Here is a 42,325-nt window from a genome sequence, read left to right as displayed (position 1 = left end):
TCCTGCACAAATGTGTCAGGAAAGAATTTATAAGCCTTTGCTACATGTGTCAATAAATATTCATTAATACTCTATCCTGACGCATTTCGAGTGCAGCACTTGACGCCAAGTTAGGGTATAGCTTAACCGGACACATCGGCCTCTGTGCCTCTACTGCTTTTCGGTACAACCGTCAAGAACAGGCAGAGCGCTCCGATAGTTATCGCCACATCAGCGAGGTTGAAGGCGGGCCAGTGCACAAGCTGCCAATGGAAGTCGAGGAAATCGACAACCGATCCACGCAGCACACGATCCACGACATTGCCGAGCGCACCACCAAGGATCAGGCTGTAGCCCACCGCTTCAAGGCGTGGCCGCTGCTGGCACAGCATGCGGCCCAGCCAAGCAGAAACGACCAGACCCAGCGCCATGAGAAAGTAACGTTGCCAGCCGCCAGCGTTCGCCAGAAAGCTGAATGCCGCGCCGGGATTCAGGACATGGACAATGTTGAAGAAGGTGCTGACTTCGACCTGTTCACCGTAGGCAAACGTGCGGGTGATGGCGAACTTTGCGAGCTGATCTGTCATGACAGAACTGGCGGCCACTGCGAACCAGACCCAAGTCGATGTGCGGCGAGCCGATTGCCACACAGGGGCGGCCAGCGGCATCAGCCACCCGGCGAGCGCCGTGCAGCTCAATCCAAGTACCCACCCCGCCAGCACATCGGCAGGAAAGTGCATTCCGGCTGCGATGCGTGACCAACCGACCAATGCGGCGTACAACACCAAGCCGATGCGGCCACGACGGCCTATCAAAGGCCAGAGCGCGCCGACCACCAGCGCGGCATAGGTGGCATGCCCGCTGGGCAGGCTGTAGTGTCGTTCGATGCCCCCGATAACGCGCACCATGTCGCCAAAAACGGCAGGCGGGCGTGGAAAGTCGATCCATAGCTTCAAGATGGTGGCGACGAGAAATGCCAACGCAAAGGCCACGCTAAAGACTCTGAGTCTGTACCGGATGGCATCGGCCCGCGTTGGGTCAGGTGCCGACTTTGACCATCCCCACATCGCCAAGAGCATCAGTGGTGCAGTCCAGTAGTTGCCTATCACAAGGTTGAAGAACGATACCGGCGGTTCCAGCGCTGCAGGTGTGCTCATGTTGATGGCTTGGAACAACGCGATGTTTAGACCACCCCAGTCGTAGAGAAAGAATTTCCAGCTCATTTGCGCAACAGCCTCAAGCCATTGCCAACGACGAGCAAGCTGGCCCCCATATCAGCAAACACCGCCATCCACATGGTCGCTTGACCCGTGAAGGTCAGCACCAGAAATACTGCCTTGATGCCAAGGGCCAGCACAATGTTTTGCATCAGCACCTGCGCCGTCGCACGCGACAGGCGCACGAAGGTCGGAATCTTGCCCAGGTTGTCGTCCATCAGGGCCACGTCAGCGGTCTCGATGGCGGTATCGGTGCCAGCCGCTCCCATGGCAAAGCCGATGTCCGCACGCGCCAAGGCCGGGGCATCGTTGATGCCATCACCGACCATGCCGACCTTGCCCTTTATGGCCAGTAGCTCAACTTCGCGCAGTTTGTCGTCTGGGAGCAGATTGCCTTGCGCACTGTCGATCCCGGCTTGTGCGGCAATGGCCTGTGCCGTGTGGGGGTTGTCGCCGGTCAGCATCATGGTGTTGATGCCCAGTGCATGAAGCTCGGCAATGGCGCTCCTGCTGCTTTCCTTGATGGTGTCCGCTACGGCAAATAAGGCATGAACCCCTTTTGCGCTGACCAACATCACGACAGTTTTACCCATGGTTTCCAGCGCCGCGATGCGCTGTTCCAGTTCTGGTGTGCATTGCCCCAGCGCTTCGAGCATCCGCTGGTTGCCAAGATGGTAGGTCTCACCGTTGATTTGGCCTTGCACGCCCCGACCGGGCAGCGCGCTGAACTCGGCTACGTCGAGTAAGGCAACCCCATCCGTCTGCGCGGCTTGTGCCACCGCTTTGGATACAGGGTGGTCGGAACGAGCCGCCAGACTGGCAGCGATGCTGCGGCTGTTTGCGGCGAGTGCATTGCCCCAAGTGACAAAATCGGTCTGTGCGGGCTTGCCGTGCGTGATCGTGCCGGTCTTGTCCAGAGCCAGCCAGCGCAGCTTGCGGCCTTCTTCCAGATAGACGCCGCCCTTGATGAGAATGCCGTGGCGGGCGGCAGCGGCCAGGCCGCTGACGATGCTGACCGGCGTAGAGATCACCAGTGCGCACGGGCAGGCGACCACCAGCAGAACCAATGCACGGTAAATCCAGTCGAGCCATGCCGCACCCATGAACAGCGGTGGCAACAACGCGACGGCGATGGCAACACCGAAAACAATGGGCGTGTACCAGCGGGCGAACTGATCGACAAAGCGCTGAGTCGGCGCACGGCTTCCTTGGGCAGCCTCTACCGCGTGAATGATGCGGGCCAATGTGGAGTTGCTGGCCACGGCGGTGACGCGGTACTCGAATGAACCGGATTCGTTGATCGTGCCCGCAAACACCGGATCACCGGGGGATTTCTCGACCGGAAGGCTTTCACCCGTGATCGGGGCTTGGTTGACGGCAGAGCGGCCTTCCAGCACCTCACCATCCAGGGCGATGCGCTCACCTGGCTTGACCCGGACGCGGCTACCGATGGCAATTTGCTTTGCACCCACCTCGCGCCATGTGCCGTCAGCCTGCTGCACCGTGGCCTGTTCCGGGGTCAGGTCGAGCAGGCCACGGATGGCATTGCGGGCGCGATCCAGCGACTTGGCTTCGATCACCTCGGCCAGCGCGAAAAGCACCATCACCATTGCCGCCTCGGGCCAGTGCCCGATCAACATGGCACCCGTGACGGCAATCGACATCAGGGCGTTCATGTTGAGATTACGGTTCTTGAGCGCAATCCAACCTTTCTTGTAGGTGGACAGACCGCCGGTGAAGACCGCGACGAGCGCCAGAACGACGACCGACCAATGATTGCCGTTGTGGAGCCAGTAGACCGCCTCGGCCGCCGATGCAGTTACAAAGGAGATGCCCAGCGGCCACCAGTTGGTCGGCGTGGTCACAAGGGATGCGGATGGCGATGCGGCCTCTGCGGTGTCCAACACCTGCGCCTCGAATCCAAGCGCTTGCAGTGCCGCGAGCACGTCCGGCAGAACCTGGTCCGCATGGCGTACCGACAGCGTGCGCTGCATCAGGTTGAAATCGAGATCGGCAACTCCGGCCATGGTACCGAGCTTGTTGCGGATCAACGTCTCTTCGGTCGGGCAATCCATTTTGGTAATGGACAGCTTGGTCGTTTGCCCGGTCGATGCCTGATCCATGCGCACGGCTTGCATGCCGATGGCGGTTAGCGCCTGCTCAACGGGAAACAACGAAGGCAGTTCGTGCCGAACGGCCAAAGTACGCTGCATCAGGTTGAACTCAAGACCAACCACCCCCGCCAGCCCGACCAGCTTGCCTCGGATCAGCGCCTCTTCCGTGGGGCAGTCCATGTTCTCGATGCGATACACCGCTTGAGCCGATCCGGTTGTCGCTGGGGCTTGTGTCGTGGGTTGGATGATCGGCCCAGCCGAGCAGCCACACGCCGTGGAAGCGCATTCGCTCATAAATAACTCCTTCAAATCTATACAACTTCCATTACAAACCCTATAGTTACTATAGAGTCAAGTGAAATAAAGGAGATTGATGCATGGAAATCAGAATTGGCGACCTCGCCAAGCGCTCTGGATGCGAGGTTGTGACCATCCGCTACTACGAGAAGGAAGGGCTACTGCCGAAGCCAGCGCGAAGCGGTGGCAACTTCCGGCTGTACGGTGAGGCGCACATTGAGCGCTTGCAATTCATCCGTCATTGCCGTTCGCTCGACATGACGTTGAGCGAGATTCGCGCATTGCTGGGTCTGCGAGACAACCCGATGCAGGACTGTGGGGAGGTCAACACGCTGCTGGAGGCCCATATTCAACAGGTGGAAATGCGTGTGTCCGCGCTGTTGCAGTTAAAGCGGCACTTGGTTGATTTGCGCGAGAAGTGTTCTGGCTCTCGATCTGTAGAGGCGTGCGGCATTTTGCAAGGGTTGGGCAATTGCAATTGCCATGGTGAAAGTGCCACGAAAAGTCAAACATCTGGGTAAGTAAGGGCTTAGCGTGCTTTATTTTCCGTTTTCTGAGGCGACCCCAGGTAGGCTTCGGCTTTCGGCCGCGGTCGGTGGCGGGCGATCAGGTGCCGGAAATGATCCGGGCGTCCCGGGTAACCGCGACTCTTGACCATGTCGTATACGCGGGAGGCGCGTAGGCGCGGAAACTGCGTCAAGGTATCGAGGATGAACGGCAGGTAGGGATCAATCGCCGAAGGGCGGCGAACCGCTTCGAGTGCCGGCAAGCCGGCTTGGGCGAGCACGCGGGCGACGCTATCGCGATGCACTTGCAGTTGGGTCGCGATAGTGCCGATACGCCAGCGTTCGGCGTGGTAGTAACGCAGGATCTGCGCTTCAATCTCGGGGCTGAGGGCCATGTCTTCTCCGGTCGGGTGGGTGACGGCGAATCCGACGCTGCAGAAAGTTCTGGCGCACCCCGTCCGGCAAGGGACGATGACAACGACAGCAGTGCCCTGGCTGAGGCGCAACCGGCAACGTCGGTTCGCAGGGGAGTTGATCAGGTGCGACCCTGGGTGGGGAACCCTGATGCGTCACTTTCTGCTGCCGGGCCCTGTAACGGCGCTGGCGTTCGGCGTGGGCGTGACGGCCGCGCAAGCTGTCTTGATAGCGGCGACCCGAGGCACGGACAGACTGTCGGCGGGCCTGGTTGGCGCACCTCGCGGTACAGTACCGGTGACCGCGATCGCAGTGGCTGCAAATGAGCACGGCCGTGCGGCAGCCGGCGCAGTGGTAGCGTCTTCCAGGGAGATCCATTGGCCGTCCCGGCCAATGGGAATCTGACGGCGAGGTGCGCTTCGTGAAATACTAGGCAGGCAACGTCGCCGCTGTGGGGGCTACGGGGCGCGGCATCGGGTCTGGCTTCGCGGTTCGAACCGGTGTCGCGCCTGCCTTTCCACCGGCCGCCGGGCTTTCTACCGCATCGGCCACGCGAACGCTACTGGCGCGCCGGTCATGCCGAGCCGCAGCTCACAGCCCGCTCAAACCCAGTGAAGTCGATAGCCGACGGCGCTCAGCGATTCCTGGTGCCCACCCCTGCCGCGCTTCGCTTGCCAGACGACGGTTTGCTGCGCAACCCGTCCGCCGGGAGCCTAGCCGGCGGCAAACCGGAAAACCAGCATATTCATGCTTGGCTGAAAGTCAAAAACCAAAACAAAACGGACCGGCCTTTCCACCACGTCAGGCCGTGGACGCCAGATTTCGGCGGAAAAGCGACACCGTTAACAACCGTTGTTTTGCCAACGCCAGCCCGGACAAACAACGGCGACAAAGCGTCGTAACCACGCTTTGTCGCCGCCATGGCCCTCTTGCGGCCACCCAACCACCCCCCGCGCGACGACGAGTTCCCGAAGAAAGCTGCCCGTTGCCGTGCCCCCTTCGCCAGGTTAAGCGCTTGAACGCGGTTTCTTAAGTGCCGCCAGCTCGCCCTGCAGCCGGGCAGCTTCCACCGCAGCGGCCTGGGCTTCGGCACGGGCCGCCGTTGTTGCTTCGCGTTCGGCCGTCTGTCGCGCATGGGCCCGCTCCAGTTCGCCCTTGAGGTCCTCGACCCGTGCCGCCAGTTCGCCGGCCTTCGCCTCGGCGGCGGCCATCCGTTCGGTCTGCGCCGCCCGTGCTGCTACCGCTTCGCGCAAGGCCTGCTCCTGCGCTGCAGCATGACTCTCGGCCTGCTCGCGCTCGGCCTCCAGTCGGCCGATCGCCTGCTCCGCCTGGTCGAGCTGCGTCTGGATCGCCGCGACCTCTTCCCGCGTCGCCGCTCGCAGCGCTTCCACCTGCTGTCCGGCCTGTTCGTCGAGCAAGCCCCAGAACTCCCGGCCGAGGCTCATCAGCCGGGCAACCGCGGGTTCCGGTAGTTCTACCGGCTGCCGCTGCTTCGGCGCCGCCTCCCGCCACTGATCCAGATAGCGCTTGACCGTCGTATAACTGCCCCCGCCGATCCCTTCCTGCACGTTCAAGATGGTCGGCGCCGTGCCCTGATCCGTCAGGGCCTGCGCCACCTCGAAAACACGCTCTTGCGTCACCAATGCCTTAGCCATGATCTGATGTCCTTGAAATAGCATCCTAAAATTATCGTTATTATGGTAATAAGATTACGGTAATTACCATAATTTCGCAAGAACTCCGTCGCAGAAAAGCCGAAACAAACGAGGCACCGAACGGCCCGCCGCCGCAAAAACGGGCGGACGCCTGATCGTGAGCCATTAGGCGGAGCGCGTGGGTAACGCACCGGGTTGTGCAAAGGCTTGTCCACAGAAACCCGGGGTAGTCCAAGGTCACGCCAGACAAAGCCCGTAGAGCGCGCCAGGATGGTTTTAGATAGAGAGGGGCTGGCCCAACCGGGAAAAACGCGCTCACGGCCCGCTGTGGCCGATTCACGGGGTGCTCCGAGCGACGGGCCTCCCCCCGGCGGGGGCCTCCCCTTACCCCCTCGCCGGTCGCCCTCGTGGCAGGGCGTTGCGTTGCCGGGCGGCGTAGTCGGCATGCTCGGCGGTCTGCCTGGCATAGGCTTCGCCGTTTTCGCGGGCCTTGGCGCTTTCTTCCAGCAGCCGTTCGGCGGTCGCTTCGATGCCGTGGCCCCAGGAGAGCGCGATCTTGCACCAGATGAAATCCGCGCTAGTGCGTTTGGGATTACCGCCGGCGCCGATCGGCGCCCCTTCGAGGCAGCGCGCGTAGCTGGGCCATTTGCTCGTCCGCGAATCGCTGGAGGACGCGACGGGGGGTAGCGACACCGGGATCGGCCGGGCCGGCGCGACCACCCCCATCGCGTCGAGGGTCTGCGTAGTGACGTTCAGCCCGGGCTGAGCGGCGTCGATCCGGACCCGGGGGAAGTTCGGGGCGTAGGCGGGTTTGAAATTGGCGGTGCCGGCGACACGAGTGGCGCCGGACGCTTCCTTGTCGGCGCCCGTCCCTTCCTTGAGCCGCGCGGCGAAGCCCCGGGGAGCGTTGGTGACGGCGACCCAGGCCTGCTGACCGCCGGGACTGGTACGCAGAATCAGGAATGCGGCCGGAGCGATGTGGGCCAGAGTATCTGGCGCGAGGTCATCGAGCTGCACCAGGGTGACGTCAGCGCCGGCGCGCGGACGGATGATTAGATTATTCTGCCGCCGCGCGGCGCTGGGCACCAGGTAGGGCATGGACTGCCGGGCCTGGGCTAGGCTCTGCCCCGGGCGAAAGCCCCGTTTCTCCTGCTGGAGGTTGGTGTGGGTGATATCGAAAGCCTCGGCCCCAACACTGGCAAACAAGTCGAGCAGGCGCAGCGCTTCGGCGATAGGTTCGCCTGCGTCGGCAGACCCCTTCCCGTTGATCAAAGTACCCTGCCCCCCGCCGTGGCTTCTATTTGCTTTCCCTGTCCTCGGACCTTTCCGGAAAACTACCGGCGCCGGGACGGGCTTTCAATTGAAAATTCCCGCCCGCGTTAGCGGGCGTCTGCTTGACGCGGCCCGAAGGGCCGCGCCTGTGGTGTTGGTATTTTGAGGCCGAAGGCCGATCACTTGGGGTCGTGCGGCGGTGAACCTGTTCGGCGTCGGGATAAATTGGGCGCGGGAAAGCGAGGTGGAGCCCCTGCTTTTGCGTTGGTTGAGACCAAAAGAGGTGGCTGGATGCTGGTGGTAGTGACCACGGCTGGCTAGTTATCAACAACGCTAGAGTCTTGTTAAATAGAGTTAATAGAGTTACGTGATTCTTGCAAAGCTGTAAATGTCTGATGTTAAACAAGAAAAAAGGTGCTTTTTGAATGTTCCGGTGTGTAAAAACACGAAGTTTGGTGTGTAAAAACACGAAGTTTGGTGTGTAAAAACACGAATGCTGAGAGCATGTACGGAAAAGTTATCAACAGGCTCAAAGGTGGGTAATAACACGAACAATATTGACATGGCGTGTGAAAACACGAAAAATCCGTGAATGGTGGGTGATAACACGAACTCGGAAGTCTCGGTGGGTGATAACACGAAGGAGAGGTCCCCTCTTCTTCCAATTCGGCACGAGCGGGATTTCTTCGTTTGCGACGTTTTTGATGCTGCCCTGAAGGGCGATAGCGCCTCGATGGAGCACCCGATATTCTCGCTGTCGAAGAAACCAGACATGAAGACCCGTCGTTATGAGAACGGGGCGAGTTGGGCGGAGGTGCGGCCTGGCGCGAAGGGGTTAGCAACGGTCTTTGACCGAGACATTCTGATTTATTGCATAAGCCAGCTTATGGCGGCGGTGAATGATAGCCGTCCGGTGTCGCGAACCCTGCGGCTGCGGGCGCATGATCTCTTGATTGCGACCAATCGGGACACAAGCGGGCGTGGCTACTTGCAGCTCAGGGAAGCTCTCGAACGGCTGCAGGGCACGCAGATTGCGACCAACATCATTACGGGTGGCAAGGAGACGTTCGATTTGTTCAGCCTGATTGATCGGGCGCGGATCGTGCGGGAGAGCCGCGAAGGGCGAATGCAAGAAATCGAAATTGTCCTTTCGGATTGGGTGTTTCAGGCGGTCGAAGCTCATGAAGTACTAACGCTTGATCGCCAGTATTTTCAACTCGCCAAGCCGCTCGAACGGCGACTTTACGAGCTGGCACGCAAGCATGTCGGGCAACAGCTTTCGTTTAAGATTGGCTTGGAGAAGCTGCGGGCAAAGTGCGGGGCACAATCCACGCTAAAAGAGTTTCGGCGCCTGTTGCAGACGATCATTGATGCCGACCAGTTGCATGACCACATGCCAGGGTACGGTTTCAGGCTCGATGGCGATATGGTTGAAATGCGAACCAAGAGCAAGCTGCCATCCTCTACCGAGCGCGGGGTTTTTATCCGCTTGAGTGAGGATGCTTACGCGCTGGGGCGTAACTACGCGCCTGGCTGGGACATTCACAGAATTGAAGCAGAGTGGCGAGCTTGGATTGATCGTAAGAAGATCAGCCCGCTTCATGCTCAGGCTCACTTTCTGGCGTTCTGTAAGCGGCGGGGCAAGTATCCTGGGTTTTCTTAAGCGCGGCTGCACTACCGCCCTACCCTACTTGGTGGCTAGCCTGTTTTTTTAATGAATTCATGAAAACATTCATTCAGCAATTCATTAAGTTTTAAGCCTCGATCGAGAGCCGCTTGCTTGAAGGATCGCACGAAATCTGGGGGCATGCGGAATTGCAAAGGCACGAGCTCGGCGGATGAGGTCACGCCGCGCTGACGGGTGATGCTCTGCTGGCGTGGCTTGGTCGGCGAAAGGTCGGCGGCGGTGATAGCAACAGTCTTAGCCATGCTTAACTTTCCTTACTGATTTAATGTTTTCATGAAAACATGATTTCACGCTAAGCCATAAACGGGCGATTTCGTCGGCGGCTGGGCTCTTCGGGGCAAGCTCTGGGGCGGTGCGGCCTCCGGTCATCGCGCCTGCGTAGGGAACGCGGTCGGCGATGAAGGCTTGAGCAACCCGACCATGCTCGGAAAGAGCGGCGATCGTTTGGGCGGTGATGGTGGCCTGGGGCTTGGCTTGAGTGATGACGAAGAGGAAAGGTTTCCCCGCTTGCTTGACCAAGGCAACGGTTTCCGAAACGGCCCAAAGATCGGCGGGAGAAGGGCGAACGGGGATTAACACGAGATCGGCCATGTTGATGACGGCGGAGCTCTGACCGGAGATCGTGGGGGCGGTATCAATGAAACAATAGGCCGCGCCACGTTGAGCCATGTTGGCCAGTCCCTCTGCGATACGGGCAAATGGCATTTCGGCGCGGTTGGGGGTGTCTTGCTCCCGTCGCGCGTGCCATTGGCTGAGTGTGCCTTGCTCATCGGTATCAATGAGCCACACGGGGACATCGCCGATGCGTTCAGCTTCGACTGCGAGGTGAGCGGCAAGGGTCGTTTTACCGCTGCCACCTTTTTGGGATGTGATTACGATTGTTTTCATGAAAACCACCGTTCATGAATGAAGGAAATAAACATTTCATGAAATTAACCAAATTCTGGAAGGTGGTCAAGCTGAATAGAAGCAGAGTTGTTTTTCTTGGCGGTAAAGTGACCGGAAGGCGCGTCACTGGACAGGCGGAGGTCCGCGCAGCGTGGCTCAAGGAACGAGGCGCGTAGAGGTCGGAAAAGTCGTGCGCTAAGCCGGTTGCCTGTGCCGCGGCTCCAATCCATCTTGTCAGTACATACAAGTTTTTGTATAGTCTAGACATGATCAATCTCAAGCCAGTCGAATTCCGTGGATGCTCCCTTGATGACCTTCGCGCCTTCCCACTCGCGGCCAAACGCGAGGCAGGCCATCAACTCGACCAGATACAGAACGGCCAGGAACCGGACGACTGGAAGCCTATGAGCGCCGTGGGCCAGGGGGTAAGGGAGATTCGGATTCGGGATGCAGCCGGGGCGTTTCGGATCATCTACGTCGCCAAGTTCGCTGATGCCGTCTACGTGCTTCACTGCTTCCAGAAGAAGACCGCGAAGACCAGCAAGGCCGATCTGGGCTTGGCCGCCAAGCGTTACCGCGATTTGTTGAAGGAGCTAAACCAATGAGCAACGAACGATTTGCCAGCGTCTGGGATGCCATCGAGGACACCCCGGAAGCAGCGGAAAACATGAAGCTGCGTTCTGTCCTGCTGACGGCGCTGAAGAACCACCTTACCCGGACCGAAATGAGCCAGACGCAGGCCGCCAAACTCTTTGGTGTGACTCAGCCGCGTGTCTCTGACCTGATGCGCGGCAAGATCAACCTGTTCGGCCTCGATGCACTGGTGAACATGGCGACGGCTGCCGGGCTTCACATCGAAATGCGGGTGCTTGAAGCTGCCTGACCTTTTCGAAGATCGCCATTTAACGCCGCTTCAAGCGAGAGCGGTTTTCGAGAACACCCCGGCCACATCGGCGCTAGCAGCCTGTCGGACTTGACCGGGATCAAGTCCGACAGGCTGCTAGTAGGCGACCTTGAAGGTCGGACTATCCTCCGGCCTAGTCTTGCGGTGGTCATAAATACGCGTCGTGGCGATGTTGGCGTGACCCAGCCACTCCTGCACCTTGGCGATGTCGGCCTGGTGGTCAAGCGCATTGGTCGCGGCGGTCGCCCGCAACGCGTGCGCCCCGATCGCGAAACCCAGTGCCGTTGAGTATTGCCGCACCAGTTTGTATACCGCGTCGGGCGTGATCGCTCTTTCCAGTCCGCCAGTAGTGCAGTTGTTGCGCAGCGGCCGGAATAGGGCGCCGGCATCGTCCGCGCCATGCCCTGCGATCTCAAGATAGTCGCCGATCAAGCCGCCGGCCGCGGGGTGCAGCGGGACATAACGGATCTTGCCGCCCTTGCCGAATACCTTGAGGTGCGGCACCCCGCGCCGCTCGTGTTTGTAGTCCTTGACCGTCAACCGACACAGCTCGTCACGCCGCAGAGCGTGATAGAGCAGGGTGGCCAGGATGGCGCGGTCGCGCTTGCCCTTGAGCGACGCGCCGTCGGGCGCGTCCAGCAGCTTGCGCGCCTGGTGGTCGCCGAGCGCCGGGGTCTTGCCTTCGTAGCTTTCCACCGGTGGGCGCTTGACCCCCTTGACTGGGTTATGGGTCACGGCGTTCTTCTCGCACAGGGACTCGAACAGCGACGACAGGGCCGCCAGGCGATGCCGGACGGTCATGCCGCTCAAGGCGCGCTGCACCAGGTCGTCACGCCAGGCGATGACGTGGGCGCGGATCACGGTGCGGAATTCCTCGGGCTTCACGATGCCGGTGAACTTCATAAAATCCCCGAGGGCGTTTTCGTAGGCGCGGCGGGTGGCCTTGTTGCCGAGATTGGCAAACCATTCGATTTCGGGGGGAACATCGGCCAGGCGCTGGAACTGCTCGGCGGTCAGGAGCCGGGAAGCGGAGGGCAGGGTGGCTGGCAGGCCGCTCGTGGTCATGGCCGCGTCCGGTTCAAGGAATCAGATCGTCTGGCTGCGGCGGCTCACCGCCCTGGCGCTGCATAATGCGGTCGAAAGCATCAAAATCAGCCCGCTCCCGACGTTCAGCGAAGAACGTCGCGGTGTTCATGGCCGCCAGCTTTTCGGCGACAGCGGTCGCCACGAACTGGTTTAAGCTCGTGCCGTCGGCCTTGGCGCGGCGCACAACTTCGGCCTTGATCGAATTAGGCAGACGCAGCGGGTAGGTGCTTTGAGAATTTCTCATAGTCTGATCCTCCGTAAGGCGGTGATAGGGGTCAATACTTCGATGCCAAATTGCAGGGGCACAGTGCCGAAATCGCGTTGATTAAACGTCACGATAGCCGACGCGAGGCCGTTGGCGGCGGCTTCGAGCACCAGTTCGTCGCCGGGATCGCGCAACAGCGGTCGCCACAAAAAATGCGTCTCAACCGGCGCGACCATGGCGATGACGGCATCCAGAAAGATGCTCACCTGGGCGGGGCTAAGACCGGCAGCTATGCCGTGTTCAGGTCGACAACAGGTCGCTTCGTATTCGAGCGCCAGCGCCACATTGGCCACAAGCGTCACCTCGCCCCGACGGGCGGCCATCAACAAGGCGGCTGAAGCGCCAGTTGGACTGCGCATAGCAGCAACGATAACGTTAGTGTCGAGAACAAGCCTCATATCATCAGCAATATCATATTGCGGGCGATGTGTCTACAAGAAAGCAGATCATGGCGCCATAACACCACCCCGCGTAACTATTGATAAAATACGTTATCGATAGTCCAGGAGGGGAGGTCTGGCCTATGGGCCGGAGCGTTTCAGGTTTGACTTTTGCAATGCCAAATTCCACTACCCGTAAACAAGAACAGGGGTAAAACGAGCTGCGACACCGCCGGCTTGGCACGCTCGGTTTTTGTTACCGCCCGAGAAAGCATTGCGCAAGCAGGACCGTCGCCAGACCTCCGCCACCGACGGGACCGACCGCCCCGACTGGAGCACAGCACCCCGGTATTCCGCTACACCTCCAAGGTGAGCCGCCAAGTCCTGCGGTTCTTCAAGCACTGTTTTCAAAAATCCGCCTCGCAGGCGCTCTATGAGGCCAGGGCCTCGGCACTCGGACAGCATATGCCAAAACATGCCGCAAGCGTATGATTACAAAGTCGTCCACGGACGCCTGCCAGTTCTACTACGAGTACCCGGCCTGCCACGCGCTGCTGCGCCCGAATCCGGGCGACTGCTGCGTGTTCTGTTCGTTCGGCTCGGTGCCGTGTCCGCCTATTCAGCAGAAGGCTGCCTGTTGTCCGAGGTAGGAGCGGCGGCGGGACCTGCATGGCGGCCAGCGCTCTGCTCGAAATCATGCACAACCTTGATGATGGCTTCATGCAAAGCGACGCTCAGTTGAGCTTTGCGCTCGCCGGGCGTGACGGTCGTATAGATGCGCGACAAACGCCGGTTGGAGAATCCGGTTTCGCTGTCGGCCCACACCGTGCGGCCGGTTTGCAGGTCGATCATTTCCGCTTCGACCCGAACCGGGCGGTAGGCCTCATCCAGGGCCCAAAAGCCGGAGTACGCTTCGATGGCCTCCCCAATGGTTTTCTGGGCCAGATACGCGCCCGCGATGGCGCGGGTCGCCGGCCTCGCGCAGGCGATGGCCGCGACGCCGAGCGTGGACACGACCTCGAAGACGACCTCGAAGGTAATCACGCCGTTGCGCCACGCCTTGGGCGTCAGGCCATGGTCCGAAACACCCAGCTGGTCGTCATACGGTCGGCTTGAGGGTGAAGCTTCGGAAAGCTGCAAGTTGTGCAGGCTTTCAGCGAATTTCAATCGCCGTCGTCACCTCGCTCACAAAGATCCAGCCGGCGTCCGGCAGACCCGTATGCGCCGCTGTCGTGATGGCGCCAATCAGCTCGTCGGCCACTTCATCGGTACATACGAGGTCCAGTTTGTATTCGGAGACGACGGCTTCGGCGAGATCCATGGCGTAGTGCTGCTGCGCTGGGTCCTCGCTCACCAAGGGTCGCTGCACCTGGGATACCGTGATGTTGTGATAGCTGATGTCGGCAGCCTTCAGATCGCGCAGCGCCTGAAGCACGTTGGCGATGCGGTGCTGCCGGATGAATGCCTTGATTTCCTTCACGTCAGTTCTCCTTTGGATTATTCGTGATTTCCGATTCGCTTACTCAAAGCGGACAGCGATACGCGTCCCTTCCGCCATCTCGCAATAGCCCGCAGGCGCTTGCCGAGCAGGCCAGGTCAGGGTGCATCGCAGCACCGCGCCATCCGCCGCGCGCAATTCCGGATTGGCCGAGTATTGGTAGTGTTCGGTATCGCTTCCAGGCGAGATCCCGCTGGGACGCCGGCCGCGACTGTCGTGCTGTTGCAAGGCCGAGCGGTTCGCGTCGCGGCGTATTGCGAAGCCCTGGGCGGTGAAACGCCGCCCCCCGACCTCCAGGACCACTGCAGGCGCCTCGCGCCCCTCGTGACTGAAGGTGCCAACCGTGACGCTTGGGTTGCCACTTGCCGGCGCAAGCGCGTGCGTATGCCCTGCGCAACCGGTAAGCGTCAGCGCGGCCAGACCGACGATAGCGATCACTGTATTCATCTTTGTGCCTTTCACTGTGAAGTTCTGGTGCGACGCTCGCGGCGCGTCTCGACCCACTCGTACATGAGCGGCAGCAGGAGCAGCGTCAGGGCCGTCGAGGTGAGCAGGCCACCGACGACGACTGTCGCCAAAGGCCGTTGTGTTTCTGCGCCAACGCCCTGCGCAAGCAACATCGGGATGAGGCCGAGGATGGCCACCGAGGCGGTCATCAGTACGGGCCTCAGGCGTAGCTCCGTCCCCTGTCGTACCGCGTCACGGATCGACAAGCCCTGGCCACGCTGGTTGTTGAGAAATGACACCAGTACGATACCGTTCAACATGGCTACCCCGAACACGGCGATGAAGCCAATCGCCGAGGGCACCGAGACGTACTGGCCGGTTATCGCCAGTCCGAAGACCCCGCCAATTGCCGCGAAGGGCACGTTGGCAATAATTAGCGTGGCGAGGGTCAGCGAGTTGAAGGCGGTGTACAGCAGGACAAAGATGAGTCCAATGGTGAGCGGTACGATAAGCGCCAGTCGCGCCATCGCCCGCTGCTGATTCTCGAAAGCCCCGCCCCATTCAATCCAGTAGCCTTCGGGAAGCTTCAGCTGACTCCGGATTTTCTCGTCCGCTTCCTGGACGAAACCGTCCACGTCGCGGCCTCTCACGTCCATCTGCAAGACAGCATAGCGACTCAATTGCTCGCGGCGCACGAAGGTATAGCCCTCGTCCATCTCCACCGTCGCCACGCGCGAGAGCGGGACCATGGCGCCGGATGAGGTACGCACCGGGATATTACCGATTGCCTGCGGCGTATCACGGAATGCTGCATCGAGACGCACCTGAATGTCGAAGCGGCGTACGCCATCAATGAGCGTGCTGACAGCCATCCCGCCGATTCCGGCCTGCACCATCTCCAGAATCTCGTCAGCGTTGATCCCGAAACGCGCGGCTGCTTCGCGGTTGACCTTCACTATCAGTTGCGGCTTGCCCTTGTTGGCTTCCAGAGACAGGTCGGCGACGCCAGGTACACTGCTCAGGATGCCCTTGCTTTCTGCGCCCAGGCGGTCGAGTTCGGCGAGGTCTGGTCCGTAAAGTTTGAGGGCAAGCGTTGCACGTACGCCCGAGATCAGTTCTTCGACGCGCATCTGGATTGGCTGGGTGTTGCCTACCACCACGGTCGGTAGCGCCACCTCCAGGGTTTCCTTCATGCGGTCTGAAAGTTCCGGTATGGACATCTTCTCAGGCCACTCAGCTTGCGGTTTCACCTCTACCAACACCTCCATGTAGTTGGCGTCGGCGGTTTCGCCCTTCTCTGCGCGTCCAATGGTGGCCAGCACCATCTTGGTCTGTGGGTACTCTTTCTTGAGTACATCATTCATTTGTTGCGAGACGCGTATCGACTCCTCCAGCGAGGTCGACGGGATGCCGGTCGCTCTGAACATGATGGCGCCTTCCTGGAGCGTCGGCATGAACTCCTTGCCGAGGAAGGGGAAGGTGGCGAGGGCCGAGACGAGCAAGGTCAGCGAAGCGACGATCACCTTCTTCTTGTTTTCCAGCGCCCAGTCGAGAACCGGCAGGTAGCCAGCCTTGATCCAGCGGACCAGAAACGTGTCTTTTTCTTCCTTGGGTTTCAGGATCAGCGCGGCGAGCACAGGCACCAGGGTAAGCGTGAGAATCAGCGAGCCCACCATGGCAAAAGTGATCGTGAAGGCCATGGGTTTGAACAGCTTGCCCTCCAGACCGGTCAGCGAGAAAAGCGGCAGGAACACCACGATAATGATGAGAATGGCAAAAGCGATCGGGTTGATGACCTCGCGCGCAGCTTCCAGCATGACGTGAGTGCGGTTTACGACCTGACCAGTCTTATGCGAGAGCAAGCGGAAGGCGTTCTCCACCATGACCACGGCACCGTCCACCATCATGCCGATGCCGATCGCCAGACCTGCCAGAGACATGAGATTGGCCGACAGCCCAAAATATTGCATCATCAGAAAGGCGAACAGCATCGCCAGCGGCAAAGTGGCGATCACGACCACTGCCGAGCGAATTTCCCCGAGGAACAGGAAGAGCACGATCGCCACCAGGATCGATCCTTCCACGAGGGCGCTTTCGGCGGTCGCGAGCGCCTTGTCGACCAGCTCGGTACGGTCGTAGACCGGCTTGATGCTGACGCCAGGAGGTAGCGCCTGGCCAGCGAGATCGAGTTTCTGCTTCACCGCATCAACGACATTCTTGGGGTTTTCGTTGATCCGTGCGAGGGCGATACCGAGAGCCACCTCCTTGCCGTCGCGCGTCACTGCCCCGAAGCGCAGCGCCGGGCCTTCCTTGACTTCGGCCACCTCGCGCACGTGGATCGGCACGCCCTCGCGCTCGGCAATGACCACGTTGCCAATGTCCGTGGTGTTGGCCACCAGACCAAGGCCGCGAACCAGATATTGCTCCTGGCCGAGGTTGATGTACTGTCCGCCCACCTGCCGATTATTGGCGGCAAGCGCTTCCATGACGGCCTTGAAGGAGAGTCCGTACTTGATCAGTTTTTCTGGATTGATCTGGACCTGGTATTGCTTTTCCTGCCCACCCCAGGTGGTGACGTCATCTACCCCCGGCGCGGTGCGCAACATGAGACGCACGGTCCAGTCATGCAAGGTGCGCAGGTCCATGGCCGAGAGTTTCTCGTCGGCCGATTCCACGGTGTACCAAAAAACCTGGCCAAGCCCCGAGCTGTTCGGTCCGAGAGAAGGCTCGCCATAGCCTGCGGGTAAACGTTCCTTGGCCTCCTGCAACTTCTCTCCGACCAGGCGCCGGGCGAAGTAGATGTCCACATCATCCTTGAAATAGACACCGACGTAAGACAGGCCGAATAGGGAAACCGAGCGAATCTGCTCGACCCCAGGCAGGCCAGCCATGGCCGTTTCAATCGGCGTCGTGAGCAGTTGTTCGACATCTTCGGCGGCCAGTCCAGGCGACTCTGTATAGACGTTGACCTGGTTCGGGGTAACGTCCGGGAACGCATCCACCGGGACGTTGAGAAAGGCGCGGACGCCAAAGAAAGCCATCAGCACGAAAGCCAGCAAGACGAGCAGCTTGTAGCGCAATGAGAGATCAACGATACGGTTCAGCATGGTTTTCCCCTCAGTGCCCGTGACCTGCGCCAAGCTCCGACTTCATGATGCGTGCCTTAAGGGCGTAAGCGCCCGCCGTCACCACCCGCTCGCCCGCCGCCAGGCCACTCTTGACCACCAGGCGCCCACGCAGTTTCTGCCCGAGCACGACATTTCTCGGCTCGAAGCCGTCGCTGTCCTCGATAAACACCGTGGGCTGACCATTCATCAACACGACGGCCTCGGTGGGGACCAGCAAGGCTTTGACTGTCGCACCCTGTCTGGTCGTCTCGATGGTACGGATGGCGACGGTGGCGAACATTTCCGGTTTGAGCCGGCCGTCCAGATTCGTCACTTCCACACGCGCTTGCACGGTACGGGTCTCCTTGTCGACCACTGCCGCGATGTAGGTCAGCGTGCCCTCGAAGGACTCGTCTGGATAGGCGGCGACGGTAACAATCGCACTGGCGCCTACCTGGATGCGGCCGAGATCCTTCTCGAACAGATCGGCTGCGATCCACAGTTTCGACAGGTCGGCGACGACGAAAAGCGGACTGTCTGGCTGGGAGAGCTCGCCGAGGATGGCGTGCTTTTCGATTACCGTTCCGGCGAACGGCGTGCTGACCGGGAAGGTGGATCGTGCTTTGCCGTCGCCCGTAGGCGAGGCGTCCACACCCAGCATGCGCAGCCTGTCCCTGGCCGCTGCGAGAGCGGCCTTGGACTTCTCGTACTCGGCATGGGCGCGCAGATGGTCTTTCTGGGCAATGATCTGATCGCCGTGCAGCTTCTCGGCGCGCTCGAAGTCGGCCTTGGCTACCGACTGCTGGGTCGCTGCCTGCAGGTAAGCCGAGTACGCGTCGCCGACTTCCAGGCTATCGAGAACGGCCAGCGTCTGCCCGGCCTTTACCTGGTCCCCGAGATTGGTTTTGACATTGACGATGCGCCCAGGGACGCGTGGCGCCACGTGCGCTATGCGGTCTTGATTCGGGCGGATGGTGGCGGTCAGGGTGAGCGGTTCGCTCACTTCCTGCACCAGTATTTCTGCGCTCTCGATGCCGGCAGATTGAATCTCTTCGGCACTGAGCTTGAGTGCTTCCACCCCCCCGGCTTCATGCTCGTCGCCGTGGTCGTCCCCGTCTTTGCTAACCTCCCCAGCGTGTGCCCCGGCTTTCTCGCTCGCAGCGTGTTCGCCTGGCTTCTCGGCAGCGGCGTGCTGCTCTTCGGCGCTGCTCATTGCCGTGCCGGCTTTGGCGGCGGTGGCCGGAGATTCGGTCTTGCCACAGCCGCCGAGAATCAGGGCGGAGAAGCCGAGTGCGAAAAGTGCAGCCCGCTGCGCCGGGAGTACGTGGAATAGGTTGTTCATGAATGATCTTTCAATGGATACGTTTTCAGGTGACGGGTGCGGTGTGCGACTCGGTGATGACTCATCACGAGCCTTTCGGCTGCCGATGCCAGCCCGCTGCCTGCTCGAGTTCGATGCGCACCAGGGCCAGATCGGTCATGGCCTCCAGCACTTCGCGGCGGGTATCGAGAACTTGCCGGGTTGCTAGCAAGAGTTGAGTGAGGCTGATCTCACCGGCCCGGTAGCCTGCTACGGACAGACGCTTGTTCTCGTTCAGGCGTTGCAGGACAACTTGATCGAGCTGCTTTACCCGACCACGCAGGCTTTCCCGCTTCTGCCACAGAGCCAGGACCGTTGCGCGCGCGTCCCGATTGGCCACTTCGCGCTCAATCTGGACTTTGCTCACGTCGGTGACCGCTCTGCCGATGCCGGTGGCGTTGCGGCGAAACAGTGGCAGGGGTAAGGAAACGGAAACGCCGGTGATCTGCTCGCGTGCATCGCTTGATCCTTCACGGGCCGTGAAAACGCCAACAGTCACGTCCGGGTATGCCGCGGCACGCTCCAAGCCCAGGCGACTGCGGGCGGCCTGCTCCTGGTACTCCAGCGCACGTAATCGCGGCCGGTCAGCGGCTGCGGCCAGCAGCTCGTCCAGGGTGTATGGCGTGGCCACTTCGGGGGCCAGTGTCCCTCGTACTTCCGGCAGCGCTTCGGCCGGCAATTGCAGTGTGGCGGCGAGATCTGCGCGGGCCTGGATGAGCTGTTCGCGCGCCGCTTGCAGCTGATTGTCGGCGCGGCCGAGCTCAACCTCCGCGAGATTGCTGTCGAGCTTGGTATCCTCGCCCGCCGCAAAGCGTTTTCTTGCCGCTCCAGCAGCATCCCTGATCAAGCTGACCAGTTCAGCCTCGGTCGTAGCACGCGTCTGCAGGCCCAATACCTGGACGAACTTTTGCTCGACCTCGGCGAGGACCCGCCGGCGGGTCTCTTCGATGCTTTCCTTGAGTGCGGCCAGATCCTGCTCAGCCGCGCTGCGACGATAGCCATGCTGACCTGCGATCTCCAGGGTCTGGGAAAGATCGGCACCCCACTCCCGCAGGGTGTCATCTCCCTGGCCCGGGAGAGGAACCTTGCGGCGGGCCTGTTCGGCGGTTAGTTGCGGGTTGTTCCAGAGCAGGCCACGGGTATCAGCGAGTTGCCCCTCGGTGGCGGCCAGATCGGCTTGCGCTGCCCGAAGTTGGGGGTTGGCCGCTTCGGCAATCTGCAAGGCCGCTGCCAAGGTCAGGGGTGACTCTGCAGCCAGCACCGCCGACGTGGCGGCCGCCAAGATCAGCGTTGTGATGAAGCGGGCCACACGCCCACGATGAATATTTGAATGCATGTCTCGTTGAAATCTCCGTTTGATACCCGCGCATGTAGGCGGCAAGGCGACCAGAAAGTTGGCCTTGGATTTATCAGTTGTTGCCGCGGGAGGCGCGCTGAAAGCCCGTATTGGCAGGCGTTTGCCGCCGATTTGCGCGATTGCGCCACGGTTCTAGCTTGGTGGCCGCCATTACTCTGAAGCACCGTTTGCGACGGCCGCTTAGCCCCTGTTCTGGGGCTTAAGGAGAGAATTTGCGGTTGAAAGCTGTGGACGTTCCGCCGGATCAGACGGCGGGCGCCCAATTGGGTCGTTCTGGACCCTGGAGAAAGACGGAGAGGGGAAAGCGAGCGGGGGGGGCGACAGCCGACGATGCTGGCGTGGACGACAGCACTGGGGCAGGTGACATGGTGACGCCGACACATCCGAGGTGACACGAGAAGCAGTCGGCATCAGAACCTGTCGCGGTTGGATCGCCGACGTCGTTCTGGTCGGCCGCCTGATGCTGGTGTACGTGATGGCCAAAATGCTGCGTGTCCGCACTCCGCTCGTCATGCGGACAATAGCCGCCCGCCACGCCCCAAGCAGCCTGGAGCGGCGCAACTACTAGCAAGAGGATAAGGACGAGGCGCTTGATCACGGGCGAAGTATAACCAAGAAGCCTTTCTTGGTGCGAACCGGTATGCAGATCGGCATTGTCGCCGCCAAACTTCTGCGGATCCAGACTGCCGCCAACACCTATGAGGCTGAAGAACCACGCCAGCGGCGCGAATGCTTCGGGTGTGCCTGCATTGATGGCTCGGAACAACGCAACGTTCAGACCACCCCAGTCGTAGAGGACAAATTTCCAGCTCATCGGCGCACCAGCCTTAGAGCGTTGGCCACAACCAGAAGACTCGCGCCCATATCAGCGAATACCGCCATCCACATAGTGCCCATACCGAGTAGCGTGAGTGCGAGAAAAACGACTTTGATGCCCAATGCCAGCGTGATGTTCTGTACCAGTACCGTCCGGGTAGTGCGCGACAGGCGGACAAAACGCGCAATCTTGTTCAGGTCATCATCCATCAGTGCGACGTCAGCAGTCTCGATAGCCGTATCGGTACCCGCCGCGCCCATGGCAAAGCCGATGTCAGCTCGAGCCAACGCTGGTGCATCGTTGATGCCGTCACCCACCATGCCAACCTTGCCTGTTTGCGCGTAGCGTTCGATAGCGCGCAGCTTGTCTTCCGGCAGTTGATCGCCCAAGGCTTCGTCAATCTGAACCTGGGCCGCGATGGCTCGCGCGGTGTGTGCGTTGTCGCCGGTCAGCATGACTGTTTTGATACCCAACTCATGTAGCGCCCGGATCGCGGCGCGGCTACTGTCCTTGACCGTATCGGCCACCGCAAACAGGACCAGCACGCGCTCGCCATCGGTGAGCAGAATGACCGTCTTGCCTTGCTCTTCCAATTCACCAAGCCGAGCCTCCAGGGGAGGAGTACATACGCCAAGCTCATGGATCAACCGATGGTTACCAAGCTGATATTGCACGCCGCCAACGGTTCCGAGCACACCTCGCCCTGGAATGGCGGCGAAGTCCGCTACATCAAGCAGGACGGTGTCGTTCCGTTGTCCGCTTGTGGCTATGGCGTGAGAAACCGGGTGATCGGAGCGTGCAGCAAGACTGGTGGCAACTCGGACGGCATCCACTCCGTCCGTCTGATCGAGCAAGACCGTATCGGTCAATACCGGTTTGCCGTGCGTGATGGTGCCGGTCTTGTCGAATGCCAGCCACGCGAGCTTGTGACCTTCCTCAAGATAAACACCGCCCTTGATCAGAATGCCGTGGCGGGCTGCTGCTGCCAGACCGCTGACGATGGTGATGGGCGTGGAAATGACCAAGGCGCACGGACAGGCTATGACCAGCAGAACCAGCGCCTGGTATACCCAATCCTGCCAGCTGCCACCAAGTAGCAGGGGCGGCACAAGGGCTACCGCGATGGCGAAGACGAACACCGCCGGCGTGTAGATCTTGGCAAACTGATCGACGAAACGCTGGGTTGGCGCACGTGCGCCTTGCGCCTCTTCGACCGCGTGAATGATGCGTGCCAAGGTCGAATGCGTGGATTCGGCAGTAACCCGGAATTCGACGGAGCCCGATTGGTTGATGGTCCCGGCGAATACACTGTCTCCAGCCGACTTGTCGACCGGCAAGCTCTCGCCGGTAATAGGCGCCTGATTGATGCTTGATCGCCCAGCCGTCACGACACCATCAAGGGCGACGCGCTCACCAGGTTTGACGCGCACGATTTGGCCAATGGCCACGGCCTTGGCAGGCAGTTCGGCCCAATCACCGTCCGCCTGCTGTACTGTCGCCATTTCCGGCGCCAACTGCACCAGGCTGCGAATGGCATTGCGTGCCCGATCAAGTGACTTCGCTTCGATCAGCTCGGCAACAGTAAACAAGACCATGACCATGGCCGCTTCCGGCCACTGCCGCAGCAATACCGCACCCGTCACGGCAATGCTCATCAAGGCATTGATATTGAGATTGCCGTGGCGCAACGCAATCCAGCCCTTCTTGAAAGTGCCGACACCGCTGATTGTGATGGCGACGAGAGCCAACAGTCCGGACAACCATTCCGGCAAGCCAAGCCAATGGACAATTTCCGCGCCGAGAGCGGCAAGCCCGGCCAGCGCCAACGGCCACCAAGGCTTACTGACTGCCTCGGTGGGCGCGCGGCCTTGGCTGCTTGCCTCCATTGGCTCGGTACTCATGCCCAAGTCACGGATGGCCGTCTCAACGGCAGCTAGCGTGTTGTTCTGGTGGACAACGGTCAGGACCCGCTGCATGAGGTTGAATTCCATCCCGCTCACCGTGGCTAGGCCACCCAGCTTGTTGCGGATCAACGCCTCCTCGGTCGGGCAATCCATCTGTGCGACGCGTAACCGAGTGAGTGTGTAGCCGGCCGGAATTTTGGCTGTGACAAGACTGGCGTTGCCTGATGGCGGTGTTGGTGACGGATCGGCAGCGCCACACTCATGACCATGGTCGTGCGAATGCCCATGATCGTGATGAGCGGGCAAAGCGCCGTGAGCATGAGACTGATCGTCGCCGCATGCGTGGTGAACATGCGTAATTTTCACGGGGCGAGAGGGCATGGCGTCGTCCAATTGTTGGTATATTGTCCATTTCACACCCTGAAGTTACTATAGGGTCAAGTGTTTTGGAGACTACCCGTGAAGATCGGTGAACTCGCCCAAGTGGCGCAATGCACGGTGGAAACCGTGCGTTACTACGAAAAGGAAGGACTGCTATCCGCGCCGGCACGGACGCGGGCCAACTACCGCAGCTATGGCGAGTTCCACGTCGAGCGGCTTCGCTTTATACGGAATTGTCGTGCCCTGGATATGACGCATGCGGAAATCCGCACGCTACTGGGTTTGATGGATCAGCCTGCCGGTGATTGCGGTGGCGTCAATCAACTACTGGACGAACACATTGCCCACGTCGATGTGCGTATGGCCGAGCTGTCTCAGCTCAAGCAGCAGCTCAGTGAGCTACGTCAGCGCTGCCAGAGCGAGCAGGCCATGGACGCCTGTGGAATCTTGCAGGGGCTGGCGTCTATGGAAACAGAACCTCGGCATAAAAGGCATACGCACCTCGGCTAATCGAGGTCTTGGCGTACAACTTTTTCCCGTTTCGTGAGCTGATTCCTCAAATGGCGGCTGGTGACACGGCTGCTTGTTCTACCCCCACACTGTGGATTCGCCCAGCAGGAAACCATGTCGACTGACGCTTGCCAGTTCTACTACGAGTGCCGCAACTGCAAGAACCTGCTGCGCCCCAACTCCGGCGACTGTTGCGTATTCTGTTCCTTCGGCTCGGTAAAATGCCCACCGATTCAGGCGCAGAACAGGAGTTGCGGGTAGTTCCAGGCTTTCCCCGGCACCATCGACAGCCCGCCTTTGCGCGGGCTGTTTGCGTCATGGCGCGGCGAAAAGGCTTAGCGTGCTCTATTTTCCGTTTTCTGAGACGTCCCCTAGCTGTAGCGACGCAAAATGATGTCGGCCCAGACGCGCAATCAAGAGGGCTTTCTGACGCAAATTAGTTGAGACGGATAGCGACTCCAGACGCACATTCGGTGATTCTCAAACCACATTACGTGAGACGGACGCACATTGTTGAGACACTCGACCGCGTTCGCGGCACAGACGGTCAAAGCGGCGGGCTCACGAAATATTGGTACCGAACGTCTGGATGAATTTCGACTTTCCTACGCGGCTCGGGGGGCTCACACCCGCCATTTCACAGTGTAGCTCGCCAAGAAAACGGCCGGTTTTCTGGTGGGCAGCAGGCGGCAGCTTTTTGCTCCGACGGGTCACCAGAAAACTCGTTGCTAAAATCAACACAAGATTGCATCCTATGCTCCTTGTTTCCTGACGGAGCGAAGAAGTTCTGCTAATCGGTTACGCCAGGGTATCGAAGTCCGATGGCTCCCAGACGGTAGCTCCGCAGCGCAATGCACTGCTTGTTGCGGGCGTAGACCCTGAGCGCATCTATGAAGACCTGGCTTCAGGGCGCAATGACGCGCGTCCTGGCTTGATCGCTTGCCTCAAGGCGCTTCAGCCCGGTAACACGCTCGTCCTCTGGAAATTGGATCGCCTGGGGCGTGATCTTCGACACCTGGTCAACACCGCCGAAGACTTGCGCGTGCGGGGCATCGGCTTGAAGGTACTGACCGGCGCCGGGGCGCAGATTGACACCACCACCGCCAATGGACGACTGGCCTTCGGCATCTTTGCAGCCTTCGCCGAATTCGAGCGCGAACTGATCGCCGAGCGCACCCAGGCGGGTCTCGCGGCGGCACGTGCTCGTGGGCGCTTGGGTGGGCGTCCGCGCAAGATGGATCGAGCAATGCTGACCATGGCGATGGCAGCCCTGTCGGATCCAAAGGCAGTTACTGCCGACGTCGCCAAGCGCTTGGGCATCACGACGACCACGCTTTACAGCTACGTCAACGGTGATGGTTCTCCGAAAGCCGCTGGTACTGCTTTGCTGCGCACCGAAACGGGCGACGAATCACCAGACACGGTATCCACTGTCCAGCGGAGCGCATAGTGGGCGCCGGTGCCGCCGTTCCGATGGAGGCGATCGTGGCCTCGCGCCGCAGATTAGCGGCCTTGCCGATACGACATCCGGAGCGCCTGGTGCCGATAGACTCGACGGCCAAGCCCTGCTGAATTCGCAGCGATCGACGGAACTAATCGAGGAGATGCGGGCAGCGGGACTGCCACTGTGACCATCCGCACCGCGAACGCGATTGAGCGTCTCAACAATGTGCGTTCGTCTCACGTAATGTGGTTTGAGAATCACCGAATGTGCGTCTGGAGTCGCTATCCGTCTCAACTAATTTGCGTCAGAACGCCCCCTTGATTGTGTGTCTTGGCCGACATCATTTTGCGTCGCTACAGATAGCGTCGACTTGTTCCACAGCATCCGCACCCGCAGCTTCGCGCAGCCCGTGGCAAATTCTCCATAGCCGCTTCCGCTCGGCACCCCGGCAAGACTCCTCCGTGCAGCACTGCGCGAGGAACCGTTCGTCCAGAACTCGTGCCACCACTATGCTATCGGGATCCACCCCTCCGCTTTTGCGTACTCTGCGAACTGCCGCCGCCTCTTGCGTGGCCCCTCTCGCACTTCGCGCGCCTTCAGCATGGGCAAGAGCCCCGGCAACCGGCCGGCGAGGTTTTCAATCGCGGGATTTGGGGCCTTTTAATGGCTTGACGTATCCTATCCCCCTGGATAGGATACGAGGTATGAGCACGCACACTTCCCATCCAGAGATCATCAAGCGCCTGAAACGGGCTGAAGGCCACCTCAGGAGCACCATCACCATGCTTGAGGACAGCCGTGACTGTCTGGCGATCGCCCAGCAACTGCAGGCCGTCGAAAGCGCAGTCGGCAATGCCAAGAAGACGCTGGTGCACGACCACATCGACCACTGCCTTGAACAAGCAGTGCGCGACGCGCCGCAAAGCGCGGAAGAGACTATCCGCGAGTTCAAAGCCATCACCAAATATCTCTGAAGGAAACACGATGACCAGTTTTTCCACCCTGCTGGCGCAGGGCGCGGGAAACGCCTGGCTGTTTATCCCGAGTGCGATCTTGCTCGGCGGCCTGCACGGCCTCGAACCAGGCCACTCCAAGACCATGATGGCCGCTTTCATTGTGGCGATTCGTGGCACGGTGGGGCAAGCCGTTCTGCTCGGGGTGTCGGCGACGATTTCACACACAGCTGTGGTGTGGGTGATCGCGCTTGGCGGCATGTACTTCGGCCAGAAATGGGACGCGGAAACCAGTGAGCCCTATCTGCAGGTGGCGTCCGCCTTGGTGATCATCGGCGTTGCTCTCTGGATGATCTGGCGGAACTGGCGACAACAGCAGCTTGCCGAGCAGGACCACGATCACGATCATCATCATGACGACAGCAAACGCATCGATACCGGTCACGGCGTGGTACGCCTGGATGTGTTCGAGGACGGCGTGCCGCCGCGCTTCCGCTTGTTCGCAGAAAGCGGGCACGGCCACACCTGGACAGCCGATCAGGTGAGGATCGAAACCGAACGACCAGACGGTAGCCGCCAGTCATTCCGGTTCGTGCAGCGCGACGGCTTTGTGGAGTCGGAGCAGGAAATTCAAGAGCCACACGAATTCGTGGCTCGTCTGCGCCTGGGTCATGAGCACCACAGCCACGACTATGATGTCGAGTTCGTCGAGCACGACCACCAGCACCACGCCATCAAGGACTACGAAGGGCTGGATGTGTCAGCTCCCGGATACCAGGATCCGCACGAACTGGCGCATGCCAACGATATCCGCCACCGTTTCACCAATCGGGAAGTGACGACCGGGCAGATCGTGATGTTCGGGTTGACTGGCGGGCTGATTCCCTGTCCCGCCTCGATTACCGTGCTGTTGCTGTGCTTGCAACTGAAGGAGATCGCGCTCGGTGCGACGCTGGTGCTGAGCTTCAGTATCGGCCTGGCCTTGACGATGGTGCTTTCTGGCGCCTTGGCAGCCTTGAGCGTGAAACACGTTTCCAGGCGCTGGAGCGGTTTCGGCAAGTTTGCGCGGAGAGCACCGTATTTCTCTGCTGCGCTCATCCTTCTCGTTGGTCTTTATGTTGGCTACCAAGGCCTGCAAGCGCTGGCCTGACGAGTAGGCTGCTGTTGGAAGATATGAGCCACCTCTCCATTAGACAGAATGTACCCCTCCCAGGATAAGATGCCGCCATGAAAGAAGGAGCAATTCATCCATCGCACTCGTGTATCAACAAGCGGCTAGAGAAAGTCGAAGGCCACTTGCAGATCATGGCGGAATGATGGAAGCTGGCCGCTGTTGTCTGAGTGTCTCGCAGCAGTTGCACGCTGTTGAGAAGATGCTCACTGCGGAAAAAGACCCTCGCGCATGACCACCTCAATCATTGTCTCGGACCCACCACCGATCACGCTGCGCCCAGGCAGTTCGGCTGCACTCGATGACTTCAGAAAAATCATAAAGTATCTGTAATGCACAGGCCGCATCGAAAAACCATACGGCTACTAATGCTCATCCTTTTTTTTGTGATGAGCGTCGGCGCCTATGGCTTCAACTTGAAGCGGTTTTCACACGAACTTGATCACGATCGCCAAACGCGCACCGCGTCGATCAATCACGATCACGCGCCGCGGCTTGATGCCAAGAGCAATCCGGCCGCCGAACCATCGAACGATGCCGAACATGAACTGTTGCACGCCTTGAGCCACTGCGAGCTATTTCCCAATTCGGCTGTCAGTCACCTTGCTGAGCCGCCTGCTCGGACAGCCATCGTGCTACCGAGCGCCCTCACTCTGCTCCCGGCAGAACTCGAGCCCCCTTTCCGACCTCCCCGTAGCGCATCCCTCGTTTAACTCCGCGTCGCTCGCGGAGTTCCGCAGGTTTGTCTTTCCCCTGGCTCGACGAGCGGCGTGGTCACGCTTGTTGTGTCGGCAGACGCTATAAAGAGGTTGATAATGAAAACAAGCAGCTCCCCCTTCCCGGCGGGAAGCGCATGGGCAATGGCCGTGATGTGCATCCTCACGGCTACCACGCAGGCAGCCGACCGGCCAGCAAAATTCACCGTTCCAAACAGCCAGATTCAGGCGTTGGGCATTCAAACCACGCCATTGCAGAATGATACCGACTTGGTAAAGGCGAGTTATCCCGCACATGTCGTGGTGCCGCCAGAAGCGGAACAGGTGATCAGTTCGCCCGTCGCCGGCCTAGTAGCGCAATTGCTGGTGCAGCAAAACCAGGTCGTGCCTTCAGGCGCACCACTGGTGCGCATCGTCAGTCCCGAACTGGGCCAGTTGCAGCTGCAGTTGTTACAAGCAACCGTTCGCGCCACCCTTGCACGGCAAGCGGCGCAGCGCGAGCACGCTTTGTTTGATGAAGGAATTATTGCCAAACGTCGAGTGCAGGAAGCGCGAGCGGCGCTGCAGGAAGCCGAAGCCACGCTCAATCAGGCCAAGGCAGCGCTGCGTCTAAGCGGCATGCCGTCCGCGACGATCGAGCGCATTGCGACGTCTGGCAAGCCCCAAGACAGCGTGACTCTGCTCGCGACGCAGGCCGGGATCGTCACCGTTATCGCGGTCAAACCTGGCCAGCGAGTCGAGGCAGCGACGGCTTTGTTGCACGTGGCTCAAACGGACTCTCTGTGGCTCGATATTCAGCTTCCGGTGTCGGAACGTGTGGGCTGGCCAGCCGGAACCCAGGTAAAAGTGCTCGGCCGCAGCCTCACGGCGCGAATCTTGAGCGTAAGCCCGACCGTCTCCCACGGCAGTCAGACAGTAGTACTGCGGGCAGCCGTCGAAGGCAAGACCGGCGAGGTTCGACCCGGCGAGTTGGTAACTGTCGAACTGCCAATCACCGCTACTCAAGGCAATTGGGATGTGCCCTTGTCCGCGGTGGTTCATGACGGCGAACAAGCTTACCTCCTCGTCCGCACCGCGGACGGTTTCGAAGCCAGACCCGTGAAGGTTGTGGTTAGCGCTGGTCAGCGTGTGCGCGTACAAGGCCCGCTCAAAGAAGGTGAACAGATCGCCATCAGCGGCGTGGTAGCACTCAAGGGCGCCTGGCTCGACGCGAAGGAGAGCAAGTGATGCTTGCTCGTCTCGTTCAGCTTTCCCTGTCGCAGCGCCTGTTCGTCTTGTTGGCGACGCTGATTGTCGCTGGTGCGGGATGGATGGCCTACCTCGGCTTGCCGATTGATGCATTCCCCGATGTGTCGAGCACGCAGGTCAAAATCATCATGAAGGCCCCCGGCATGACCCCGGAGGAGGTCGAAAGCCGAATCGCGGTGCCGATCGAAGTAGAAATGCTCGGCATCCCGAAAACCAAAATCCTGCGCTCGGTCACCAAGTACGGCCTGGTCGACGTAACCATCGACTTCGAGGACGGTACCGACATCTACTGGGCGCGCCAGCAGGTGAGTGAACGCCTGGGCGGCCTGACGGACAGTCTGCCGGCCGGCATCACGGGCGGAATGGCGCCGATCACTACCCCGCTGGGGGAAATGTTCATGTTCACCGTCGACGCCGATGGCTTGTCGCTGGCCGAACGGCGCAGCCTCCTGGATTGGGTCATCCGGCCAGCGTTGCGCACAGTGCCTGGCGTCGCCGACGTGAATGCGCTGGGTGGCGTCGTTCGCGCCTTCGAGGTTGTGCCCGATCAGATCAAGATGGCTGCCAGCGGCGTGACGGTGGCCCAGTTGAAGGAGGCGATTGACGCCAATAACCGCAACGATGGCGCGGGCCGGTTGGGCGAAGGCGACGAAGTATTGCTGGTGCGCAGCGAAGGAAGTGTCACGAGCCTGGACGACCTGCGTGCGATCGTGGTGACGATCAAGGACGATTCGCCGGTTCGTCTGGGCAACCTGGCCGAGGTCAAGATCGGCACTGTCACGCGCTATGGTGTGGTGACGCAAGATGGCAAAGCCGAAGCCGTCCAGGGACTGGTGCTGGGACTGGCAGGTGCCAATGCGCAAAAAGTCGTTGAAGGCGTGCGCAAGAAACTGGATGAACTGCAACCAACGCTCCCGAAAGATGTGCAGCTCGGCGTTTTCTACGATCGCGCCTCCCTCGTCAGCAAGGCGGTCGGTGCGGTCTCGGCAGCGCTGCTCGAGGCGTCAGTCCTGGTCATCATTTTGCTGGGGCTGTTCCTGGGCAATATCCGCGCGGCCGTGACCGTGGCTCTAGTACTGCCTCTGGCGGCACTGATCACCTTTATCCTGATGCGCGGCTTCGGTATGTCGGCCAACCTGATGAGTCTGGGAGGCCTCGCAATTGCTATCGGCATGTTGCTCGACGCGGCAGTGGTGGTGGTCGAAAACATCGTACAGCGCCTGGCGACCGACCCGACGGCCGGCAAGCTGCCGCGCTTGCATACCATCTATCGCGCAGTGCGCGAGGTTGCGGTTCCGGTCTCGTCCGGGATCCTGATCATCATTACCGTCTTTCTGCCGCTTCTGACGCTACAGGATCTGGAAGGCAAGTTCTTCGTGCCGGTGGCACTGACCATCGTCTTTGCCCTGGCCGGGTCGCTGCTGCTTTCGCTAACCGTCATTCCGGTGCTGGCGTCGTATTTGCTGCGCGAGGTCAAGCATGAGGATCCGTGGTTGCCACGCAAATTGCTGGCACTCTATGAGCCGGCCCTAGCCTGGGGACTGCGACGGCAGGGTATCGTCGTCGGCGTGGCAGTGCTGCTACTGCTGGGAGCGGGCGGGGTGTACACCCAGGTTGGCAAGACCTTCATGCCGACGATGGACGAAGGCGATTTGATCGTCGGTATCGAGAAATTGCCCTCCATCAGCCTGGAACAAAGCGCCGCTCTCGATCTGAAGATTCACCAGGCCCTCATGAAGGCCATCCCAGAGGTCACCGGCATCGTTGCACGTGCCGGCTCTGACGAAATTGGCCTCGACCCGATGGGGCTCAACCAGACCGACACCTACCTCGTGTTGAAGCCGCGAGACCACTGGCGCATGAAGAGTAAGGAAGCACTGATGGACGAGATACGCAAAGTGCTCGACCCCATGCCTGGTATCTCCTACAGCTTCACACAACCCATTGAAATGCGCGTCTCGGAAATGATTATCGGCGTGCGCGGCGATCTGGCAGTGAAGATATTCGGGCCTGATCTCGACCAGCTCAATACGTATGCGAGCGAGGTCGAAGCACTTCTCAAGACGGTCCCGGGGAATCAAGACGTCTACACCGTCCAGAACGATGGTGTGCAGTACTTGCAGGTGGTGGTTGACCGCCTGCAGGCAGGTAGCCTTGGTTTGAGCGTGGAAGAGATCCAGGACGCGCTGCGCACGCAGATCGAGGGGCAGCGGGCCGGCATCGTGATCGAAGGTAACCGCCGCACACCCATCGTATTGCGCGGCACCGAGGCGGTTCGTATGTCGCCGGCTGAATTTGGCGCCATGCGGATCACGACGCAGGGCGGCAGCACGGTGCCATTGACCAGCGTCGCCAAGCTGCAACGGGCGGCAGGGCCGGTCAAGATCGATCGGGAAATGGGCAGCCGTTATAGCGTGGTCATCGCCAACGTCGGTGGCCGCGATCTGGTTGGCTTCGTTGAAGAGGCCAGAGCGCTCGTCACGGAAAAGTTGTCCCTGCCTACCGGCTACCGCATCACCTGGGGGGGGCAGTTCGAGAACCAGCAGCGCGCGGCTGCGCGTTTGGCGGTGGTAGTTCCGGTCGCACTTGGCCTGGTCTTCGTCCTGCTGTTTTCGACCTTCCGCTCGGTGCGCCAGGCTTTGCTCATCCTGAGCAACGTCCCATTTGCCCTGGTCGGCGGTATCGTCGCCTTGTGGGTGACGGGAGAATACCTGTCGGTGCCAGCGTCGGTGGGCTTCATCGCGCTGCTCGGTATCGCGGTCTTGAACGGAGTCGTGCTGGTTAGCTATTTCAATCAATTGCACAGCGAAGGGATGAAATTGAGCGATGTCGTTGTTCAGGGCGCGAAGCGGCGTTTGCGCCCGGTACTGATGACCGCCTCAATTACGGCGTTCGGATTGATCCCGCTGCTCTTTGCCAGCGGGCCGGGCTCGGAAATCCAGCGGCCGCTTGCCATTGTCGTGATCGGTGGCCTGACCACCGCCACGGTGCTGACGCTGATGCTGTTGCCCATCCTGTATTTGCGCTTTGCTTTCCCAAGACGAGAGGTTCCCCATGTCTGAACTTTGCTTGACGCTGGTGTGTCCGCCAGAGGTCGAAGAAAAACTACTCGATCTGCTGCTCCTGTGGCCCGGTGCGACGATCTTCACCAGTACAGCGACAGCCGCGCACGGTCTGGCCCACGAGTCTCTGGATCAGACAGAACAGGTGCTGGGTCGGGCGCGAGCCACGGAGGTGCAGGTGATCTGTGCGGCGGCTGGTCAAGCGGCGCTGCTTGCAGCGCTGCGTCAGCAATTCTCCGGCGTGGGGCTGCGCTACTGGGTGACCCCAGTCGTCGAAGCGGGAGAAATCGCATGATGGTTAGATTGCTCTTGATCGGCATCTTCGCCGTAGTCAAGGCCGCATCTGCGGCGCAGCCAATGAATCCGCCGGGGCTCATGCCAACCGCAATTGCGCGCCCTTTATTCGAGCAGGACCCGGGCGTCGCCGCGGCGCGGGCAGGCTTGGACGTGGCTCTGCAAGAGGCGAGCATTCTCGATCAATCTCCGTATGAGTGGACCGCTCGCGTTGATGGGCAGCAGCGCAGAGTGGAAAACGGTCCCCGCTACAACGAATGGTTCGTAGGTGTCGAGAAGACCATTCGGCTTCCCGGCAAAGCCACAGCCGATCGCAGTATCGGCAAGGCAACCGTCGACGAGTCTCGGGCGCGCTATGGCGAGGCTTTGCTCACATCGGCTCGTGAACTGATGGAATTGTGGGTGGACTGGCTGGCGGCGGAACGCGCTCGCGAGCTGGGTGGGAGCAGCCTTCAGTCGATGCAAGCCAGTCTCGCGGCCGTGGAGAAACGCGCTCGCGCCGGCGATGCCTCGAAATTGGACCTGGGCATTACCCGCGCCGAACTGGCCGAGCAACGACGCATGGACAATGACGCAAAGACGCAGGCTGCCGCAGCCTGGTTACGTCTATCCACCCGCTTTCCTGGCGTCGAGCGTCAGCTCTTGGCTCTGCCCGAGCCGTTGGTGCTTGGGAGCGAGGCGCCATCTTGGCAGGAGCGCATCCTGGCTGAAACGCATGCACTGAAGCTTGTGCAAGCGCAAGTCCGGAAAGCGCAAGCGCAGGCAGAACGAGCACGTGCGGAGAAGATTCCTGATCCAACGTTCGGGGTCTATACGGCTTCGGAGATCGGCGGCCGCGAGCGCATTCCCGGAGTCACAATCAGCATTCCGATTCCGGGAGGCGCGCGTGACTTGCGCAGTGCACAGGCGATTGCGGCAGTTGAGGTTTCGCGCCAGGAAGCCGAACTCAAACAGCGCCAGCTTCAGGCAGGGATTGCAAGCGCCGTGGCGACTGCGCGCGGTGGCTACGAGAGCTTTCAGATCGCCAACGAAGGCGCGGCGGCTATGCAAGAGAACGCCCGTCTGATGCAGCGGGCTTATGCGCTCGGCGAAGCGGAGCTACAAGCTTTTCTGCTGACGCGTCGCCAAGCGACGGCTGCGGTGAACAACGCCTTGCAAGCGCAAGTCATCGCCCTGAAGGCCTATTACGGGCTGCTCATCGACGCGCACTTGATTTGGGGCTTGGAGCATGACTAGCCAGTCCGTGTCTTCACTTCGCCAGAAGAATTTTTTGCGTACTTTTGAAGCTCCGTCGATGATTGAAAGATGCAACATGCAAAATACCGTAACCATAGGCTTAGGGCGTACGAACGATGAACACCTCTTCGAGTTATGCGTCATGAGTGCTGCTCTCGCAGGGTATCGGAGCGGAAACGCAACGGCCGCTGGCGACCGTGGTTGTCGGTGGTCTGCTGACATCGACGGCCCTGACACTGCTCCTACTGCCGCTCATGTATGAGTGGGTCGAAGCGCGCCGAGAGCGCCGCACCGTAACTTCCCCTTGAGAAAGACAACGATGAAGACAGTGTTCGCTATCGCAGGTCTGGCCGTGCTTGCGCTCACCGGTTGCGTGGGACATACGCATGATCTCGCGCCGGAAAGTGGAAACCCAGAGGCCACAATCGGCACCTTCACTCACGAGGGGCGTGAGGGGCCTGCAATGGTCCTGGAATTCAAGGGACAGCGTTTTGCGGCCCAGGGCTTTGCGATACGCCGCGACGCAAACATCGCGGCCTTGCAACAGCACGATAGGCGCAGCATGCGTCCCAGCTGGGTATCGGCTGGAAGCAACCCCGAACACTACGAGTACTCGGCCACGCCAGAATTGCGTGCCACGGATGGCGCGGTGCTGCGATGCACCCTGACCTGGCCCGCCCGCCAGGCACCGGCGGGCTATTGCGAAACGCGCGAGGGGACGCGCATTGCCGTCCGCTTCGATTAAGCTGGTCGTCAATCACGAAGGGGTTGTAAGCCGGAACCCCAGAAAATTCCGTCAATCTGGAGTGGAACGAGCAGTTGTGTCACCAGCCGCCACCTTGGAGTAAGCCAGCGCTTCATTTGCTCATCCACTTGCGTGGCAGGCACTTTTTCAGGGAGGCGCATTCCTGCGGATTGCGTCCCTTGTGCTTGGCGATGCGATCCGCCGTGGCGACCTGACGCTTAATGGGCCAGAGTAGGAGCGGCCAGCCATCATTCGTCGCCGTCCAGGCCTCCACAGCTCAAGCTGTCCGGGTACAGCGCCGTCAATTGCGATAGCGTTGCCTGCACCTCTTCCAGATTGGTCATCATGTGGGAAACCTGTTCATCCAGATCGCTGGCCAGCTCGAATAGAGAAGCGACCTGGCTGGGGTTGTAAGCCGGAACCGCCGAAAATTCCGTCATCCCCACGCCGGCCCTGCCACGAGCGTATCCAGGTCCAGGTCGATCACCGTGCCGTCGCTTTGGAACGTGTAGTACCCGTTCCACATCGGTGATTCCGCTCGCCGTATCCTTCATTTCCTTGTCACGGAGCCCGGCTGCTCACAGGCCAAGTTCGCTGTGCGAACCGAGACGGACGAGCTGGAGTACGTTGTCGTCCGGTTTTCTGTAAATCAAGACCAAGTCGGGCTTGACGTGACAATCCCGGTGGTCCTTCCAATCCCCACTGAGCGAATGATCGTGGTGCTTGTCGGCCAGAACCTGATCATGGGCCAAGGCCGTGACGATGGCGACGAAGTCACTTTGCAGCGTTTGCCGGTGCGGTCCCTTGGTTTCGCGCTTGTAGTCACGCTTGAACTGGCCAGTGTGTTCAATCTTCCGCATTCAGGTCCGCCATCAGATCCTCGACGGTGGCGAACGACTTCAGGCCACCATTGCGCGCTTCCTTCATCGCCTCGATGGTTTCGACGTTCGGAACCAGTGGCTCGAACGGCAGTGCCTTCTCGCGGGCGACGCGGGTCAGCATGATGCGGAAGGCGTCCGACACGGTCAGCCCCATCGCCGCAAGCACGGCGGTCGCCTCTTCCTTAATGTGCTCGTCGATTCTGGCACGGACAACGGCATTTGCGGACATGATCTGATCCTCCAAGTTATTGAGCTACATTGTAGCCCACGAGACGCCAGGACGCATCCCTTGCGCTTTGGCCGGATGTCGGAAAACACCTGTTTCCCACCCCCCGGACGGCAAAGCGGCGCAAACGATGGTCTCGACAGGGCGAAAGCTGCACGGGGAAACCGTGTCTGATAGGTCGGATGGCCGGAAACTTTGTCTCCGGCGTTTTCCGACTACGAAATGGCGGCTGGTGACACGGCTTGCTTGTTCTACCCCTTGTGGCGGCGATAGCCGGCTGCCTCGCAGAGCAGGATGTCCGTTGAGCACGCAGTGCGAATAAGGGCTTCGTGAAGAAGGACGACCCGCCTGCGGGTGGGCCTACTTCACATATCCTGCCCGGCCCTACAGCGTTGTTACACCAGAAATAGAACGACACCGTGCGTTGTTTTATCGTTGTTCTACCTTTTTTTACCGTTGTTCTACCGTTACTGCACCGTTGTTAGCGGCTGCGTACATCCGCAGAAATCTGGCGGCATTAAATGGCGGCGGAATTTGGCGGCGACGTGAGCGGTGTGACGTGAACGAAACAGGGGCCCGGCGGCCCCCTGAGTCTTGATCGTGTGACGTTGGCTTAGAACGGCGGATCGGTAGTCTCGACGTCGCAGCAGGTCACCCGCTGCTCGCGGAACCGGGTCTGCAAAGCGACCTCGTAGTGCGCCCAGATTCGATCGCGTAAATCATCAAGCAGCTCGATGACCGCCAGCGCCTGGTCCGGCGACCAGCGCGAATCGATGAGCAGGTCGAGACCATCGTGCAAACCGGAAGGTTGATGAGTGAGCTTCACGTCGCCGCCTTCGCCGTGCGCTTCCTGGATCTGGCAGCGGCCTGTTCCTGGGCCTCTTTGCGCCGGTAGGATTCTCCCTTGATGGCGAGAATCTCGGCGTGATGGACCAGGCGGTCGATCATCGCCACCACGCAACCGGCGTTGGGAAAGACCTCCGGCCATTCTGAGAATGATTTATTGGTCGTGATCAAAGTGCTCTTCTTCTCGTGACGCCGGTTGATCAACTCGAAGAGCAAGTCCGCATGACGGTTCGAGTAAGACAGGTAGCCGACCTCATCGATGACCAGCAAATCTGGCGCCGCATAACGACGCAAGCGGTAGCGTAGGGCCGAATCACTGTCCAGGCCAGCCAGATCACCGAGCAGCTGCCCGGCCGTCGCAAACAATACCGTGTGCCCCTCCAGGATCGCCTGATGCGCAATGTTCTGGGCGATCATCGTCTTGCCCAGGCCGCTGCTGCCGACCAGGAGGACATTGGTGGCCGCCGGTACGAAGTCCAGCGTCATCAGTTCCGCGATCGCCCGCTGATCACACTGCTGCGGCCAGGTCCAGTCGAAATCGGCCAGCGGCTTGAAGCGCCCGATATGGGCACAGCGCAGCCGCCGTTCGAGCGAGCGGCGGGCACGTTCGCTTTCTTCCCAGGACAGCAAAGGATCCAGCCAGGGCTGCTCCGCACACTCGGCCCAGTGCGCGAGGATCCCGTGCAACTGCAAAGCGGCCGCGCGTTGGCGGCGGGCATCATTCGTCATCCGGAGAACCTCCCATCAACTGATCGTAGTCATCGAGCCTGTGCGGGCGAACCCGGACATCCCGCCGCTTCACATGCTCCGGCAAAGGCACCGCCAACGGCGGCGGTGCCGCCTTCGCCTGCCGGCGCTTCTCCAGGGCCAGGCGAACCGCATTCGGATGCGGCACGCCGCGCCCCAACGCGTCGGCAATCGCCGCCGTCAGTTCGGCCACGCCGTAAGCTTCCAGCAGTTCGGTCAGCGCGCGCACCGTGCGTCCCAGCGGTTCGCCGCGTTCAACCGCTTGCGTGAGCAGCTCGCGGCTCGTCGGCACCGCCTGCACCAGATGATCGGTGCCACGATGCGCGGCGGCTTGATGCTTATGCGCGACCAGGGTCGCGATGTGTTCGGGGATTTCGATTTGTTGCCGGCGGTCATAACTGCGCCGATGGGTTGCGACCACGGTCTGGCCATCAAGGATGCGTACCTGATCCAGACTGGCAACGACGCTGAGCGTGCGTGCCACGCAGGTATGCGGGATCGAGTAGTCATTCAGGTCGAAGCGCACGTACGGCGTCTTGCCGGCGCAGACGGCCTTGACCTCGTCGGTCGGGAAGGCGTTCCCCGGTAGCGTCAGCAGGCGTGTTCGCTCCTGCTCGAAAGCCTCATGGACCGTCAGCGCCTCGTCCTCCGGGCAGCGTCGCTCCCCGGCAGGCCCGATGACCCAGGCGTCGGCCTGCGCATTCAAATCGTCCACATCCGTGAAGCGGCGGCCGGCGAAGAACGCATCGCGGATAAAACGAACGGCCCTCTCGACGCGGCCTTTCTCATTCCCCCGCGCCACCGCCACGGGGCGCGGCTCGAAGCGGTAGTGACCCGACAGGGCCAGCAGTGTCGGGTGAAAACGGATGACCGAGCCCTGGCGCTCAAGGACCGCGCTCTTGAGATTGTCGTACAGGGCGACCCGCGGGCAGCCGCCCCAGGCGGTCAGCGCACCGACATGGCCACGCAGGAAGTTCTCCATGTAGGCGCCGAGGTAGAAGCGCAGGAAGATCTGCCGCGACCAGGAGAGGACAGCCACGAAGCCCATCAGCGGCCGGCGTGCTCGACCGATTTCCAGGTGGCCAAAGTGACCCCAGTCGACCTGCATCTGTTCGCCCGGCAAGGTGCGCAGTCGCAGGTAGGGGTCGTCTCAGAAAACGGAAAATAAAGCACGCTAAGCCGGTTGCAATGGTCGTAGCGGCCTGAACTTGCCCGCGCCGATCTTGGCGCTGCTGCGCCAGAGGTAGTCGCCGGTCAGGTTGATGTGTTCCCAGCCGAGCGGCGACAGGTACTGCAACAACGCGTTATCGACAGTATGGCCATTGCCACGTAACGCTTGCGCTGCGCGCTCCAGATAGACCGTGTTCCACAGCACAACGGCCGCCGTCACCAGGTTGAGGCCGCTGGCCCGATAGCGCTGCTGCTCGAAACTGCGGTCGCGGATTTCGCCCAAGCGGTTGAAGAACACGGCCCGGGCCAGTGCGTTGCGGGCTTCGCCCTTGTTCAACCCGGCATGCACACGGCGGCGCAGCTCGACGCTTTGCAGCCAGTCGAGGATGAACAGCGTGCGCTCGATGCGGCCCAACTCGCGCAGGGCGACGGCCAGGCCGTTCTGGCGCGGGTAACTGCCGAGCTTCCTGAGCATCAGCGAGGCCGTCACCGTGCCCTGCTTGATCGAGGTGGCCAGCCGCAAAATTTCGTCCCAATGGGCGCGGACATGCTTGATGTTGAGCGTGCCGCCGATCATCGGCTTGAGCGCGTCATAGGCGGTTTCGCCCTTGGAAATGTAGAGCTTGGTGTCTCCCAAATCGCGGATGCGCGGCGCGAAGCGGAAGCCCAAGAGGTGCATCAGAGCAAAGACATGATCGGTGAAGCCCGCCGTGTCGGTGTAGTGTTCTTCGATGCGCAGGTCGGACTCGTGGTACAGCAGGCCATCGAGCACATAGGTGGAGTCGCGCACGCCGACATTTACCACCTTGGTGTGGAACGGCGCGTACTGGTCGGAGATGTGGGTGTAGAACGTCCGTCCTGGGCTGCTGCCATATTTCGGGTTGATGTGGCCGGTACTCTCGGCCTTGCTGCCGGTGCGGAAGTTCTGGCCGTCCGATGATGACGTGGTGCCGTCGCCCCAATGCTCGGCGAAGGGATGCCGGAATTGGGCGTTCACCAATTCAGCCAGCGCCGTCGAATAGGTTTCGTCGCGGGTATGCCAGGCTTGCAACCAGGCGAGCTTGGCGTAGGTCGTGCCGGGACAGGACTCAGCCATCTTCGTCAGGCCCAGGTTGATTGCGTCGGCCAGGATCGTCGTTAGCAGCAAGTTTTTGTCCTTGGCCAGATCGCCCGATTTCAGGTGCGTGAAGTGGCGGGTGAAGCCCGTCCACTCATCGACTTCGAGCAGCAATTCGGTGATCTTGACGTGTGGCAGGATCATGGCCGTCTGGTCGATCAGCGCCTGCGCGGTGTCGGGCACCGCCGCATCCAGCGGCGTGATTTTCAAGCCGGACTCGGTGATGATGGCATCGGGCAGATCGTTGGCCGCCGCCATGCGGTTGACGGTGGCAAGCTGCGTTTCCAGTAGGGTCAGCCGGTCGTGCAGATATTGGTCGCAGTCGGTGACAACGGCCAGCGGCAATGTGCTGGACTGCTTGAGGCTGGTGAACTTATCGGGCGGCACCAGGTAGTCCTCGAAGTCCTTGAACTGGCGCGAACCCTGCACCCAAATGTCGCCCGAGCGAAGGGAGTTCTTGAGTTCCGACAGGGCGCACAGTTCGTAGTAGCGTCTGTCGATACCAGCGTCGGTCATCACCAGTTTCTGCCAGCGCGGCTTGATGAAGTCGGTCGGGGCATCGGTTGGCACCTTGCGGGCGTTGTCGGTGTTCATACCGCGCAGCACCTCGATGGCATCAAGCACACCCTTGGCGGCGGGCGCGGCCCGCAGCTTGAGCACGGCAAGGAATTCCGGCGCGTAGCGGCGCAAGGTGGCGTAACTCTCGCCGATGCGATGCAGGAAGTCGAAGTCATCGGGCTGCGCGAGCTTTTGCGCCTCGGTGACGCTCTCGGCGAAAGCGTCCCAGGACATGACGGCCTCAATGGCCGCGAACGGGTCGCGGCCTGACTGTTTGGCGTCGATCAGCGCCTGACCGATGCGCCCGTACAGTCGCACCTTGGCGTTGATGGCTTTACCAGAAGCCTGGAACTGCTGCTGATGCTTGTTCTTGGCGGCGTTGAACAGCTTCCCCAGGATGCGGTCGTGCAAGTCGATGATTTCGTCGGTGACGGTGGCCATGCCTTCGATGGCCAGCGCCACGAGGGTGGCGTAGCGCCGCCGCGGCTCGAACTTGGCCAGGTCGGCGGGCGTCATCTGGCCGCCCTCGCGGGCGATTTTGAGCAGCCGGTTCTGGTGAACCAGCCGCTCGATGCCAGAAGGCAGGTCGAGGGCCTGCCAGGCTTTGAGGCGCTCAATGTGTTCGAGCATGTGGCGGGAGTTCGGTTTGACAGGCGACTGACGCAGCCAGGCCAGCCAGGTCATCTTGCCGTTGTCGCGGCGTTTCAGCAGATCGTCGAGGCGATGCCGGTGTCCGTTCGACAGCGGCTCGGACAGGGCTTCATAGATGCGTCGGTTGGCGCGAGTGATGGCCTCAGCACTGGCGCGCTCGATGGCGTTGAGCGCGGGCAGGATGATCGACTGCCGCCGCAGTTGCTCAATCAAGGCGCTGGCCAGCACGATGCCTTTGTCGGTCTGCATGGCCAGCTCGGTCAGCGTGTGGACGGCCTGTCGGTAATGGCTCATGGTGAACGGCTGGAAGCCGAACACCGTTTGCAGTTCGACCAGGTGCTCGCGCCGGGTCTGTTCCCGCTGCCCGTAGTCGTTCCAGCTTTCAACACCGACCTTGAGCTGGTCGGCGACCAGTTTCAGCAAGGGCAGGAACAGCGGCTGATCGACGCCAAGGAGAATGCCGGGAAAGCGCAGGTAGCAAAGCTGCACCGCGAAGCCCAACCGGTTCGCAGGCCCGCGCCGCTGCCGGATGATCGAAAGGTCACTATCACTGAGCGAGTAATGCCGGATCAAATCGTCCTTGGTGTCCGGCAACGCCAGCAGGCTTTCCCGCTCGGCGGCGGACAGGATGGAACGACGAGGCATATTTACTGATCCGTTCTCAAGTATTGATACAGGGTCTCCCGACTGACGCCGAACTCGCGCGCCAGTTTCGACTTTTGTTCGCCTGCGTCGGCCCGTTGACGTAACTCGGCCGCACGCTCTGGCGACAGGGCTTTCTTGCGGCCCCGGTAGGCACCGCGCTGCTTAGCCAGCGCAATGCCCTCGCGCTGCCTCTCGCGGATCAGGGCACGCTCGAATTCGGCGAATGCACCCATCACGGACAGCATCAGATTGGCCATCGGCGAATCCTCGCCGGTGAAGGTCAGGCATTCCTTGACGAACTCAATTCGTACGCCGCGCTTGGTGAGCTTTTGCACGAGGCGGCGCAAGTCATCGAGGTTGCGCGCCAGGCGATCCATGCTGTGCACCACCACGGTATCGCCTTCGCGCACGAAGGTCAGCAGCGTGTCGAGCTGCGGGCGCAGCGTATCTTTGCCCGACGCCTTGTCGGTGAATACCTTGTCCACCTGGACCTGCTCAAGCTGGCGATCCGGGTTCTGATCGAAGCTGCTGACCCGCACGTACCCGATGCGTTGACCTTTCAAGGGTGTC

40 protein-coding genes and 2 pseudogenes are annotated in these 42,325 nt (G+C 60.7%); 16 read left to right on the top strand and 26 right to left on the bottom strand.

Going from position 1 to position 42,325, the window contains the following annotated elements; genetic code table 11:
• Positions 1-122: 122 nt before the first annotated feature.
• Both lspA and CAP2UW1_RS23170 read right to left on the bottom strand, forming a co-directional pair.
• The gene (gene lspA, locus CAP2UW1_RS23175) at positions 123-1,202 is read right to left on the bottom strand and encodes a signal peptidase II (protein ID WP_008063278.1); all 1,080 of its coding nucleotides are present in this window, start codon (positions 1,200-1,202) and stop codon (positions 123-125) included.
• Positions 1,199-3,604 (bottom strand): heavy metal translocating P-type ATPase, encoded by a 2,406-nt coding sequence (locus CAP2UW1_RS23170; protein ID WP_008063280.1) that lies wholly within the window; start codon positions 3,602-3,604, stop codon positions 1,199-1,201. The genes lspA and CAP2UW1_RS23170 overlap by 4 nt, the downstream gene beginning before the upstream one ends.
• An 83-nt stretch (positions 3,605-3,687) precedes the next feature.
• Here CAP2UW1_RS23170 and cadR (CAP2UW1_RS23165) point away from each other — a divergent pair, with 83 nt between their 5' ends.
• Entirely contained in the window at positions 3,688-4,128 is a 441-nt protein-coding gene (cadR, locus tag CAP2UW1_RS23165; RefSeq protein ID WP_008063281.1) for a Cd(II)/Pb(II)-responsive transcriptional regulator, read from the top strand.
• Positions 4,129-4,172: 44 nt separating this feature from the next.
• On the opposite strand, the pseudogene CAP2UW1_RS23160 reads toward cadR (CAP2UW1_RS23165), so the two are convergent.
• From CAP2UW1_RS23160 to CAP2UW1_RS23150, 3 genes and pseudogenes are all read right to left on the bottom strand, one after another.
• A pseudogene (locus CAP2UW1_RS23160) lies at positions 4,173-4,508 on the bottom strand (transposase); the annotation flags it as partial.
• Positions 4,509-5,534: 1,026 nt separating this feature from the next.
• Positions 5,535-6,182, bottom strand: a complete 648-nt coding sequence (locus CAP2UW1_RS23155) for a DNA-binding protein (RefSeq protein WP_012806095.1) — start codon at positions 6,180-6,182, stop codon at positions 5,535-5,537.
• Between the two features lie 384 nt (positions 6,183-6,566).
• Positions 6,567-7,454, bottom strand: coding sequence for a RepB family DNA primase (locus CAP2UW1_RS23150; protein ID WP_012806094.1), 888 nt, complete (start codon positions 7,452-7,454; stop codon positions 6,567-6,569).
• A 592-nt stretch (positions 7,455-8,046) separates the two neighbouring features.
• Between CAP2UW1_RS23150 and CAP2UW1_RS23145 the strand changes: the two genes are divergently transcribed.
• Positions 8,047-9,117, top strand: coding sequence for a replication initiator protein A (locus CAP2UW1_RS23145; RefSeq protein WP_012806093.1), 1,071 nt, complete (start codon positions 8,047-8,049; stop codon positions 9,115-9,117).
• A 35-nt stretch (positions 9,118-9,152) separates the two neighbouring features.
• Here CAP2UW1_RS23145 and CAP2UW1_RS23140 read toward each other — a convergent pair whose 3' ends face one another.
• Both CAP2UW1_RS23140 and CAP2UW1_RS23135 read right to left on the bottom strand, forming a co-directional pair.
• The gene (locus CAP2UW1_RS23140) at positions 9,153-9,383 is read right to left on the bottom strand and encodes a hypothetical protein (protein ID WP_012806092.1); all 231 of its coding nucleotides are present in this window, start codon (positions 9,381-9,383) and stop codon (positions 9,153-9,155) included.
• Entirely contained in the window at positions 9,376-10,029 is a 654-nt protein-coding gene (locus CAP2UW1_RS23135) for a ParA family protein (protein ID WP_012806091.1), read from the bottom strand. Before CAP2UW1_RS23135 ends, CAP2UW1_RS23140 begins: the two co-directional genes overlap by 8 nt.
• Positions 10,030-10,295: 266 nt before the next feature.
• Between CAP2UW1_RS23135 and CAP2UW1_RS23130 the strand changes: the two genes are divergently transcribed.
• Positions 10,296-10,634, top strand: a complete 339-nt coding sequence (locus CAP2UW1_RS23130; RefSeq protein ID WP_012806090.1) for a type II toxin-antitoxin system RelE/ParE family toxin — start codon at positions 10,296-10,298, stop codon at positions 10,632-10,634.
• Positions 10,631-10,912, top strand: coding sequence for a helix-turn-helix domain-containing protein (locus CAP2UW1_RS23125; protein ID WP_012806089.1), 282 nt, complete (start codon positions 10,631-10,633; stop codon positions 10,910-10,912). The genes CAP2UW1_RS23130 and CAP2UW1_RS23125 overlap by 4 nt, the downstream gene beginning before the upstream one ends.
• A 117-nt stretch (positions 10,913-11,029) precedes the next feature.
• Here the strand turns inward: CAP2UW1_RS23125 and CAP2UW1_RS23120 are convergent, their stop codons facing one another.
• Genes CAP2UW1_RS23120 through CAP2UW1_RS23110 form a run of 3 tightly spaced genes read right to left on the bottom strand, consistent with a single transcriptional unit; the run spans position 11,030 to position 12,682 of the window.
• Positions 11,030-11,998: a tyrosine-type recombinase/integrase gene (locus CAP2UW1_RS23120; RefSeq protein ID WP_012806088.1), complete on the bottom strand. Its 969-nt coding sequence runs from the start codon at positions 11,996-11,998 to the stop codon at positions 11,030-11,032.
• Positions 11,999-12,011: 13 nt separating this feature from the next.
• On the bottom strand, positions 12,012-12,263 hold the full coding sequence (locus CAP2UW1_RS23115) for a YlcI/YnfO family protein (RefSeq protein ID WP_012806087.1): 252 nt from the start codon (positions 12,261-12,263) through the stop codon (positions 12,012-12,014).
• Positions 12,260-12,682, bottom strand: coding sequence for a PIN domain-containing protein (locus CAP2UW1_RS23110; RefSeq protein ID WP_012806086.1), 423 nt, complete (start codon positions 12,680-12,682; stop codon positions 12,260-12,262). The genes CAP2UW1_RS23115 and CAP2UW1_RS23110 overlap by 4 nt, the downstream gene beginning before the upstream one ends.
• A 470-nt stretch (positions 12,683-13,152) precedes the next feature.
• On the opposite strand from CAP2UW1_RS23110, the gene CAP2UW1_RS26325 reads away from it, so the two are divergent.
• Positions 13,153-13,314 (top strand): GDCCVxC domain-containing (seleno)protein, encoded by a 162-nt coding sequence (locus CAP2UW1_RS26325; protein ID WP_412566888.1) that lies wholly within the window; start codon positions 13,153-13,155, stop codon positions 13,312-13,314.
• On the opposite strand, the gene CAP2UW1_RS23105 is transcribed toward CAP2UW1_RS26325, so the two are convergent.
• The 8 genes from CAP2UW1_RS23105 to CAP2UW1_RS23070 form a co-directional block, all read right to left on the bottom strand.
• Positions 13,280-13,831 carry a hypothetical protein gene (locus tag CAP2UW1_RS23105; RefSeq protein WP_012806085.1) on the bottom strand — a complete coding sequence of 184 codons (552 nt, stop codon included), beginning with the start codon at positions 13,829-13,831 and terminating at the stop codon, positions 13,280-13,282. The genes CAP2UW1_RS26325 and CAP2UW1_RS23105 overlap by 35 nt on opposite strands.
• On the bottom strand, positions 13,818-14,144 hold the full coding sequence (locus CAP2UW1_RS23100; protein WP_012806084.1) for a P-II family nitrogen regulator: 327 nt from the start codon (positions 14,142-14,144) through the stop codon (positions 13,818-13,820). The genes CAP2UW1_RS23105 and CAP2UW1_RS23100 overlap by 14 nt, the downstream gene beginning before the upstream one ends.
• Positions 14,145-14,183: 39 nt before the next feature.
• Positions 14,184-14,609, bottom strand: coding sequence for a hypothetical protein (locus tag CAP2UW1_RS23095; protein WP_012806083.1), 426 nt, complete (start codon positions 14,607-14,609; stop codon positions 14,184-14,186).
• Between the two features lie 11 nt (positions 14,610-14,620).
• Positions 14,621-17,716 carry an efflux RND transporter permease subunit gene (locus CAP2UW1_RS23090; protein ID WP_012806082.1) on the bottom strand — a complete coding sequence of 1,032 codons (3,096 nt, stop codon included), beginning with the start codon at positions 17,714-17,716 and terminating at the stop codon, positions 14,621-14,623.
• Positions 17,717-17,726: 10 nt separating this feature from the next.
• The gene (locus CAP2UW1_RS23085) at positions 17,727-19,058 is read right to left on the bottom strand and encodes an efflux RND transporter periplasmic adaptor subunit (protein ID WP_012806081.1); all 1,332 of its coding nucleotides are present in this window, start codon (positions 19,056-19,058) and stop codon (positions 17,727-17,729) included.
• Positions 19,059-19,122: 64 nt separating this feature from the next.
• The gene (locus tag CAP2UW1_RS23080; protein WP_012806080.1) at positions 19,123-20,412 is read right to left on the bottom strand and encodes a TolC family protein; all 1,290 of its coding nucleotides are present in this window, start codon (positions 20,410-20,412) and stop codon (positions 19,123-19,125) included.
• Positions 20,413-20,677: 265 nt separating this feature from the next.
• Positions 20,678-21,247: a DUF2946 family protein gene (locus CAP2UW1_RS24250; RefSeq protein ID WP_012806079.1), complete on the bottom strand. Its 570-nt coding sequence runs from the start codon at positions 21,245-21,247 to the stop codon at positions 20,678-20,680.
• Positions 21,244-23,535 carry a heavy metal translocating P-type ATPase gene (locus tag CAP2UW1_RS23070; RefSeq protein WP_081444317.1) on the bottom strand — a complete coding sequence of 764 codons (2,292 nt, stop codon included), beginning with the start codon at positions 23,533-23,535 and terminating at the stop codon, positions 21,244-21,246. Before CAP2UW1_RS23070 ends, CAP2UW1_RS24250 begins: the two co-directional genes overlap by 4 nt.
• Before the next feature lie 78 nt (positions 23,536-23,613).
• Here CAP2UW1_RS23070 and cadR (CAP2UW1_RS23065) point away from each other — a divergent pair, with 78 nt between their 5' ends.
• From cadR (CAP2UW1_RS23065) to CAP2UW1_RS23025, 11 genes and pseudogenes are all read left to right on the top strand, one after another.
• A complete protein-coding gene (cadR, locus tag CAP2UW1_RS23065; RefSeq protein ID WP_012806076.1) occupies positions 23,614-24,045 on the top strand; it encodes a Cd(II)/Pb(II)-responsive transcriptional regulator in 432 nt (143 codons plus the stop codon).
• A 57-nt stretch (positions 24,046-24,102) separates the two neighbouring features.
• The gene (locus CAP2UW1_RS26320; RefSeq protein WP_081444316.1) at positions 24,103-24,306 is read left to right on the top strand and encodes a GDCCVxC domain-containing (seleno)protein; all 204 of its coding nucleotides are present in this window, start codon (positions 24,103-24,105) and stop codon (positions 24,304-24,306) included.
• A gap of 526 nt (positions 24,307-24,832) precedes the next feature.
• Positions 24,833-25,495 (top strand): recombinase family protein, encoded by a 663-nt coding sequence (locus CAP2UW1_RS23060; protein ID WP_012806075.1) that lies wholly within the window; start codon positions 24,833-24,835, stop codon positions 25,493-25,495.
• 698 nt (positions 25,496-26,193) lie between these two features.
• Positions 26,194-26,463, top strand: a complete 270-nt coding sequence (locus CAP2UW1_RS23055; RefSeq protein WP_012806074.1) for a metal-sensing transcriptional repressor — start codon at positions 26,194-26,196, stop codon at positions 26,461-26,463.
• Positions 26,464-26,473: 10 nt separating this feature from the next.
• A complete protein-coding gene (locus CAP2UW1_RS23050) occupies positions 26,474-27,592 on the top strand; it encodes a nickel/cobalt efflux protein RcnA (RefSeq protein WP_012806073.1) in 1,119 nt (372 codons plus the stop codon).
• Between the two features lie 836 nt (positions 27,593-28,428).
• Positions 28,429-29,556, top strand: a complete 1,128-nt coding sequence (locus CAP2UW1_RS23045; RefSeq protein WP_012806072.1) for an efflux RND transporter periplasmic adaptor subunit — start codon at positions 28,429-28,431, stop codon at positions 29,554-29,556.
• Positions 29,556-32,639, top strand: coding sequence for an efflux RND transporter permease subunit (locus tag CAP2UW1_RS23040; protein ID WP_012806071.1), 3,084 nt, complete (start codon positions 29,556-29,558; stop codon positions 32,637-32,639). The genes CAP2UW1_RS23045 and CAP2UW1_RS23040 overlap by 1 nt, the downstream gene beginning before the upstream one ends.
• A complete protein-coding gene (locus CAP2UW1_RS23035) occupies positions 32,632-32,934 on the top strand; it encodes a DUF3240 family protein (protein ID WP_012806070.1) in 303 nt (100 codons plus the stop codon). The genes CAP2UW1_RS23040 and CAP2UW1_RS23035 overlap by 8 nt, the downstream gene beginning before the upstream one ends.
• A complete protein-coding gene (locus CAP2UW1_RS23030; RefSeq protein WP_012806069.1) occupies positions 32,931-34,169 on the top strand; it encodes a TolC family protein in 1,239 nt (412 codons plus the stop codon). The genes CAP2UW1_RS23035 and CAP2UW1_RS23030 overlap by 4 nt, the downstream gene beginning before the upstream one ends.
• A gap of 146 nt (positions 34,170-34,315) precedes the next feature.
• Positions 34,316-34,477, top strand: a pseudogene (locus CAP2UW1_RS25870) (efflux RND transporter permease subunit); the annotation flags it as partial.
• Positions 34,478-34,488: 11 nt separating this feature from the next.
• Complete coding sequence (locus tag CAP2UW1_RS23025; RefSeq protein ID WP_012806068.1) at positions 34,489-34,914, top strand: hypothetical protein; 426 nt, start codon at positions 34,489-34,491, stop codon at positions 34,912-34,914.
• Positions 34,915-35,162: 248 nt separating this feature from the next.
• On the opposite strand, the gene CAP2UW1_RS23020 is transcribed toward CAP2UW1_RS23025, so the two are convergent.
• The 8 genes from CAP2UW1_RS23020 to CAP2UW1_RS22985 all read right to left on the bottom strand — a co-directional run bounded on the left by CAP2UW1_RS23020 (position 35,163) and on the right by CAP2UW1_RS22985 (position 42,318).
• Complete coding sequence (locus CAP2UW1_RS23020) at positions 35,163-35,354, bottom strand: hypothetical protein (protein ID WP_012806067.1); 192 nt, start codon at positions 35,352-35,354, stop codon at positions 35,163-35,165.
• A 138-nt stretch (positions 35,355-35,492) separates the two neighbouring features.
• The gene (locus tag CAP2UW1_RS23015) at positions 35,493-35,774 is read right to left on the bottom strand and encodes a type II toxin-antitoxin system YafQ family toxin (RefSeq protein ID WP_012806066.1); all 282 of its coding nucleotides are present in this window, start codon (positions 35,772-35,774) and stop codon (positions 35,493-35,495) included.
• On the bottom strand, positions 35,761-36,024 hold the full coding sequence (locus CAP2UW1_RS23010) for a type II toxin-antitoxin system RelB/DinJ family antitoxin (RefSeq protein ID WP_012806065.1): 264 nt from the start codon (positions 36,022-36,024) through the stop codon (positions 35,761-35,763). Before CAP2UW1_RS23010 ends, CAP2UW1_RS23015 begins: the two co-directional genes overlap by 14 nt.
• Before the next feature lie 610 nt (positions 36,025-36,634).
• Positions 36,635-36,847 carry a hypothetical protein gene (locus CAP2UW1_RS23005; RefSeq protein ID WP_012806064.1) on the bottom strand — a complete coding sequence of 71 codons (213 nt, stop codon included), beginning with the start codon at positions 36,845-36,847 and terminating at the stop codon, positions 36,635-36,637.
• On the bottom strand, positions 36,844-37,596 hold the full coding sequence (istB, locus tag CAP2UW1_RS23000; protein WP_012806063.1) for an IS21-like element helper ATPase IstB: 753 nt from the start codon (positions 37,594-37,596) through the stop codon (positions 36,844-36,846). The genes CAP2UW1_RS23005 and istB overlap by 4 nt, the downstream gene beginning before the upstream one ends.
• Positions 37,586-38,722: a Mu transposase domain-containing protein gene (locus CAP2UW1_RS22995; protein ID WP_012806062.1), complete on the bottom strand. Its 1,137-nt coding sequence runs from the start codon at positions 38,720-38,722 to the stop codon at positions 37,586-37,588. Before CAP2UW1_RS22995 ends, istB begins: the two co-directional genes overlap by 11 nt.
• 66 nt (positions 38,723-38,788) lie before the next feature.
• Positions 38,789-41,755 (bottom strand): Tn3 family transposase, encoded by a 2,967-nt coding sequence (locus CAP2UW1_RS22990; RefSeq protein ID WP_012806061.1) that lies wholly within the window; start codon positions 41,753-41,755, stop codon positions 38,789-38,791.
• Between the two features lie 2 nt (positions 41,756-41,757).
• Entirely contained in the window at positions 41,758-42,318 is a 561-nt protein-coding gene (locus CAP2UW1_RS22985; protein ID WP_012806060.1) for a recombinase family protein, read from the bottom strand.
• Positions 42,319-42,325 lie beyond the last annotated feature (7 nt).

The organism is Candidatus Accumulibacter phosphatis, from assembly GCF_000024165.1.
GTDB lineage: Bacteria > Pseudomonadota > Gammaproteobacteria > Burkholderiales > Rhodocyclaceae > Accumulibacter > Accumulibacter phosphatis.
This window is presented reverse-complemented; position numbering and strand designations above follow the sequence as displayed.

Coding starts and splice junctions, on each gene's coding strand:
- lspA (WP_008063278.1), bottom strand. CDS start 1,202: ATGAGCTGGAAATTCTTTCTCTACGACTGGGGTGGTCTAAACATCGCG.
- CAP2UW1_RS23170 (WP_008063280.1), bottom strand. CDS start 3,604: ATGAGCGAATGCGCTTCCACGGCGTGTGGCTGCTCGGCTGGGCCGATC.
- cadR (WP_008063281.1), top strand. CDS start 3,688: ATGGAAATCAGAATTGGCGACCTCGCCAAGCGCTCTGGATGCGAGGTT.
- CAP2UW1_RS23155 (WP_012806095.1), bottom strand. CDS start 6,182: ATGGCTAAGGCATTGGTGACGCAAGAGCGTGTTTTCGAGGTGGCGCAG.
- CAP2UW1_RS23145 (WP_012806093.1), top strand. CDS start 8,047: ATGGTGGGTGATAACACGAACTCGGAAGTCTCGGTGGGTGATAACACG.
- CAP2UW1_RS23140 (WP_012806092.1), bottom strand. CDS start 9,383: ATGGCTAAGACTGTTGCTATCACCGCCGCCGACCTTTCGCCGACCAAG.
- CAP2UW1_RS23135 (WP_012806091.1), bottom strand. CDS start 10,029: ATGAAAACAATCGTAATCACATCCCAAAAAGGTGGCAGCGGTAAAACG.
- CAP2UW1_RS23130 (WP_012806090.1), top strand. CDS start 10,296: ATGATCAATCTCAAGCCAGTCGAATTCCGTGGATGCTCCCTTGATGAC.
- CAP2UW1_RS23125 (WP_012806089.1), top strand. CDS start 10,631: ATGAGCAACGAACGATTTGCCAGCGTCTGGGATGCCATCGAGGACACC.
- CAP2UW1_RS23120 (WP_012806088.1), bottom strand. CDS start 11,998: ATGACCACGAGCGGCCTGCCAGCCACCCTGCCCTCCGCTTCCCGGCTC.
- CAP2UW1_RS23115 (WP_012806087.1), bottom strand. CDS start 12,263: ATGAGAAATTCTCAAAGCACCTACCCGCTGCGTCTGCCTAATTCGATC.
- CAP2UW1_RS23110 (WP_012806086.1), bottom strand. CDS start 12,682: ATGAGGCTTGTTCTCGACACTAACGTTATCGTTGCTGCTATGCGCAGT.
- CAP2UW1_RS26325 (WP_412566888.1), top strand. CDS start 13,153: ATGATTACAAAGTCGTCCACGGACGCCTGCCAGTTCTACTACGAGTAC.
- CAP2UW1_RS23095 (WP_012806083.1), bottom strand. CDS start 14,609: ATGAATACAGTGATCGCTATCGTCGGTCTGGCCGCGCTGACGCTTACC.
- CAP2UW1_RS23090 (WP_012806082.1), bottom strand. CDS start 17,716: ATGCTGAACCGTATCGTTGATCTCTCATTGCGCTACAAGCTGCTCGTC.
- CAP2UW1_RS23085 (WP_012806081.1), bottom strand. CDS start 19,058: ATGAACAACCTATTCCACGTACTCCCGGCGCAGCGGGCTGCACTTTTC.
- CAP2UW1_RS23080 (WP_012806080.1), bottom strand. CDS start 20,412: ATGCATTCAAATATTCATCGTGGGCGTGTGGCCCGCTTCATCACAACG.
- CAP2UW1_RS24250 (WP_012806079.1), bottom strand. CDS start 21,247: ATGAGCTGGAAATTTGTCCTCTACGACTGGGGTGGTCTGAACGTTGCG.
- CAP2UW1_RS23070 (WP_081444317.1), bottom strand. CDS start 23,535: ATGCCCTCTCGCCCCGTGAAAATTACGCATGTTCACCACGCATGCGGC.
- CAP2UW1_RS23055 (WP_012806074.1), top strand. CDS start 26,194: ATGAGCACGCACACTTCCCATCCAGAGATCATCAAGCGCCTGAAACGG.
- CAP2UW1_RS23050 (WP_012806073.1), top strand. CDS start 26,474: ATGACCAGTTTTTCCACCCTGCTGGCGCAGGGCGCGGGAAACGCCTGG.
- CAP2UW1_RS23045 (WP_012806072.1), top strand. CDS start 28,429: ATGAAAACAAGCAGCTCCCCCTTCCCGGCGGGAAGCGCATGGGCAATG.
- CAP2UW1_RS23040 (WP_012806071.1), top strand. CDS start 29,556: ATGCTTGCTCGTCTCGTTCAGCTTTCCCTGTCGCAGCGCCTGTTCGTC.
- CAP2UW1_RS23035 (WP_012806070.1), top strand. CDS start 32,632: ATGTCTGAACTTTGCTTGACGCTGGTGTGTCCGCCAGAGGTCGAAGAA.
- CAP2UW1_RS23030 (WP_012806069.1), top strand. CDS start 32,931: ATGATGGTTAGATTGCTCTTGATCGGCATCTTCGCCGTAGTCAAGGCC.
- CAP2UW1_RS23025 (WP_012806068.1), top strand. CDS start 34,489: ATGAAGACAGTGTTCGCTATCGCAGGTCTGGCCGTGCTTGCGCTCACC.
- CAP2UW1_RS23020 (WP_012806067.1), bottom strand. CDS start 35,354: ATGACGGAATTTTCGGCGGTTCCGGCTTACAACCCCAGCCAGGTCGCT.
- CAP2UW1_RS23015 (WP_012806066.1), bottom strand. CDS start 35,774: ATGCGGAAGATTGAACACACTGGCCAGTTCAAGCGTGACTACAAGCGC.
- CAP2UW1_RS23010 (WP_012806065.1), bottom strand. CDS start 36,024: ATGTCCGCAAATGCCGTTGTCCGTGCCAGAATCGACGAGCACATTAAG.
- istB (WP_012806063.1), bottom strand. CDS start 37,596: ATGACGAATGATGCCCGCCGCCAACGCGCGGCCGCTTTGCAGTTGCAC.
- CAP2UW1_RS22995 (WP_012806062.1), bottom strand. CDS start 38,722: ATGCAGGTCGACTGGGGTCACTTTGGCCACCTGGAAATCGGTCGAGCA.
- CAP2UW1_RS22990 (WP_012806061.1), bottom strand. CDS start 41,755: ATGCCTCGTCGTTCCATCCTGTCCGCCGCCGAGCGGGAAAGCCTGCTG.